The organism is Janthinobacterium sp. UMAB-60 (genome assembly GCF_900095235.1).
GTDB lineage: Bacteria > Pseudomonadota > Gammaproteobacteria > Burkholderiales > Burkholderiaceae_D > Janthinobacterium.
Map to the genome: position 1 here is coordinate 109,335 of NZ_LT607486.1, position 54,151 is coordinate 163,485.

Here is a 54,151-nt window from a genome sequence, read left to right on the forward strand (position 1 = left end):
GGCTACGATTTCGACGTCATGCTGGCATATGTGCGCCAGCGCCTGCCCGTACCCGTGCTGACGGGACTGGAATTCGGCCACATCCGCCGCCGGGTCACCTTGCCGTTCGGCGGCCAGGCGCGGCTGCAATCGGAGGCATCCGGCTTCAGCCTGCAGGTGAGCGATTACCCGACCCTGGCACGCCCCTGAACTCCATAAGCGCCAAACCCGGCAGGCTGTTGCAGCTCGATGTGCTGCGCGGCATCGCCGTGTTTGGCATCTTGCTGGTGAATATATGGGGCTTTGCCTGGGGCACGCTGTCCCTGCGCTACGGCACCTTGCCCGCGCAGCCGCCCGTGCTGGACCAGATTGTCATTTTTTTGGTCGCGGCGCTGGCGCAATTCAAGTTCTATCCCATCTTCGCCTTTCTGTTCGGCGCCGGCTTTGCCTTGCAGACACGTTCCCTGAAACGCCAGCTGGGCAGCTGGGAGCAGGCGCAAGCGGCCTACCGGCGCCGTTTGCGCTGGCTGCTGGTGTTTGGCCTGCTGCACGGTTTCTGCATCTGGAGCGGCGACGTGCTGACTTCGTATGCGGTCGCCGGCATGCTGATCCTGCCGCTGGCGGCCGCCAGGCTCAGCCGCGTGCGCAACCGCGCCTGGCTGGTGGCGGCCGGTTTTCTATTATTCATGTGCTTGTTGATTCCCGTGAGCCAGCAGGGTGGCGCGCCGGACATCGCGCGCGACCTGCAAGGCTTTGCGGACCGCTACGCGATTTACACGCAAGGCGGCGCGTGGGCCGTGGCCAGGCTGCGCGCCAACGATTTCCTCGTCTCGCTGCTGTACGCCATCGTCATGCTGCCGCACGTCATTGTGCTGTTCTTGTTGGGCATCTTGTCCGTGCGCTGCGGCTGGTTGACGCAGCCGCGGCGCCACCAGCGCCTGTGGCGCCGGGTGCGCGCCGTGGGGCTGGGCGTGGGCTTGCCGTTCAATCTGCTGGCGGCAGGCGCCATCGCGTGGCAGGTGGCCGATCCGTATCAAACCGTGTTCGATACGGCCCTGTTCGAAGTGGGCCTGTTCGCGGGCGGTCCCGTGCTGGCGGCCGGCTATGTGGCCGCGCTGGTGCTGGCCGGACCCTTCCTGCTGCGCTGGCTGGGCACATGGCTGGCGCCCGTGGGACGCATGGCGCTGAGCAATTATTTGCTGCAATCCTTGCTCGGCACCTGGCTGCTGCAGGGGCCGGGCGTGGGATGGGGCGCCACACTGCGTCCGGCCGAGATGCTGGGCCTGGCAGCAGCGATCATGGCGGGGCAGGTGATATTCAGCCGCTACTGGCTGCGCCATTTCAGGCAGGGCCCCATGGAAGCGCTGTGGCGCCGGCTGGCGCGCCTGCCCGCTTGAGCTAGTCGGCGTCCCAGTCGAAGGCGCCTTGCGGCGACGCCGGCGGCGGCGCCCTGGGTTTGGCGGACGGCACCAGCGGATTATCGACGGCATGCCACTCGAACAAATCCACGTCGAGCATGCAGGTGCGCGCCAGGTGCAGCGCTTGCTCGCGTGTCAGAGTGGGGTCCAGCCAGCGGTGCGCGTCTTCCCGGCTGACGGCCACAGGGCGGCGGTCGTGGATGTCGACCATGCCACCGAGGCTGTCGGCCGTCACCAGCACGAAGCCCGCTTCCTCGCGGCTGAACTTCCAGGGGCCGAAATGGGCCAGCGCCAGCAGGAACAGGGGCGCGCGGTCCTTGCGGTGGATGTGCCACGGCTGCTTCGTGCCTTTCTCTCCCGTCCATTCATACCAGCCGGACACGCAGACGATGCCGCGCCCCGCGCGCAGCAGCGGCTTCCAGTAGGCGCCGGCCAGTTTTTCCAGCCGCGCATTGATGGCGATGGGGATTTTTTTCTTGCCGGGCGCGGGCACGGCCTGTGCGGCCCAGGCAGGGCGGTAGCCCCAGAAGACATCGTCGACCCGGCGCACGCCATCCTCGATATGCAGCACGGGCCGGTAGGTGCCGGGCGAGACGTTCAGGTGCGGTTCTGCCTCGCTGTCGAACACCGCGTCAGTCCAGCCGAAGGACGACGCCAGCACGCGCGCCGTGTCATTTTGATCGAATCGTCCACACATGGCGAAATCATACCCGATCGCCATGGCGCGCGGGCTGGCACGCAGGCGTGGGTGTGGGCCAACGTACAGACTGCGGGCGGGATATGGCGCACAGTGGAAGTCAGTCAGGTGGCTGACGCTTCTTGCATCGGAGGAATTATGTCGTTTGAAAATCCCACCATCCACAAAGGTTTTACCATCAGCGCCACGGCCAGCCAGCGCCGCGATGGCCGGTGGGTCGGCTCGTATGTCAGCCAGAACCAGGCGCGCGGCGCGTATGCGGATACCTGCGACTACGACGATTGCAGCAATGAAAAAGAGGCGCAGCAACTGGCGCTGTCCGTCGGCTGGCGCCTGGCCGATGGCATGCAGGCACGTTAAGCTGCGCGCTGCGTCAGCGTTTGCGCCGCAAGGCCAGCAGCAGGCCTGCGAACGGAAACAGCAGGGCCGTGCCCAGCCGTACCGGGGTCAGCGAAGCGGCCTCCGGGCCCAGCACATGCGGCAAGGCCAGCAGCAACAGGGGCGCTGGCACGGCAATGGCGAAGAAAAACAGGTACCACGAGTAGCCATTCTTCTTGGCCAGCAAGGCGATCAGCGCGCAGCCGATCAGGAAGACCAGCGGTAGATTCACAAATTCCATGATGACGCACTCTTAGCAAGGGGAACGCGATTATACGCGCCGCTCCTTGCCGAGGCTTAATTGCCGACCAGGTCAGGCGGCTGTGGCGCCTGCTTGCCACCGGCCGGCGCATCGGCGGGCAGCAGCGCCGTGATGGCGCCACTATAGATAAGTTCCTGGGCGTACGCCGATGCCTCGATCAAGGCCGCATGCGCGGACTTGAAGCTGCTGGGCGTTTCTATCAGGACGGGCTTGGCATACACCTGCTGCGTATCGCCGCGCTTGCTGATCAAAATCATGCCCCGATAGCGTCCATCCTTCTCCAGCGCCCCCGCCACATGAAATTCATAGCCCCGGATCTGGTGTTTTTGTTGCTGATCCATGTCTCCCGCCTCCAGACCTGATTGTGGTGGCTCAGACCTTTTTAAGCGTATCGAACAGCTGAGTGATTGATCTTGCTCAATACTTAAATTCTTGACGACGATCCAACGCACGTCACGACGGCTGCTGCAAGCGTAGCGAGCGGAGGGGATATGTGGCCGAGAAGCGCAACCGTACATAAGTACGGTGAGCATCGCAGGCCGCAAAGCCCCCCGCGCAGTAGCTTGCGGCAGCCGTCATCACCCAGCGCGAATGGCGCGGATCTGTTGGGCCGTCTCTTCGATCTCGCGATACGCTTCCTGGATATAGCCATTGATCGGATGCCCGTCCATCCACTCGAAATAGGCGCGCTCGTCGTGCTTGATGGCAAAGGGGACATGGTGATCGCGTATCGACACGGCCGTGTCGCGCACCAGCGCGGCAAAAAGCAGCTCCAGAGTTTCCATGATGGTCACCTTGCGAGACAGGAATGCAGAGTATTCAATGTAGCACAAAGCGCGTCTTTGCCCACGCCCGGTGATCGCGGCGTGCGCGCCTGCCAGGTCTGCGTTGCGGCTATCATGAGGCCCGGCGGCACGCTGTGTGTCCGCACGTCAACCTGGATTGTAAAGTCATCCTCATGGAAATTATTCTTGCTCCTTCCAACTTGGGGCTGCGGCCCCTGGCTCCCGGCCATGAACCGGGTACCTGGCGCGCGCCAGCCGTGCTGATGGCGAATGGCCTGGCAGCGGCCGTGGGCGCGATCGCCATCGTGCCGTTGCCGCGCCCCGCCTATACGCCCCTGGCGCAGCCTGGCACGCGCCTGTACAACGGCGTGACGATGCGCGCATTCAACCTGGAACTGGCCGCGCGCGTTGCCGACAGTCATGCGCGCGGCGCGTTTCCGCTGGTCATAGGCGGCGACTGTTCCGTGCTGCTGGGGGCCTTGGCAGGCGCCCGGCGCGCTGGCGGCGTTGCGCTGGTGCATGTGGATGGGCATAGCGATTTCCGCCATCCGGGCAATTATGACCCCGCGCAAAGCCTGGGCGCCGTGGCCGGCATGGACCTGGCCCTGGCTACGGGCCGGGGCGAAGCGCTGATGACGCATTGGCCCGGCGTGGCGGCGCCGCTGGTGGCGGAAGAGCATGTCGTGCAATTGGGGGAGCGGGAAAACCGCGACGCCGATTTCGCCTGGCCGGACGTGAATGATACGGCCATCACGCGCATCGACGTGTTCGATGCCAACGCGGCCGGTCCCGCCGCCGTGGCCAGCCGCATCAATGCCGTGCTGGACAGGGCTGAAGCGCGGCGCTTCTGGCTGCACCTGGATGTCGATGTGCTCGATCAGGCGCTGATGCCTGCCGTCGATTCCCCTGGCAGCCCCGGTATTGCGCCGGATGCCTTGCTGGCCATCCTGCGTGCCGTGCGCGACGGCGGCGGCTGCTGCGGCATGAGCGTGACGGTGTTCGATCCCGACAAGGACCCGGATGGCAGTTGCGCCGCCTTGCTGGTGGAGCTGCTGGGCCAGCTTTTCGCGCCAGCCCGGGCTTCAGGCCGGATGGCCGATATGCTCGTATAAGATCACGCAGCCGATGATGATCAGCACCAGGCCGCCCACCAGTTCGGCGCGCCGGCCCGCCACCGTGCCCAGCACGCGGCCCAGCATCACGCCCAGGGTCACCATGACGAAGGTGGAAAAGCCGATGGCGGCGGCCGTGACGACGATGTTGGCGCCCAACAATGCCAGGCCCGCGCCGACCACCATGGCGTCGATGCTGGTGGCCAGGCCCGTGACGGCCAGCACCCAGAACGAGTGCGACTGGGCCGGCGCTTCGTCCTCGTCGGCGTCGGACAGGGCATTGCGTATCATCAACAGGCCGATGATGCCCAGCAGGCTGAAGGCGATCCAGTGGTCCCACGCTTCCACGTAGGGTGCGGCCACGCTGCCCAAGGCCCAGCCAATGATGGGCGTGATGGCTTCGATGACGCCAAAGATCAGGCCCGTGCGCAGCGCCTCGCGCCATTGCGGCTTGTGCAGGGCGGCGCCCTTGCCCACGGCGGCCGCGAAGGCATCGGTGGACATGGCGAGGGAGAGGGCGGCGGTGGCGGCGAAATTCATCGTTGGCTTTCAGTAAAACCTGGCTGGGATGGTTAGTTGCAAACTACAAGCCCGGCGATTTTACCCTACGTACAGCACCACGGCAGAGGCCAGCAGGCAATAGGCGCCAAAGAAATGCCAGCGGCCCTGTTCCAGCCAGCGCGACAGCCAGCGCAAGGCCAGCAAGCCGGCCAGGAACGATAGCAGCATGCCCAGCAGGCTGGGTCCGAGCAGGTGCAGCAGGCTGTTGCCGTGTTCCAGATGGTCCAGGCTGCCATTTGCCACGGCCTGGTAAAAGCGCCAGCCTTCCTTGACCAGCACGGCCGGCGTCAGCACGACGGCCAGGGCAAAGCTGAATTCCTCGGCGCGGCGTTGCGGCACGCCCATGGCGATGCCGGCGGAAATGGTGGCGCCCGAGCGGGAAAAACCCCGGAAGGGCAGGCACAGGCCTTGCACGGCGCCGATCACCATCGCCTTGCCGATGGACAAGGTGCCATGCTGGCGCGCCTGCAGGCGCGAGGAGACGATGATCAGCACGCCGGCGGCGGCCAGCGCGGCGGCCATCAGTTTCGCATTGCCGAACAGGTGCTCGATTTCAAAGCCGGGCGCATCCTTGCTCATGAAATGAGTAATGCCCTTGAGCAAGCCGAAGCCGACGATGCCCGTCAGCGCCGTGGCGGCCGCGAGCAGCAGCACATTGCTGCGGAAGGCGACGGTCGAACTGAAATACGTGGCGCGCCAGGATGCCCAGAAATACACGATGACGGCGAACATGGTGCCGGTGTGCAACATCACAAGCAGCATGGTCAGTTCCGGCGAGGTGGGGTCCAGGCCCATCCATTTTTCCGCCATGATGACGTGGGCGGAGCTGGACACGGGCAGCAGTTCGGCGAAGCCCTGGACGATGGAAAGAATAAATAGTTGCAAAAAGCTCATGGGGGCGGGACTCGGGCGGGGGAAGATGAACCGCCGATTTTACCCGCCGTAGCGTGTGCCTGAGCCGTGCGCGCCATTACAGTTTGTCCATGTTGGCGCAGGCCAGCAGCACGCCCAGCGCCATCAGCAGCGTGCCGATCAGCCGGTCGAGGGTCCGCTGGTGCTTGACCATGCGCAAACGAAAGCGCGCTTGCGAGAAAAAGATGGCCACGAGGGTAAACCAGGCCAGGTGGATGGCGGACATGCACAGCCCATAGCCGAACTGGACGCTCAATGGCGTGCCGGGCCGCACCACCTGGGTGTAGGTGCTGATGACGAACAAGGTCGTTTTCGGGTTCAGCGCATTCGTCAGGAAGCCGTTCAGCAGGATCGTGTGCCGGGGCACGCTGGCGCCGCCATGCAGGTCGATGACGAGGCCCGCACGGTTGCTCCAGGTTTTCCAGCCGATCACGATCAGGTACACGGCGCCGACAAACTTGATCGTTGTAAACAGCGCCGGTGAACTGGCGATGATCAGTCCCACGCCAAACATCGTATAGAACACGTGCACTTGCACGCCCAGCGCGATGCCGAGCGCGGCCAGCAAGCCCGCGCGGCGTCCATGCAGATAGCTGTTGCGCGTGACCATCGCGAAATCGGGGCCGGGGACGATGGAGGCCAGCAGGGTAATCAATGCAACGGCAAGCAATGCGATCATGTATCTTCCTTGGAGAGTGGCGGCCGCATGGTAATCGGTGAGTATTCGTCGCCTGTATGGGCAAGACACTGCGCCCATGCCGTTGGCCGGAAAGCACATTGTCCGTATAATGGCGGCCGATGAAAAACGATGATATCTTGCCGATATGTGTGAGGAAAAATGACAGATCATGACCAGACACACAGCACTCGGTAGCTTGCGTTTCTTCGAGGCGGCGGCCAGGCTGGGCAGTTTTGTCCAGGCGGCGGACGAGCTGCACGTGACGCACGGGGCGGTCAGCCGGCAAATCCGCCTGCTGGAGACGTCGCTGGGCACGGCCTTGTTCGAACGCCGCAACCGCGGCGTCTTCCTGACCGCACCGGGCGCGCAGTTGCGCGATGCCGTGCAGCAGGCGTTCGAACGGCTTGACGCCGCCCTCGATGCGGTGCGCCAGCCGACGCGCCCGGCGCCGCTGGTGGTGTCGTGCGAGCCGACGATTGCGATGAAATGGCTGATCCCGCGCCTCGGCGACTTTTACCAGCGCCATCCGGAAGTGCCGCTGCACCTGTTCGCCTCGGGCGGGCCGGTGGCGTTCCAGCGCGACGCGGTGGACGTGGCGCTGCGGCGCAACGATTTTGCGTGGGATGCGGCATTGCATGCGGAAAAGGTGTGCGACGAATGGATCGCGCCTGTGTGCGCGCCGGCCCTGCTGCGGCAAGGGCGGCTGGACTTGTCCGCGCAACGCCTGCTGCACACGGCGTCGCGCCCGGCCGCCTGGGCGCACTGGCGCGCCGTCGGCACGGACGACGGCGGCCACGGCGACAGCCAGACCTACGAGCATTTCTATCTGAGTCTGCAAGCCGCTTGCGCCGGCCTGGGCGTGGCGGTCGGCTCCGTCTTCATGGTGCGCGAAGATATCGACAGCGGGCGCCTGGTCGCGCCCCTGGGTTTCCGGCGCGACGGCAGCGGCTATTTCCTGCTGTCGCCGCTGCCGTTCGACGGCGATGCGCGCCGCGCCACCTTGCTGCACTGGCTGCGCGAGCAGATGGGGCAGGCGCTGCCGGTGGCGTAGCCGCCCCGTTTATTGCGGCGCGGCGGCGGGCTTGAACACGGCGCGGAACGCTTTCAAGGCGGCCGGATGGTAGATGGTGCCATGGGTCTCTTCCGGCATCTTTTCCTGGTGCCATTGCAAGCCGGGTGGCGCCTGTTTTTCCAGCACCTGGGCCAGGCGCTGCACTTCAACGGCGATGCCCGCCTCGCTGCTGGACGCCAGGTACAGGCTGTGTTTGCCCGGCTTGCCCTTGGCCAGCAGGGCCGCCGCCTGACGCGGCAGGGCGCCATGATTCCACCACAGACTGGGGTCGAAGGCCAGGTAATGGTCGAACAGCTGCGGTTCCAGCAGATACGTTTCCACCACGAACAGGCCCGCCAGCGATTCGCCGACGATGGCCGTTTCGCCCGTCGTGCGGTAGCGCCGATTGACTTCCGGCATCAATTCATCGCGGATGAAGGCCCGGTAGGCTGGCGCGCCACCCACCACGGGGGCGATCTTGCGGTCTTCGGCATTGTCCGTCGGGCCTGTCAAGTCGCGCCGGCGCTGCGTGTTTTGCATGCCGACCAGCATGAAGGGGCGCATCGTGCCATTCGCCACCGACACTTGCAGCAAGCCGGCCACGTGCAAAAAGTCTTCCGCCACGCCGCCGTCGGGCATGTACAGCACGGGCAGCGGCGCGTCGGGCGGCGTATCCCAGGCGCGCGCCATGTACACATTGATGTGGCGCTGTTCCTGCAGCGCCTGCGAATCGATCGTGAAACTGTCGCCGATGACGAGCGGCGTGGCCGCGCTGGCGGCAGCGGCCGGTGCGGCATGGGCGAGGTGGAAGGGGCTGGACAGCAGCAGGGCGGCGGTGAGGTGCAGTGCAAGGCAAGAGCGGCGCATGTTTTCCCGTGATAAAGGATAAGTAAGTCGGATCGATGGCATGTATATGTATGGACATGCCACCAAGCAATTCTATCTTATCTTTGGCGCAGCATTACTTGATCGTCAATATCTTGCGCTCGCGCACGATTCCCGTCTTGTCGATCGTGTAGGCGACCAGCAGCGCGCCATCGTCGGCGCAGGCATGGCAGCTCTTCAGGGGCGTGGAAAACAGCACGCTCTGGCCGCCATCGGCGGTCGTCGTGCTGCCAATAAAGTCGGCGGGGGCGAACGGCACGGCGTCCGGATGGGCGGCGGCAAACGCGCGCCAGGCCAGGGTGGCGCGGTCTTCCTCGCGCACGGAGTCCTCGTCGACGTCGATGGCGGCGCCATCGCTGCCGATCAGCAAGCTACCTTCATTCGTGTTGGCGCGAAACGGATAGGTGACGGTGGCCAGGGCCGCCTTGCCCAGTGGGCGCCAGGCGGAGATGAAACCGGCCTTGTTCGCCTTCACCAGCATGTTGGCGGCGGCGATGGCTTGCGGGCGCGCGCCCGAGCGCTGCATGGTGCGCAGCAGGCAGACGTCGGGCGCAGTTTGGGATTGTTCGCTGCGGCAAGCCGACAGCGAACGTTCCTGCCACACGGCGCGCGCATCGATGGGGCCTGTCGGCTGGGCATGGGCCGCCTGCATGGTGGTCAGGGCGGAGACGGCAAGGATGGCGCAGCCGGCCAGATGGCGGGAAAAGCGTGTGGGCATGGGGAGTCCTTTCAGTGCGGGAAACAATGTATCGTCATCGATTATAGAAGGAGGGCCGTGCCCGCCCACGCACCGCAGACCCGTTCAGCGCTTCTTTGCCGCCGCCTGGCGCAGGGCCTTCGCTTCCTGCTTGTTGGGAATGTGCGGACGCGTGGCCAGCTCCGCCTTGACGGCGGCGATGGCGGCGCCGAACTGCTGTTCCGCGTGTTCGACGCTGGCGCCCGCATAGTGCTGCTGGTTGGATTGCGCGGCACGCAGCCGGCGCAGCAGCGCCAGCAATTGCCTGCCGTGCAGGGCAAGCAATTCTTGCGCCAGCGCTTGCCTGACCACCGCGCCTTCCACATGGTCGGGGTCGATCAAGCGCAGCACGGCCAGGCCCGCAGGCTGTGGTGCCGGTGTCAATTTGTCCATCCAGCCATTCTAAACGAGGCCAGGATTACAGGTAGTCCCAGATTTCATCGAAAGTTTCGCGCGCGAAATCGTTGCGCCAGGCTTCCGAGTCCTTTTCGCGGCTGACGGCAAACACGGCGCGCCACGTCTGCTTCGGTGCGCTGGTGTAGGTGGCGGCGATCTTTTGCAGGCCAGCCTTGCATTGCTCGACCTTGCAGCCGCTCTTCGCCAGTTGCTGGGCAGCCGCCGCCCATGCCACGGGCACCTTGACCACCTGGCACTCGAAGCTGACGGCGGCCGTCTGCATGCCGTTTTCCACGGTGACCGGGTCCGCCTTGGTGGCCTGGCACGCGGCGCCATTCTTGGCGGCGATGACATTGGCGGCCAGCAATTCGGCGGCCGGCGTCACGGTCGCGCGCATGGGGGCGGGGAACAGGTCGGCGATCAGCTTGCCGGTTTCCGTTGGAAACTTGGCGTCCGCTTCCTTCAATCCGCTGTACGACGCGTATTCGGCGCTTTGATGGCCCGCCAGACGGGTGGGGCGCAGGTAAGCGTTGAGCTGGGCGACGCTGGCTTCATCCTGGTTGATGATGGTCTTGATGTACAGGTTGGCGACGGCTAGCGGCGCCAGTTCCACGGCGGTTTCCGCGGCGACGGCGGGCTGCGCCAGCGCCGCGGCGGCGGCAAAGGCTGCGGCCAGCAGGGCAGCGCGCGATGTTTCTTGTGTTTGATGCATGTATTTTCTCCACGATTCGATGTCAGGTGCCAAAAGATGCCTTATAGCAACTCTGGCGTGCGCATTATATATGGTGAAAGTCATAACGTTGCGCACTTCAGGCGTCGGTCTTGCTCGCCGCTTCCAGCAAGGCCAGCAGCAGCTCCTTGCGCCGGCCGTCCGCCTTGCGCGCCAGGGTGGCCAGCTTTTCCAGCTTGCCCCAGACCGGATACAGCATGTGCTCGACCAGATAGCCTTCCAGCCCTTGTAGTTGCTGGCAGAACAGTTCCAGCTTCTCCACCTCTTCCAGTTCCGTCTGGATTTTCACCTTGGCGTTGTCCGTGCAGGCGCGCAGGCAGGCCGCCAGCACGGGGACGGACTCCGTCGTCACGCCATGCTGCTCAGCAAAGGCGGCCGTGAACTGGTCCTGTACGGACTGGTGTTCCTCGTCGACGCTGGCCATGTAGTGCTGCACCAGGGGAAAATAACGCGCATCGAGCAAGCCCAGGCCGAACGTGGCGTAGCTGCCGGGCATGCAATTCTTTTCGCCTTCCGTGTCCGCATAGAATTCGAATTGCTCGATGGCGGCGCGCGCATACGCTTCCAGTTGCGGCTGCAGGGACGCATGGGCGAGGGCGTTGGCAAAGAAGCGGTGCGTGTCGGATTTCGCCAGTCCCTTGATCGGCAGATATTCCTTGACCTTGGCCTTGAGCTTGATCTGGTAGCTTTTTGGAAAACCGTTTTGCAGCAAATGCGTGACGAACGCCAGCGCCTGCGCATACGCGTCTGCCTCTTCCCGGGCAATCGTGATGCTGATTGTGGCAAACACATCGTTGGCGCGGCATTCCAGCAGCGCATTTTTCAGGTGGATGTCGGCATCGGGGAAGGTGCCGCTGCCTTCCTGCAGCATGCGCACGGCCCGTTCGCTGCCCAGTTCGCGCGCGATTTCCAGGAATTTCAGGCCCTTTGACTTGGCGTAGCTGGCGTCGTGGCGCAAGATCATCACCGCGCCATACAGCAGCAGGTCGATCGGCTGCAGTGTCTGTGCATCGGGCGCCGCGCCCGCTTTCAGCGTGTATTCGGTGGCGCGGTAGGCGGACAGCGCGCGGTCATAAAATTGCGGCAGGAAAACGTTTTCCGCCCATTGCGTGATGGCGCGGATGATGTCGGCGCGGTGCCTGGCCAAGGCCTCCGGCTGGGTCTTGTTCAAGGCCTGGATGCGTTCGTATTGGGCGATGCTCCAGGCCACGTCGAGTTGCGGGAACAGCTGCGGGTCGAGCAGGTGGCGTGCCAGGAAGAACGTTTCCAGCGGCTGCGTCGGATGCTTGCCATGCGTGAGCTTTTGCCCAATGTACGCGTGTATGTTTTCCAGCAAGGCCTGGCGTTTATCCTCGTTGACGTATTCCAGCAACGTCAGGTGCAGTTTGCCCTGCGCCGTCTGGAACTTGCCGCGGCAGGTGAAGCGGTAGTCGATCATCGGCGTGTCCACCAGCGGCGCCAGGCGGGCCTGTACCACGGCCGTCAGTTGTGGCACGACACCGTCGCGCATTTGCGCATCGTCAAGGCGCGCCGCCGTGCCGGGGCGCGCGTCGTCGTCGAAGTCCAGGTCGATATCGTCGGCGATCGCGCGCCCTGGCTTGTAGTCGAGCATGAAGTCATTGAAAATGCCCGCTTGCAAGGTCGTGCGTTTGACGGATTGCTCCAGGTCGTTGCGCTGCAGGCGTTCATCGAACCAGGCGTGGATGGCCGCCGTCATTTCCTGTGTTACCAGCTCTACAAGAGTACTCATCAGTGTCGTCGTCTTTCCTTGCGCGTGACGGCGCCACCGGCTGCCGTCGCGGTCATGTTTAATAAAAGCACTATTTTAGGTGGCCGGGCCTGGCCGCAACAAGGGCCGCACGGGCATCAGGAGGGGGCAGTGAGGAAGCGCGCGTCGATCTCATCGGATTGCGGGCCCACGGTGATCGTCGTGTGCCAGCCGGACGGCTTGTCGTTGCCGTCAAACAAGGCGATGCGCGTGTGGACGAACAGCACCGTATATACGCCCGATTTCATGTCGCGATTCAAGTCCCAGTGCATCAGTTCGATGGCTTCGCCCATGCGCGGCAGATGGGCGCCCGACGGCAGCAGGATGTTCTGGTTGATGAATTCCCGGCTCGGGCCCGGTTCCTTGTGGCGCGGATCGATGTAGCGGAACGAGACGCTGGTAACGATGTTGCTCATGCATGGCTCCTGCCTGGTGATGTACCTGATGACAATAGCACAGGGGAGGGCCGATGCGTGCGCTGCACGGCCCCAGGCAGCTGCGCGGTCAAATATGTACGGTAACAGACGGTATTTGACAGGCCCTCGCGCTACGCTTGCTTCTTGATCATTGAGATTGCCAGAAACGTCATGATGCATTTATTCCTAGCGGAAAATCGCGCCAAAGTGGAGTGTACGCACAGTGGGGTGCACGGCCATGCCCTATGACATCCTGCGCGACAGCATCGCGCTCGAACCGGCGGGCGACGCCATCCGCTTCCATCTGAGCGTCTTCGGCGTGGAAAAGACTTGTCGCATCACCGTGACGGCATTGCGCAGCCTGGACCAGGGCCAGGGCGGCGACTGGCTGCTCATCTTCGACACCCACCGCCTGCGCATCGGCCAGCGCGCCTTCGCTTATCTGAGCCGCGATCTGCTGGTCAGCAGCGTGGTCTTGCGGGCGCTCGATTTTTAGTTGGCTCCCTGGGCCAGCCAGTCGCGCGGCGACAAGCCGCTGTATGCGCGGAAGGCACGGGTGAAGGCCGGCTGGCTGGCATAGCCCACTTCCAGCGCGACATCCTGCACCAGCCGGCCTTGCTGGAGCAGCGCCTGGGCGCGCAGCATGCGCTGGCCCGTCAGGTATTCGGCCGGCGGACAACCGATGACGGCGTGAAACTGGCGCGCGAAGCGGCTGCGCGACATGCCGCACAGCGTCGCCAGCGATGCCACCGTCCAGTGGTGCCCGGGATGGTCGCGCATGGCCGTCATGGCGTTGGCGAGGGCGGCATCGGACGGGCCGAGCATGCATGCGGCCGACATCAGATGCTTGGCCAGCGCATGGCGCAGCAACTGGACGATCAGCACGTCGCACAGGCGGTTGAGCACCAGTTTCTGCCCCAGTCCGCCATGTTGCGCCTCGTCGAACAGCAGATCGAGCAGGCCAGCCATGGCCGGCAGTTGCGCCAGCGGCAGCTGCAGGTACGGCGGCAGGCTGTCGATCACGGCCCCGTCGTCGCCGGGCAGATGCACGGTCGCGCATAGCAGCCGCGCCGTGCCGGCACCCGTGTCCAGGCCATGCGCCTGCGGGCGCGGGTAAAGAATCAGCGTGGGCGCATCAATGCGCAGCCGGGTGCCGTCTGCGTGGACGAAGGTCACCGGCCCTTCGCGCACCAGGTGCAGATGGCCCCTTCCCGGTTGCGCGGGGAAGTGGTTGCTGCCGCAAAACGTTCCCTCAAAGAAAGTGTCGGCTGAAAAGCCAAATTGCAGCAACAAGGCAGATAAGCGATCCATGGAAATTATAAAAAGACGATAAGATATAAATTGTATCCCATCAGCAACAAATGTTTCCATTATTATCGCTATGATGGCGCCTTGATGTTTGTTCTTGCATGGAGTGCGAAAATGGCATTGTCCAACTTGAAGATCGGCACCCGCCTGTATCTGGCCTTTGGCGCCGTCGTCGCCTTGCTGGCGATACTGGTCGCGTCTGCGCAAGCGAATTTTTCCCGCCTGGGTGAGGCCAATGGACTGAATATCCACACGTACGAGGTCATGGGGGAGGCCAATGCCCTGCTCGAAAGCCTGATCAATATCGAAACCGGCGAGCGCGGCTTTGCCCTGACCGGCGAGGATAGCTCTCTGGAACCGCTGGCAAGCGGCCAGCGCGGCTTACCGAGCACTTGCAAAAGATCCGCGCCTTGACTGCCGACAATCCTGCCCAGCTGGACCGGCTGAAGGCATTGGAAGGTGCTCAGCAGCAATGGCTGGCGACGGCAGCGTCCGCCGTAGCCGTCAAGGGCGGCGCGGTGGTGTCCGAAGTGGTGCAGACCATGGGCTCGATCAATGACTCCTCGCGCAAGATTGCCCATATCATCGGTGTGATCGACGGCATCGCCTTCCAGACGAATATCCTGGCCTTGAATGCCGCCGTGGAGGCCGCCCGCGCCGGCGAACAGGGACGCGGTTTTGCCGTGGTGGCCACGGAAGTGCGCAACCTGGCCCAGCGTTCGGCCAGCGCCGCCAGGGAAATCAAGGGCTTGATCGACGATTCCGTGGACAAGGTGGGCGCGGGCAGCAAGCTGGTCGACCAGGCCGGTGCCACCATGCAGGACGTGGTTGATAGCGTGCAGCGCCTGAGCGCCATCATCGGCGAGATTACGGATGCGAGCGAAGAGCAGCGCCTCGGCATCGAGCAGGTGAATGAAGCCATCAGCCAGATGGACCAGGTGACGCAGCAGAATGCGGCCCTGGTCGAAGAAGCGGCGGCCGCGGCCAATGCCATGCAGGATCAGGCGGCGCAGCTGTCGCACGCCGTGCAAGTGTTTCGCCTGAAGGATGCGCCGCACACCACCCAGGCCGGCGCGGCGCGGCCAGCAGGGCGTCGGCCCCTGGCCTTGACCATGGGCGGCTAGCCTCCGGCACTGTGGCCCCGCAGGCGGCGTATGGTATTTCCGCACAGATCGTCAAGTAAATGCAGGTATGGCTGGACGGAAATGTTACATCTGGGTATTCTGCGCATCTGATACTTATTTCTATACAGAAAAAGGTAACAGGGCGGTTCGTGCCAGCGGCAACGCGGCTCGCACGGCCAGGCAAGGTCGGGCATGCAAAGGTGAAGTCGTCCGCTTGCTGAGCGAAACGGTCGTGTTTCGGCTCGCGACGGGCAGGGAAACAGTGCTGTCATCTTTAAAATAGTAGGAGAGGTTGCTCATGGATGCAGAAAAGGATGTTGTGTACGGTACAGAAGATTTGTTGATGAGTTTGTGCAACTCGGTGGTTCGGGTGCTCAACGTTGCAACGCAAAGTAGAGTCAATTATTCAGGCATGGTGCAGCGCATTACCAAGACCGGCCTGAAGCCGGACATCGGTTGCTTCGTGATGTTCGATGGTGGTTTCACGGGCCTGGTGGTGCTCAATTTTGCCGCCGATACGGCGATGGAAATCTACGAGCGCTACATGTTGCACATGGGTATGCCGAAGTCGGAACTGGCCAATTTCTACACGTCGGACGAAGTGTCGAACATCATGGGCGAGCTGATGAACCAGATCGTGGGCGACTTCACGGGCAAGGTGCGGCGCGAACTGCAAACGAACATCACCCAGAGCCAGCCGAAGATGCTGGTGTTGAACAAGCAGGTGATGCTCAGCGTCGACACGCCGCTGGACCGCCCGGAAATGCGTCGCGTTACCTTCTACACGGAAAAGAACAATATTTTCTATCTGGAACTGGCGATCGACCGTACCGAGTTCATCAAGTTGCACGATTTCGATTCGCGCGAAGTCGATGCCGACTCGCTGATGGATACGGAATACGCGAACCGCGAACGCGACGCCGGCCCGGCGCCGGCAGTGGAACCGGAAGACGACGACAACGCCGACCTGCTCAAGTCCCTGGGCATGTAAGCAGCGGTGTCTGAACGTGGCCGGCGGCATGTTTGCCGCCGGCCGCTGCCGTTTACTGCCGACAAGGCTGTGCTCCGGCCTCGTCCCTGCAAGATAACTTCCCCTGTGGTAACGTCAATGTTTCCATGCGGCGCATGCCGACCATGCCGCTCTGCTGGCTGTCATCGAGCGACCAGTATTCAAGCGCATACACATAACTGCCATCGATGATGGTCAGCGTTTCCTTCTGGCGGCCGTTGGGGGCCTTGTAATACAGGCGCCGCGCGGGCTTGCCATCGACCGTCTGCTTGAATGACTGCGACGAAATCGTGACGCGCTTGCCCGTCTTGCCCGCCATCGACATCGCCGTGATCGTCAGGTAGGCCCTGTCCGGACAGCGCGCCAGCAGGTGCGCGCCGCTCAGCACGGCAGGCTGCGCCCGATCCAGCGGGAAGCCATACGCTTGCACGCCGACGATATCCAGGCATTCCATCTGCCGCGCCAGGGCCGTCAGCGCGGCCGGGTCGAGCGCACTGGCGTAGTGTTTTTCTTCGGCCTGCGCCTGTCCCAGCGCCCAGCGGCGCTCCAGCTCGGCCAGCGAAATGTCGCTGGACACGGGCAGCGGCGCGGGCGCGTCGGGGTTGGCCGCGCTCGATGTTTCCGCCTGCATGCGCGAGGCGACAGAGTGGCTGCTCCCGGCTGTGCCATCGAGGGCGTGGGCGAATGACGTGGCGCAGGCGAGGGCCATGGCCAGCGATAAGGCCGTGTGTTTCAGCATGAAATCTCCTGCAATTTGCTACAAGTGGCAGGCATTGTGTCTCGGATTGCCTGCGCATGCGCGTTCCTTGCGCCTTCCTTCCCTTTAATGTGCGGCCATCGCCGACGCAATCTCGATCGAACTCAGCTTCCAGCCCCACACGCCATGGCGCTGCAGGACCAGCGCGCCTTCCTGCGCATTGCCCTCCTTGGCGCGCACGACGAAGGTGTTCACGCCGGCATAGCCTGCCGAATAGTCGGCCTTTTTCTGCGTGCCATCGACCGGGGCATCCGCACTTGCATCGGCTCCCGCTTGCGGGCTGACGGCGCTCTTGTTGACCAGTGCCACCACGCCGGCGGGCGAGACCATGGTGTCGACCATCTTGCCCAGCATGGCGCTGGCGATCGACTGGCCCAGGGCGGCCAGCGGGTTGCCGCTGCCGGCGGTCGCCTCGATGCTGCGGGCCATGCTGGCCTCCAGCTGCGTCTTGACGCTGGCGCGCAGGGCGGGGAAGTCCACGTGCCCGGCCAGGGCGTCGGCATTGCGCTCGGCCAGGGCGGTCTTGATCTGGTGCAAGGCGTAGTACGGCGAAGCGTAGGCGGTGACGGCGACGGCAATGACGGCCACGGTCGCCGCGATGGTGATTTTTTTCAAGAGATGCCTGTGAGCTAGAGGGGTAGAAACGGATGCCACGCAGGGTATCCGCTAAATGGAATCGCGGCAATCATATTTTCTTGCCATCAGTATTTCTCCGCATTTACTCAGGGTGCTCCTGCTGGACCACTATGGAGTGGAAGAGGGTGGGTGCTGTATAATGGGAGAAAAGTATTTAACTAGCTGTTTTAACTGAATAAAGACCCAATATCACATGCTATCTACAGCAAATATTACGATGCAGTTTGGCGCCAAGCCATTGTTTGAGAATATCTCCGTCAAGTTCGGCGACGGAAACCGCTATGGCTTGATCGGCGCCAACGGCTGCGGCAAGTCGACGTTCATGAAGATCCTGGGCGGCGACCTGGACCCATCGGGCGGCAACGTCATGCTCGACACCAACGAGCGCCTGGGCAAGCTGCGCCAGGACCAGTTCGCGTTTGAAGACATGCGCGTACTCGACGTGGTCATGATGGGCCACACGGAAATGTGGGCCGCCATCCAGCAACGCGACGCCATCTACGCGAACCCGGAAGCGACCGACGACGACTACATGCAGGCGGCCGATCTGGAAGGCAAAGTGTCCGAATACGACGGCTACACGGCCGAATCGCGCGCGGGCGAACTGCTGCTGGGCGCCGGTGTCGCCATCGAGCTGCATCAAGGTCCGATGAGCAATGTCTCGCCAGGCTGGAAGCTGCGCGTGCTGCTGGCGCAGGCGCTGTTCTCGAATCCGGACATCCTGCTGCTCGACGAGCCGACGAATAACCTGGACATCAACACGATTCGCTGGCTGGAAGACGTGCTCAACGAGCGCAACTCCACCATGATCATCATTTCCCATGATCGCCACTTCCTGAACCAGGTCTGCACCCACGTGGCCGACATGGATTACGGTACCCTGAAGATTTACCCGGGTAACTACGACGAATACATGTTCGCCTCGACCCAGGCGCGCAACCAGCAGCTGGCCAACAACGCGAAAGCGAAAGACAAGGTTGCCGAGCTGCAGGAATTCGTGCGCCGCTTCGCCGCGAATAAATCCAAGGCGCGCCAGGCGACATCGCGCGCCAAGCAGATCGAAAAGATCAAGGTCGACGACATCAAGCCATCGTCGCGCGCCTATCCGTTCGTGCGTTTCGACGGCGAAAAGAAATTGCACCGCCTGGCCGTGGAAGTGGAAAACATCACCAAGGGCTTTGATCGCACCCTGTTCAAGAATTTCAGCATCATGGTCGAAGCGGGCGAGCGCATCGCCATCATCGGCGCCAACGGCGCCGGCAAGACCACCATGCTGCGTTGCATCGCGGGCGACATCGCCGGCCTGCAGCCGGACCAGGGCCGCGTGAAGTGGGCGGAAAACGCGAATGTCGGCTACATGCCGCAAGACCCGACGGAAGATTTCGCCAAGGACACGAACCTGACCGACTGGATCGGCCAGTGGACGAAAGAGGGCGACGACGACCAGGCCGTGCGTTCCATTCTGGGCCGCCTGCTGTTCGGCGGCGACGATGTCAAGAAGGCCGTCAAGGTGCTGTCCGGTGGTGAAAAGGGCCGCATGATGTACGGCAAGCTGATGCTGGGCCGCCACAACGTGCTGATGCTCGATGAGCCGACCAACCACATGGACATGGAATCGATCGAATCCTTGAACATCGCGCTGGAAAAATACGCGGGCACCCTGATCTTCGTGTCGCATGACCGTGAGTTCGTTTCCTCGCTGGCGAACCGCATCATCGAGATCAAGGAAGACGGCATTGTCGATTACAACGGCAATTACGAAGATTACTTGAAGAGCCAGGGTATCGATTAATTTATAGGCTAACGTTGCGTCGGATTACGCGCTGTGCGCTAATCCGACCTACGTCAGGGTGAGTTACCCGGGTTGCTTGCGTAGGTCGCGTAGGTCGGATTAGCGTAGCGTAATCCGACAATGCAAGCCAGCGTTGCCAACCGCCAGCCACCCAGCACCACACCGACGCGCCGCGGTCCTTTCGTTCCGGCGCACCAGCTTCATTGCGTTCGTGCCGGTCTATCCCGTTTTTGTTTGACACAGCCATGCAAACTTTAGCCATCAAATCCGTCGAGTATGAACACCCACAAGACGGAGCCAGCTGCACTGCCCACGCCTGGGCACGCACGCCAGCGACGCCGTCCCCGGCTGAAAAAGCCGAACTGATCACGCGCATCAAGCGCCTGCTGATCGAGCGCGAAGCCGTGCTCGTTGCCCACTATTACGTTGATGCCGACCTGCAAGACCTGGCCGAAGCCACGGGCGGCTGCGTCTCCGATTCCCTGGAAATGGCCCGCTTCGGGCGCGACCATCCGGCCAAGACCCTGGTCGTGGCCGGCGTGCGTTTCATGGGCGAAACGGCGAAAATCCTCAGTCCCGAGAAAACCGTCTTGATGCCCGACCTCGACGCGACCTGTTCGCTCGACCTCGGCTGCCCGGTGGACGAATTCACGGCCTTCTGCGATGCCCATCCCGACCGTACTGTCGTCGTCTACGCCAACACCAGCGCGGCCGTCAAGGCGCGCGCCGACTGGATGGTGACGTCGTCGATCGGCCTCGACATCGTTGCCCACCTGCATGCGCAGGGCAAGAAAATCCTATGGGCACCCGATAAACACCTGGGTTCGTATATCCAGAAGGAAACGGGCGCCGACATGCTGCTGTGGCAGGGTAGTTGCCTCGTGCACGACGAATTCAAGGGCATCGAACTCGATCTGCTCAAGGAAGAGTATCCGCAAGCCAAGGTGCTCGTGCATCCGGAGTCGCCCGCCAACGTGGTGGCGCTGGCCGACATGGTCGGCTCCACGTCGCAAATGATTGCGGCAGCGCAAACCATGGACACGGACACGTTTATTGTCGCCACCGACAACGGCATCCTGCACAAGATGCGCGCGGCCGCGCCGGGCAAGCGTTTCATCGAAGCGCCCACGGCCGGCAACAGCGCCACCTGCAAAAGCTGCGCGCACTGCCCGTGGATGGCCATGAATGGCTTGCTGAACCTGGCGCAAACGCTGGAAAACATGCACAACGAAATCCACGTCGATCCCGCCGTCGGCCAGCTGGCCGTGCGCTCGATCAAGCGCATGCTCGACTTCGCCGCCGCCAGGAAGGCGGGCTTGCAGCCGGGCGCCGACCTGGCTAAAGAAACTAAATTGTTCCAAGGAATCGGTCCAGCATGAGTACCCTCGTCAATTCTTTCGCTCCTTTCGATCCTGCCCTGGCGCGCGCGTTCGAGGGCAATCTGCTGGCCGCCTTGCTGGAAGACGTGGGCCAATGCGACCTGACGGGCGAACTGGTGCCGCCCGACCACATCGTCACGGCGCGTGTCATCGTGCGCGAAGCAGCCGTGCTGTGTGGCGCGCCGTGGTTCGAAGGCATCATGAAAAGCCTGGACCGCAGCATCGATATCGCCTGGCATTATGCCGAAGGCGACATGATGACGGCCGACAGCGTCGTCTGCACGATTCAGGCGCCGGCGCGCGCCTTGCTCACGGCCGAGCGCAGCGCGCTCAATTTCCTGCAACTGCTGTCGGCCGTGGCCACGGCCACGCGCCGGTATGTGGACGTGGTCGCCGGCACCAGGGCGTCCATTTTAGATACGCGCAAGACCTTGCCTGGCTTGCGCCTGGCGCAAAAGTATGCGGTGCGCGTCGGCGGCGGCAAGAACCAGCGCCTGGCCCTGTACGATGGCATCCTGATCAAGGAAAACCATATCGCGGCCGCCGGTGGCGTCAGCCAGGCCCTGGAAAACGCGCGCAACCTCGACGCGGGCGTGCCCGTGCAGATCGAGGTGGAAACCCTGGCGCAATTGCGCGAAGCGCTCGATGCGGGTGCCGTCTCCGTGCTGCTCGATAACTTCAGCAACGACATGCTGCGCGACGCCGTGTCCGTCACCAACGGCCGCGCCTTGCTGGAAGCGTCGGGCGGCATCAATGCCGACACCGTGCGGGCGATTGCCGAAACGGGCGTGGACCGCATCTCGATCGGCAGCCTGACGAAGGACGTGCGGGCCACCGATTACTCCTTGCGCATCGTCGGCTGATGAAAGGAGCAGGGCGGCGCCTGCTAACTTTGGCGCTGCTGTGGCCCGCGCTGCTTGTGCCATCGCAGGCGCCAGCCCGGGAACTGCTGGCCGTGGGCGCGCAGTTCGAGCGCGTGTTCGAATACCAGGACGGTGGCGAGTATGGCGGACTGGGCGCGGAACTGCTGCGGCTGATGGCGGCGCGCACGGGTAACACCGTGCGTTTTCGCATGGTGCCGTGGGCGCGCGCGCAAGCCATGCTGGTGCAGGGCCAGGCCGATATTCTGATCGGCCCCTACAAGACGCCCGAGCGCATCGCCAGCATGGGCTTTTCCGACAAGCCGTTCTACCAGGACCAGATGGTCTTTTATACGCGCCAGGATGCCAGTTTCGGCTGGGATGGCGACTACGCGGCGCTGAAGAACCGCAGGGTGGTGCTGCTCAATGGCTGGGCGTATGGCGCGGACTGGGAGCGCGTGCGGCCTGGCTTGCAGGTCAGTGTGGCCAATAATGTGGAAAATGGCTTGAAGATGCTGGTGCACAACCACGTCGACGTGTTCATCAGCAACCGCCGCAATACCGACCCCGTCGTTGCCCGCCTGGGCTACGGTCGCCAGGTGAAACCTTTGCCCAAGGTCATCGACATACAAAACGGCTATTTCGCCTTCCCCCGCTCGCCCACCTTCGACAAGCTGCGCCTGCAGTTCGACCAGGAACTGAACAGCCTGATCGACAGCGGCGAACTAAAAAAGCTGGGCAAGCGCTACGACGTCGGCGTGCCCTGATACTGGCTATTTTCGGCGCGTTTGACGCACCTCAAGCATTCGGCAGGGCCAGGTTCTACCCTGAAAGCAGGCAGCACAACACTGCCCATCACGCCGAGGGGGAATGCCATGGAGACGCGCCGCATCAAGCAACTGATCTGCACCGGTTTCGCCATCGCGCTGGCTGCGGCCCTGTTTGCCTGCGGGGGCGGCCATCACCACCACCCGCCGGCCGCGAGCGCCTATGCGGCCACCAGCCTGGTGTCGGACACGCCCGCCTTGCCGGCCGCGCACACGGATGCCAACCTCGTCAACGCCTGGGGCGTGGCCTTCAATCCACGCGGTTTCGTCTGGGTGGTGGCGAATGGCACGGCGAAGTCCACCTTGTACGATGGCAACGGCGTGCCGCAATCGCTGGTGGTCAGCACGCCGCCAGCGCCGACCGGCATCGTGTTCAACGGCACGCAGGATTTCAAGCTGAGCCAGAACGGCGTGACGGCACCCAGTCCCTTCATCTTCGCCAGCGAAAGCGGCAGCATTTCCGCCTGGTCGCCCACGGTCAGCCCGACGACGGCCATGGTCGTGTTCGACGGCAGCGCGGGCGGCAGCGTCTACAAGGGCCTGGCCATCGCGCGCTATGCGAACGCCAATTATCTGTATGCGACCGATTTCCACAACGGACGCGTCGACGTCTTTGATGCCAGCTTCGCCAAAGTCGCCTTGCCCGGCGCGTTCAGCGACCCCAGCTTGCCGGCCGGCTATGCACCGTTCGGTATCCAGGCCATCGGCGAGCGCATCTACGTCGCGTACGCGAAGCGGGAAGCCAGCGGTGACGATGAAGAGGCTGGCGCCGGCCTCGGTATCGTCAATGTGTATGACACGGGCGGCACGCTGATCAAGCGGCTGGTGAGCGGCGGCGCGCTGAATGCGCCCTGGGGCATGGCGCTGGCGCCGGCCGGTTTCGGCACGGCCAGCAATATGTTGTTGATAGGTAATTTTGGTGATGGCAAGATCAATGTCTATGACACTGACACGGGCACCGCCGCTGGCGCGCTGCTCAAGACGGATGGCACGCCGCTGGTGATCGATGGCTTGTGGGGCATCGCCTTCGGCAATGGTCTCAACAGCCAGCCCGTCAATACGCTGTTCTATGCGGCCGGGCCCGATGACGAGACGCATGGGCAATACGGGCGCATCGATTTGAAGTAGAAGGAACATCCCCGTGCGCCCGCAGGGCGGCACGGGGCGGGCGATCCTTACAGCTGGCGCGCCTCAAACGTATTGCACTGTGAAATCTGGCCGCTCTCGATACCCTTGCTGAACCAGCGCACGCGCTGTTCCGAGGTGCCGTGCGTAAACGAGTCGGGCACGACATGGCCTTGCGACTGGCGCTGCAGCGCATCGTCACCGATGGCCGTGGCCGCTTTCAGGGCCGCTTCCACATCGCCCTGTTCCAGGATCTTGCGGTCCTGGTTCGCGTGGAATGCCCATACACCGGCAAAGCAGTCGGCCTGCAATTCCAGGCGCACGGACATGGCGTTGGCCTGGCGCTCCGATTGCGTGCGGCGCGCCTTGTCGACCTTCTCGGACAAGCCCAGCAGGTTTTGCACGTGGTGGCCCACTTCATGCGCAATCACATACGCTTGCGCAAATTCGCCCGAGACCTTGAAGCGCTGCTGCATCAGCTTGAAGAAATCGAGGTCCAGGTAGACTTTCTGGTCGCCGGGGCAATAAAAGGGTCCGCTGGCGCTCTGGCCCGTGCCGCAGGCTGTGGGGATGCTGCCCGAAAACAGCGACAGCTTGGGGCGTACATAGGTGCCGCCTTCGGCCTTGAACAGGGCATCCCACGTGTCTTCCGTATCGGCCAGCACGGTTTTCACGAAGCGGGCCATCTCGTCCGATTCGGGTGGCTGGCGCGCGGGCGACTGGCTTTGCTGGGTGCTGACCTGGCCGCCACCACCGCTGAGCAGATTCAGCAAGGTCAGGGGATTGACGCCCAGCACATACGAGCCGACGAGGGCGATGACGATGGTGCCGATGCCGATCGAGCGCCCGCCAAAGCCAAAGCCTCCCCCACCGCCGCCGCCGCCGTCACCTTCGCCACGGTGGTCTTCCACATTGTCGCTTTCGCGATTGCCTTGCCATTTCATGATCTTTACTCCTGCTGCGATTGATTGTGACGCCTCAATATGCTGCTTGAGGCGAATCTTGTTATTATCGCAGTAAACCGCGCCGCGACAGGGGCGACAATGTTACCCTTTGCAACTTTCCAACTACATCACAACAGGTGCACGCATGGCGCTTGCCAACGATACACGCATTTCTCCCACCGCAGTGGTCCAGGCCCAACTGGACGCCTACAATGCCCACGACGTGCCCGCCTTGCTGGCCATCTATGCCGATGACGCACAGCAATTCCAGCACCCCGATAGCTTGCTGGCCCAGGGCGGTGCGCAGATCGGCCCCCGTTTCACGGCCCGTTTCGCGGCCAGCCGGCCACAGGCGCAGTTGCTCAACCGCATTGCCTGCGGCAAGCTGGTGATCGACCATGAAATCGTCCATGGGGACACGCCGGACGGTGTTTCCGCGCAGGAACTGGTGGCGACCTATGAGGTGGAGCGGGGCCGCATCAGCCGCGCCTGGTTCAGCTTTGGCGCCCTGACCAGCCTGCGCGTGGCGCTGCCGGCCGATGTGGCCGCCATGAATGCGCTGATCGCCCGCTCCGGCATGGCACTGAGCGCGGGCTTTTATACGCTGGAACAGGCCGAGGCCGTGACGCGCCACGTGTTCGGCGTCGATACGCAGCTCGTTGCCGACCGCACGTATTTCGTCATCGAGCGCGACGGCGCCATGCTGGCCTGCGGCGGCTGGAGCCAGCGCGCCACCCTGTACGGCGCCGACCGCGCGAAGAGCGGGCCGGACCCGCTGCTCGACCCGGCCAGCCAGCCTGGCCGCATCCGCGCCTTTTTTGTCGAGCCAAGCGCCGCGCGCCAGGGCCTGGGCAGTATGCTGATGCGCCACTGCGAACGCCAGGCGCTGGCCGCCGGTTTCACGGCACTGGAACTGGCCGCCACCTTGCCCGGCGTGCCGCTGTACCTGGCCAGCGGTTTTGCCGTCACGGAAGATTTTCACCTCGACTTGCCCGATGACATCAAACTGCCGCTGGCGCGCATGCACAAGCGGCTGTAAGGCTGCTTACCAGGGCAACGGCGCCTTTTCACCGTTGGCGTGCTCGCCGTAATACAGCGATGGTAAAAAGCGCGACAGATAGGTAAATTCGCTGTAGCAATGGCGCAGCAGGTTCAGGCCCAGCACGTCGGGCACCTCGCGCACGGGGTCGAGGCTGTTGCGGCCCAGCAAGAAGCGGCTGCGCAGCACGCAGCCCGTGGGCGTGTCGCGTGTCAGGTGCAGCATTTCGCCGTCGAGCGGATCACCCTGCGGGTCCAGTTGCACGTGCTCGCCGAAGCCGATGCGCGCGCAGATGGCGGCCGACAGGGCGCCGCTGTCCCTGGCCTGCTGCAGTTGTGCCGGATCAAATACTTCCTTCGGATCATGGAACTTCAGCTTGGCTTTCACGGGCGGAATGTCGCCCAAGGATTCCACCGCCTCGATCGAAGCGCCGTAATAACTTTCTCCCTTTTTCCACGCGCTGTTCCAGCCGTGATGGGCCACGTGGTCGTGCGGGTGCCACCACTTGATGTGCTGCGTCGTCTCGAAAAATGTAAACCACCAGTCCAGCATGCGGCCGCTGCAGCCGTGCAGTTCCGTGCGCGCCGCCACCAGCAGGCAGCCGTCGGGCAGGCGCGTGATGCCCGTTTCCAGGTGCAGCGGGAACGGGTCGAGCAAGTCGCCTGTGTTGGCGATGCTCCATGGGAATTCAATATGCGTCATGTCGTTCTCCTTTGTTGGGGTGAAACAATTATATATTAAAGAAACGTATATCGTTTCCTAAATATGTTTCGGTGTAGAATTGCCCATCGATCAAGCTTGGAGCCGGCATGCAGGAAGAAGAGAGCAAGGCTGTGCGTGGACGGGGCCGTCCGGCGCGCCCGCCCGAGGAAGCGCGCGAGGCGGCCGTGCATGCGGCCACCTGGCTGCTGCTGCACGAAGGCTATGCGGCCACGACCATGGAAGCGGTGGCGCGCCACGCGGGCATGGCAAAAAAGTCGCTGTATCAATATGCGGCCAACCGCGAGGAACTGGTCGCCCTGGTGGTGCGCGGCTGGACGGATGCCTTCCTGCCGGCGATGGCGCATGATGCGGCCGCGCCTGGCGAAGTGCTGCCATTATTGAAGGAGATCTTGCAGACGATGGCGGCGCGCGTGCTGACGGTGGATGCCGTCGGGCTGTTTCGCCTGCTGTGCACGGAGTTTCCCGCCCGCGCCGATTTGCTGGCCGTGTATCAGCGCAACGGCATCGAGCGGGGCACGGCCTTGCTGGCCGAGTGGTTACAGCGCCAGGCCGCGCGCGGCCATCTGGTGCTGCAGGATGGGCCAGAGTTGGCTGGCTTGCTGCTGGCCATGGTGATCGCCGAGCCGCTGCGGCAGATGGCGCTGGGCTTGCTGGCGCCCGTGCCGGCCTGGGATGCCGCTTCCCGCATCGATGCGGCGCTGCGATTGCTGGGCGGCCAGTCGTTCAAGGTGGCTGGTGCTTCAGCGCTTCGCGGTAGCTGAGCGGCGATAGTTTCTGCCGGTGCTCCGTGGCAAAAGCGAGCACCTCTGCCGGCGCGTGGCGCGCGTAATCGCGCAAGGCCCAGCCGATGGCCTTGCGGATGAAAAACTCGTCTTCATGCGCCAGCGCCAGCGCCGCATCGAACAGCCAGCCGGCATCCGTGTCGGCGCGCCAGCCCAGCTGGTGCAGCATGGCGATGCGGCGCAGCCAGAAGTTCTCGTGGCGCAAGGCCGCGTCCATGTGCGCATGGCCGTCGCCGCCGCGCCGGTGTTCCTCCTGCAGCATGTCGCCGACGATGGCCGCCATGCCGTCGACGCTGTCCCACCATGCGCGCTGGCGCGCCAGGCCAAGCAGGGCGGGGAGGTGAGCGATGTTCAGCTGACGCCGGTGCATGTCCAGCATGTCGAGCGCCACGTGCTGGTATTCGCGCTGCGGCTGCTGCCACAGCAGTTGTGCATGTTCCAGCAGCATTTCGGCCCCCACGCCTTGCAAGCCCGCCAGCAGGGCCTTCGCAGCCAGCCGCCGCTGCGGCGCCGCCACGCCCAGGAACACGAACTGGTCGCGCATATACGCCTGCATGGGCGCCGCGCGGCCCGGTTCGGCAGCCGCTTCGAGCGCGATTTTTAATTCCTCATGTAGATTCATGGCATCTCCAGGCGTAAAAAAAGCGCCCCAGGGAGCGCTTTTTCATGCCGATCCAATATTATTGAATCTTGGCCTTCTTCATCAACTCATCGCGGTAGGCGGCGAGTTTCTTCTGTTGCAGCGACTCGGCCACCTGGCCCTTGACTTCTTCCAGTGATGGCAGCTTCGTCGGACGGGTTTCTTCCAGCTTGATCACGTGGAAGCCGAATTGCGATTGCACGGGCGTTTGCGTGATCTGGCCTGGTTTCAGGGCGACCATGGCGTCGGAGAATGGCTTCACGTACGAAGCCGGGCTAGCCCAGTCCAGGTCGCCGCCATTGGCTGCGGAACCATCTTTCGATACTTTCGCCAGTTCTTCGAACTTGGCGCCGCCTTTCAGCTTGGCGATGATGTCTTTCGCTTCCGCTTCGGTGGCCACCAGGATGTGGCGTGCATGGTATTCCTTGTCGCCCGCTTGTGCCTTGAACTTGTCGTATTCGGCCTTGATTTCAGCGTCCTTGACAGGGTTCTTCTTGACGTAGTCGGCCAGCAGGGCGTTGATGATGATGCTTTGACGGGCATTGTCGATCTGCGACTTGACTTCCGCACGCGTGCCGTAGCCTTGCTTGTCGGCTTCCTGGATCAGCACTTCACGGCCGATCAGGTCTTTCTTGATGGCTTCGCGCAATTGCGGCGAATCGGCTTGCTTGCCTTGGGCGACGACTTGCTTGACGACCTGGTCGACGCGCGACGATGGAATGGCCTTGCCATTCACGGTGGCGACGTTTTGCGCGAACGCAGGGATCGCGACGACGGCGACCAGGGCTAAGATCAGGCGGGCTGGCTTCAAAATCATGTTCATTCCTAATAAGTATACAAAAAACCGGTACAAAAGATCGCGACTGCCGTGCAGTGCGCATTCAGGCGCAGAATACACGACCGGCGCCGAAAAGGGCGCCGGGGAGGTCAGTTCTTACTGAACTTTCGCTTTTTTGATCATTTCTTCCTGATACGCTTGCAGTTTCTTTTGCTGCAGCGCTTCGGCGATCTGTGGCTTGACTTCTTCCAGGGTCGGCAGCTTGGCCGCGCGGGTGTCGTCCAGCTTGATCACGTGGAAACCGTTAGGCGTTTGCACCGGGGTGTCGGTGACTTGCCCTTTTTGCAGCTTCACGAAGGCGTCGGAGAACACTTTCGGGAAGGACGAAGGGGCTGCCCAGTCCAGGTCGCCGCCATTGTCGGCCGAACCGGCATCTTTCGATTGCTTGGCCAGGTCTTCGAACTTGGCGCCGCCTTTCAGCTTGGCGATGATGTCTTTCGCTTCGGCTTCGGTGGCCACCAGGATGTGGCGTACATGGTATTCCTTGTCGCCCGTCTGCGCCACGAAGCGGTCGTACTCGGCCTTGATTTCAGCGTCGTTGACGGGATTCTTTTTCAGGTAGTCGCCGACCAGGGCGTTGATGACGATGGCCTGACGTGCATTCTCGATTTGCTGCTTGACGGCTGCATCTTTACCGAAACCTTTGTTTTCCGCTTCTTGCATCAGCACTTCACGGCCGATCAAGTCCTTCTTGATCATTTCGCGCAATTGCGGCGAATCCGGTTGCTGACCTTGGGCGACGACTTGCTTGACGACTGCATCAACGCGCGACGATGGAATAGGCTTGCCATTAACAACGGCAACATTTTGCGCAAAAACAGGTACCGCGACAACGGCGAGTAGTGCGATCAGCAAGCGGGCTGGCTTAAAAGTCATTATTAAATCCTGTTAGGGAAAGTTTCGTAAAAAACGCATGGAAGAAATCCATGACATGGCTCGGGTACGCCAAAACGCCATCCTTACACTACTTCGGACGGCGCCAGGGCCACAATCGCCAATGCATGTATCTCATTATGCATCATATCGTGCACGGAATCATACACCAGTCGATGGCGCATGACGAGCCTGAGCCCCTCAAATTGACTAGAAATAATGCGTAGATTGTAATGACCTCCGCCCGAGGCGGCGCCCGCATGGCCCCGGTGGCGCGCCGAGTCGTCTTCCAGCACGCATTCCAGAGGGGAAAGTGCCGTTTCCAGGCGGGTACGAATGCGCTGCATGCGCGTTGTCGTGTCGTTCGTCATCATGCGTCTTCCTTGATATGTTTGGCCAGGAACAGGGTTTGCGCCACGATGAAGGCAAAGAAGATGCCCGTCGCGCCAAACGCTTTAAAACTGACCCAGGCGGCCATGTCGCCCTTGTACAGCACGAAGGCGACGAACAGGTTCAGCGCGCCGATGGCGCCAAAGAAAATGATCCATGCCGCCAGCAACTGGTTCCAGACGGCATCAGGCAATTGCACTTGCGCTTCCATGGTCTTGCGGATCAGGTTTTTCTTGAAACCCACGTGAGCGATCAGCAGGGCCAGGCCGGACAGCCAGTAGATCAGGGTCGGCTTCCATTTCAGGAAGAAATCGTCATGCAGGTAAATGCTGGCGCCGCCGAACACGACAAAGATGAACAGCGACAGCCACAGCATGCCGTCGACCTTGCGCCCGCGCAGCAGCAGATAGCTGACCTGGCAGGCGGTGGCGACGATGCCGACGAGGGTGGCGAGTATCCACGGCGCTTGGTCAGCCTTGATCAGGCCGCCGGACACGAAGCCGGATAAATATTGCTGCACGAAATCGTGCGTGGCCGCTTCATACATGCCGCCCAGTTTAAAGGCGGCGAAGAAGGCGATCAGGGGGAATAGGTCGAATAGAAATTTCATGGCGAGACTTTACACTGGTCTTATTAAAATCATCTTAGGAATGGCTTAGGAGCAACCGTGGCGCTCCCAGGCTATACCGGTGTCTCAAGGCTGCGGATCGAAGCGCAGCGAGGCCGAATTGATGCAATAGCGCAAGCCGGTCGGCGGCGGGCCGTCCGGGAAGACGTGGCCCAGGTGGGCGTCGCAGACGGCGCAGACGATTTCCGTGCGCAGCATGCCGTGGGTACGGTCGACGATTTCCGTCACGTTGGCCGGGTCCAGCGCCTGGAAATAGCTGGGCCAGCCGCAGCCCGAGTCGAATTTCGTGTCCGACGCGAACAAGGGCGTGTTGCAGCAGACGCAGGTGTAGATGCCGTGTGCATGGTGGTCCCAGAACTTGCCCGTGAAGGCCCGTTCCGTGGCCGCGTGGCGCGTGACTTCGTATTGCATCGAGTCGAGCATGGCGCGCCATTCGGCGTCGGTTTTTTTGACTTTATTCGTGGTCATGGTAGTACCTCAGGATGAGCAACTGACTTCAAGGTGGCTGGCCCAGTCGGGCGGCAGGGCCGCATAGTGCTGGTGTTCGGGCTGTTCGTCAAATGGCTTTTGCAATATTTCCAGCAATTTCGCCACTTCCGTGTAGTCCTGCTGCTGCGCTTTCTCGATGGCCACCTGCGCCAGGTAGTTGCGCAGCACGTATTTCGGGTTGACGCCGTTCATGGCGGCTTGCCGTTCGGCATCGACGCTATGCTCCTGCAACAGGCGGGCGCGGTACTGAGTCGCCCAGGCGTCGAAGGCGGGGCGGTCGATGAACAGGTCGCGCAGCGCCGTGTCGTGTTCGGGCGCGGCCACTCGCAGTGTAGACAAGGCGCGGAAGAAGTTGGTGAAATCCACGTGATTGGCTTGCATCAGCGCGAACATGCTGTCGAACAGCGTCGTATCGTCGTCCTGGCTCGTCTGCAAGCCCAGCTTGGCGCGCAGCAAGGCATTCATCTTCTCCGCAAAGGCGGGTTGGTAGCTGTCCAGCGCCGCCTGCGCCAGTTCCACTTCACCGATCAGCGGCAGCAGGGCCTGGCCCAGCGCATAGCAGTTCCAGTGGCCCACCTGCGGCTGGTTGGCGTAGGAATAGCGACCCTGCTGGTCCGTATGGTTGCAGATGTGTTCCGCGTCAAACGCTTCCATGAAGCCGAAGGGGCCGTAATCGAGCGTCAATCCCAAGATCGACATATTGTCCGTATTCATCACGCCATGCATGAAGCCCACGGCTTGCCATTGCGCGATCATGTGCGCCGTGCGCACGCAGACCTCGGCCAGCAAGGCTTGATACGGATTTGATGCGGCGCGCAAATGGGGATAGAAGCCGTCGATGACGTAATCGGCGAGGATTTTCAGCTCATCCGGTTTCTTGCGGTAAAACCAGTGTTCGAACGAGCCGAAGCGCACGAAACTGGGCGCCATGCGCGTGACGACGGCCGCCGTTTCCACCGTTTCGCGCAGGATGCCTTGCTGCGAACCCATGATGGACAGCGCGCGCGAGGTGGGAATGCCCAGCGCCGCCATGGCTTCCGAGCACAGGAATTCGCGGATGGACGAGCGCAGCACGGCGCGTCCGTCGCCCATGCGCGAATACGGCGTGGCGCCGGCGCCTTTCAGCTGCAGCTCCATCGGACCGCTTGCTGTGGCGATATCGCCCAGCAAGATGGCGCGGCCATCGCCCAGCTGGCCGGCCCAGACGCCGAACTGGTGGCCCGAATACACGGCCGACAGGGGCAGCGAGCGCTCGGCCACGGTATTGCCGATCAGCAGCTCCACAAAGCCGGGTTCGGCCAGGCGCGCGGCATCGAGGCCGATCAGGCTGGCCGCCGGCGCGCTGGCGGCGACAAAGTAGGGCGCGGGCAGGGGCGTGGGCATCAGCCGCGTATAGAACGCGGGTGGCAAGGCCGCAAAGGCATTGTCCAGTGGTAAGGTATGAGCGGTGATGGCAATTCCATTCAAGTAGATGCGCCGGCAAGGTGCGCCAGGCTGGAACCCGATTTTACCGCACGGCGCGCAGGTCCGTACGGGACGCCGGCACTGCAAAAAACGGAATCAAAAATTCCATGCTGCATTGCAATATCGAAATGCGTTGACGATTTCCGCACGACCGTACGAAACTAGGGAAAATCTTTAAATTCCTACAATAACCGAGTAGCCACCCCAGGAGACACGATGTCGGCATTTCCCTTGAGTCCAGTGATGGGCCAGATGATGAATCAGCCTCTGCTGATTTCCAGCATTATCGAGTTTGCAGCGCGTCATTATGCAGGCAGCGAAATCATTTCGCGGCGGGTGGAGGGCGATATGCACCGCTACACCTACCGCGATTGCCACCAGCGCGCGCGTCGCCTGGCCAATGCCCTGCATGGCCTCGGCGTCGGTATGGGCGACCGGGTTGCCACCCTGGCCTGGAATGGCTACCGCCACCTGGAAGCCTACTATGCCGTGTCCGGCTCGGGTGCCGTGCTGCACACCATCAATCCGCGCCTGTTTCCCGACCAGATCGCCTATATCTCGAATCACGCGGAGGACCAGGTCCTGCTGTTCGACCTGACCTTTTTGCCCATGGTGGAAAAGATCGCCGCCGACTGCACCTTTGTGCGCCATTTCGTCCTGATGTGCGACCGCGACCGGATGCCCGCCAGCAGCAGCATCCCCGACCTGCTGTGCTATGAAGATCTCATCGCCACGCATTCCGACGAGTACACGTGGCCCCTGTTCGACGAGAATGCGGCCGCCACCCTGTGCTATACGTCCGGCACGACGGGCAATCCCAAGGGCGCCCTGTATTCGCACCGTTCGACCGTGCTGCACGCGTATGCCTCGGCCATGCCTAGCGGCCTGAACGTGCGCGCTTCCGATACCGTGCTGCCCGTCGTGCCCATGTTCCACGTGAATGCCTGGGGCTTGCCGTATTCCGTGCCCCTGTCCGGCGCGCGCATGGTCTTTCCCGGCGCGGCGCTCGATGGCAAGTCGCTGTATGAATTGTTCGAGGCGGAAAAAGTGACGTTCTCGGCCGGCGTGCCCACCGTCTGGCTGGGCTTGCTGAACCATGCGCTGCAGAATGACTTGAAATTTTCCAGCTTCCGCCGCACGGTGATCGGCGGCGCCGCTTGCCCGCCGGCCATGATGGATACCCTGATCGACAAGTTCGACATCGAAGTCATCCACGCCTGGGGCATGACGGAAATGTCGCCGCTGGGCACGGCGGGCGGCTTGCAGACCAAGCACCTGGACTTGCCGAAGGACGAACAGCGCAAGATCCTGCAAAAGCAGGGCCATGCGATCTACGGCGTGGACATGAAGATCGTTGACGACGACGGCAAGGAATTGCCGTGGGATGGCATCAGTTACGGCCATTTGCTGGTGAAAGGGCCGTGGATCATCTCGTCGTATTACAAGAACGAGGGCGGCGACGTGTTGCAGGATGGCTGGTTCCCCACGGGCGACGTGGCCACCATCGACGCGGATGGCTACATGCAGATCACGGACCGCAGCAAGGACGTGATCAAGTCCGGCGGCGAGTGGATCGGCACCATCGACCTGGAAAACCTGGCCATGGCGCATCCGGCCGTGCTGCAGGCGGCCTGCATCGGCGTATTCCACCCGAAATGGGATGAGCGCCCCGTACTCGTCGTGGTGTTGCGCCCCGGCATGACGGTCACGCGCGAGGTTTTATTGCAGTTCTTCGAGGGCAAGATCGCCAAGTGGTGGACGCCCGACGACGTGCTGTTCATCGACGCCTTGCCCATGGGCGCGACGGGCAAGATCCAGAAGAACAAGCTACGCGAGCAGTTCAAGGGGCACCAGTTGCCGGGGATGTAAACCAGCCTAGGCCGCCTGCGGCAGCGCCGACCCCAGCTTTTCCAGCAAATGATCGCACTGGAATACGGACAGGGTCTGGCGCTGCGCCTCCGTGCCGATATCGATCATTTCATCCATTTCGCTGCGCAAGTCGTCATGCGCGCCCGTGCGGATGATTTGCGGCGCCGCAAAGCGCTGGCTGTCCGAGATGGTCATGATGTTGTCGACATGGTCGACGAGGAAGCCGTAGCGCTCGGCGCCCCGTTCCACGATGAGGATCTTGCCCGCGCTGGCGTCCGCCAGGGGTTTCATCGCGTACAGCTGGCGCAAGTCGATGATGCTGATGATTTGCTGGCGTAAATTCAGCATGCCGCGCATGCAGGCCGGCATGCCCGGTGGCGTCGTGATGGCGCCGCTGAAATCAATGATTTCGCGCACTTGCCCGATTTCCACGGCGAAGCGGGTTTCCACCGTAAACGTGATGTAGACGCGGCGCTGCGCCTTGCGCGTGGCGGCGCTGGCCGTTTCCGTGTCGGCCGGATACAGGCGGGCGTGGCCGTCGTGCATTTCGACGATCTCCGCCTGCGACAGGATGCCCTTGTGGTCGAGGAAAATGATGTCGCCCAGGCCCTCTTTCGTGATGCAGCCGGCGAACATGGCCGCGCGGGCCTTGCTCAGCAGGGGAATCGGCAACACCTCGTCGCCAAAGAAATGCACGATGCTGTCGACGGAGTCGACGAGAAATCCCACGCTCGTGCCATCGAGGCGCACGACGATGATGCGCTGCTCGCCGGTCGCCTCCTTGCCGGACCCGCCCGCTTGCAGCAGGACGCCGAAGTCGACGACGGCCACCTGGCTGCCGCGAAAATGCATGCGGCCAAGGCACAGCTCACTATTCAGCAGGGAGCCGTGCAGTTCGGGCACCCGGATGATTTCCTGGATGGCCAGCATTTCGAAGGCGAACGCGGCGCCGGCCGCGTGAAAGCTGACGCACTGCCGGCGTTCGCTTTGCGCGTGGTAGCGGGCCGTGCTCAGTTTGGAGCCCGTCGCTTGCAGGGCCAGCACATGGGGCACGTTTTCGATGCGCAGCAAGGCGTGCGGGTCGAGGATTTGCAGCAGGCGCGCGCCGCCATCGAGCAAGATCGTACCGGCGATGACGGCGTGGCTGTCGCCGGCCGCATACTGCAGGGCGCAGCGCGCGCTGGCGGGCACGCGCAGGATGTCGCCCGTATTCTGGAAGACGATGCCGATCAGCACCTGCTGGAAATCGAGGATGGCGATCTTGTCCGTGGCCACGGCGCGCGGCGCATCGGCGCGGAACAGCCGTCCCAGGTTGACCACCGGAATGACGCTGCCGCGCAAGGTGAACATGCCTTCCAGATAAGCGGGCGACAGGGGCAGCGCGGTGACTTTGGCGGGATAGTTGACGACCTCGCGGATGCAACTGGCGGGCAGGGCGAATTCATCGTCGCCCAAGTGGAAGGAGCCGAACAGTTCGGTGGCCGTGTCGCTGGCGCCCTCTTCATGCATATCCATATAGGCCTTCCTTGCGAGGAATCAATTCGGGTGGCGCCACCACATCGGTGACGACATAGCGGTGCTTGGCGCAATCGATCAGCAACTGGCGCCCGTGGCGGCCGCCCAGCGCGCAAAAGCTCACGTGCAAGCCGCACTGGTCCAGGTATTTTTGCGCCGCTTGCGCGTTTTGCCGGCCCACCTGCAGGCGCCCATGGCCATTCGCGGGGCCAAACATGCTGGCGCCGCCCGCCAGCACCACGTCGATGTCGGCGTAATCGGCTTGGCGCACGCCCATCAGGCGCAGCAGCGAAGGCACGGCCTGACTCACATAGCGCGCGCCAAGAGCATTGTCGGCCCTGGGCGCTTCCGGCAGCAAACAGTGGGCCAGACCGCAGCAAGGGCCGTTCTTCCAGATGAAACCGATGCCGATGCAGGAGCCCAGCAGCGCCTGCAGCTGTTCGCCATGCGTGCCCACGCTAAGTTGCCCCATGCCAACATGGTGCAGCGGCAGGCCATGCTCGATGATGATGCTCATGCGCTACCCGCCTTATAAATCATGGGAAATTCGAATTGATAGCCGGTGCCGAGGCGGGCGATGGTTTCCGACTCGCCCAGGATCAGCCGCCCCTCGTCCTTCAGGCTCAGGCGCGCCTGGCGCAGCACGGTTTCCTGGTGCCCGGCGTCGAAATAAATGAGCACATTGCGCAGGAACACCAAGTCGAACTGCCGCGCCGGGCGCAATGCCTCCAGCAAATTATGCTGCGCAAAGCTGACGTGCTGCCGCAGCTCGTCATTGACCTTGACGCCATGCGGCGAGGGCGTGAAGTATCTGCGCAGTAAGTCCGGGTGCGACAGGCGGATGCGCTCGACGGAACGGCCGCTGTACTGGCCGGCCCGCGCTGCGCCCAGGATCTGCTGCGAAATGTCGCTGGCCAGGATCTGGTAGCGGAAGGCGGGCGCTTGCAGCCTGAATTGCTCGCACAGCATGGCGATCGAATACAGCTCTTCGCCGCTGGCGGCCGCCGCCGACCAGATGGCCAGACTGCCATCGGGATGGGCGTGCGCCCAGGCGGGCAGATAGCGGTCGCGGAAGTAATCCCAGATCGATGGCGTGCGGAAAAACAGGGTGTCGTTGGTGGTCACCAGGTCGATGAAATGGGCCACCTCGTCGCGGTCGCTGGTCACGCGCTCCAGGTAAGCCTGGTAGCTGTGCAGGGACAGCGCTCGCAGCCGTGGCTGCAAGCGCCGTTCCAGCAAGACGCTCTTGCGCGCGGTCATGGCGATGCCCGTATGCTGGCGCACCAGCGCGATCAGGCTCGTCAGCACCTCGGGCGTCAAGGTGGCCGCGTGGCTCATGGCCTACACCACGAAGCCGGAGACAGTCTGGTTCAGGCTGCCCGCGCGCTCGTTCAGCCCATCCGTCGAGCGGGCGATGCTGTCGCAATTGGCAGCCGACTTTTCCGTTTCCTCGGCGATGTACTGGATCGCCGTCGACACTTCGCGCGCCGTCAGCAGCTGCTCGTTGGCCGCCTTCGAGATATCCGAGATGGCCAGCGTGGTCTTCGCCACGCCCGAGACGATCTTGTCGAAGGCATCGCTGGCCTGGCGCGAAATCTCGCTGCCCGTCGAGACGCGCTTGACGGATTCGTTGATCAGCTTGGAAATCTCTTTTGTTGCCTGCGAGGAACGCTCGGCCAGCTTGCGCACCTCGTCGGCGACGACGGAAAAGCCCAGGCCGTGCTCGCCCGCGCGCGCCGCCTCGATGGCCGCATTGAAGGCCAGCATGTTGGTCTGGTTGGCGATCTCGCTGATGACCTTGACGATTTCGCCGATGTCTTCCGACGAGCGGTTGATCAAGTCCATCGCCTCGATCGACTTGGCGACGGCGCGCGCGCCCGCTTCCGCTTCCTGCTGCGTGGCTTTCGCCAGGAAATCGGCATTCGAGGTGTTTTCCGCGATGGAGTTGATGGAAAACGTCAGGCCATCGATGGAGGCGTTCATTTCTTCCACCGTGGCGCCCAGCGCCTGCGTGCCCACGGCCACGCCCGTGGCCCGCTCGGCGATGGCATGCGAGGCGTCGGCAAAGCCGTTGGCGGCAGACACCACGGTGCCGATCACGCCGCGCAAGTCGATGATCATCTTGCTGATGCCGCCGGCCAGCAGGTCGATCGGCTCGTCGCCTTCGGGCACGATATTGCAGGTCAGGTCGCCTTGCGCCGCGCGCGCCACCGAGTCGAGCAGGGCATTGACCTTGCGGCTGTCGTTGGCGGCCTTGGCCTGGATGCTGTTTTCCAGGTTCACCTGGTCCGTGATGTCGATGGCGAACTTGACCACTTTATACGGCTTGCCGTTCAGGTCCAGGATGGGATTGTAGGTCGCCTGTATCCACACCACCTTGCCATGGTTGCCCAGGCGCTTGTAGCGGCCCGCGTCGAATTCGCCGCGGTTGAGCTTTTGCCAGAATTTCTTGTACTCGGCACTGCCGGCATACTCGGGCTCGCAGAACATGCGGTGGTGCTCGCCCTGGATATCGCTCAAGTCATAGCCCATGACGGCAAGGAAATTGTCGTTCGCGTCCAGTACATTGCCCTGCATGTCGAATTCGATCACGGCCTGCGCCTTGCCGATGGCGCTGACCTTGCCTTCGTATTCGACATTGCGCTTTTTCAGGGCGGTGACGTCGGTGGCGAACTTGATGACTTTATACGGCTTGCCGTCCGCGTCGAGGATGGGATTGTACGACGCGTTGATCCACACTTCGCGCCCGTCCCTGGCGCGGCGCTTGTATTCGCCCTGGTCGAATTCGCCCCGCCCCAGCTTGGCCCAGAAGTTGCTGTATTCGTCCGTTTTTACATACTCGGGGTCGCAGAGGATGGCATGGTGCTTGCCTTGCACTTCGGCCAGGGTATAGCCGAGCACGCGCAGGAAATTGTCATTCGCATGCAGGATGGTGCCGTCGAGTTCGAATTCGATCACGGCCTGGACACGGTTCAATGCAGTATTTATCGCTTGTAAGTCCAGATCCTGGGAGTGGCTGACATGGCTGGCTGCGTCCATCATATTTCCTTCGGTGTGAGAAGAGGAAGGGGAGCGATAAGGCTGCTGTTATTATTTTTTCTGCTATCCAGATAAGACAGGAAATAAGGCAACGATGTTATTGCAGTGGGCGACATCTGGTGATAATCGGTGAGAATGTGCGCGATGAACGGCCGTCAGTGCTTGTCCTGCGGTTTGCCTTAACATAAATAAATTGTAGAGTATTGATTTGAATCAATAATTTTATTATTCCCCAGCGTCTGGCGAAAAACAAGGGGCGGGAATAAATCATGTCAAAATTGTCGCAATTGGCCCCGGCCGGCATATAAGAAAAACATTTTTTCGCATTATAAAACACCGTTATTATTGTTAATATTTTCTTATATAAATGAATATGCAAGTGATAGCTTCTACTGGGGCTGGCTGCTTGCAGCAGAATCTTTCCGCAAACCTTGAGGTACCATGGCGTACCATGCTGGCGCCCGGGCGCATGCGACAAAAATAATACGAGCGTTCTTTTATGCGGTATAGTGAAGCTTCATCCCTTGCAACCACCTCATACGTTGAGCAAAACCAATAAGGAAGAGACATGAGTGCTGAATATCAAGTGAACGGCGCCGTTGCCGTCATTACCCTCGCCAATCCGCCCGTCAATGGGCTGGGCCTGGCGACGCGCACGGCCGCTGTTGCGGGCATCCGCCAGGCGCTGGCGGACGAGGCCGTCAAAGCCATCGTCATCACGGGCGCCGGCAAGGCCTTTTCGGGCGGCGCCGATATCAAGGAATTCAATTCGCCCAAGGCGCTCACGGAACCGACCCTGCACACCCTGATCAACGTCGTCGAGCAATCCACGAAGCCCGTCGTGGCGGCCATCCACAGCGTGTGCATGGGCGGCGGCCTGGAGCTGGCGCTCGGTTGCAACTACCGCGTGGCCGCGCCTGGCGCGCAGATGGCCTTGCCGGAAGTCAAACTCGGCATCTTGCCGGGCGCGGGCGGCACGCAGCGCCTGCCGCGCGTGCTGGGCCTGGAAATGGCCCTCAACATGATCGTCTCGGGCACGCCCGTGGCATCCGAGAAACTGGCCGGCACGGCCCTGTTCGATGAAGTCATCGCCCCCGGTGCCGACTTGTTGCAAGCCGCCGTGGCCTTCGCCACCAAGGTGGCCGACGTGCGCCCGCTGCCGAAAGTGCGCGAGCGCAAGGTCGATTACCCTAACCACGAAGCGTTCCTGCAGTTTTCGCGCAATACCGTCAAAGCCATGTCCGGCCCGTTCCCCGCACCGCTCAAATGCGTCGATGCCGTGGCGGCCGCCGTGACGATGAAATTCGACGATGGCTTGAAGTACGAGCGCGAACTGTTCATGCAACTGGTGCAGTCGCCCGAATCGAAAGCCTTGCGCCACGCCTTCTTTGCCGAGCGGATCGCCAGCAAGGTGCCCGACGTGCCGTCCGACACGCCCGTGCGCACGATCGCCAGCGCCGCCATCGTGGGCGCCGGCACCATGGGCGGCGGCATCGCCATGAATTTCGCCAACGCGGGCATCCCCGTGATGCTGCTGGAAACAAAACAGGAAGCGCTGGACAAGGGCCTGGCCACCATCCGCAAGAATTACGAGAACACGGTGAAAAAGGGCAAGCTCACGCAAGAGAAGGCCGAGCAGCGCATCGCTCTGGTGAGCGGCACGTTAGCCTATGCCGATATCGCGCAAGCCGACATCGTCATCGAAGCCGTCTTTGAAGAGCTGGGCGTGAAGGAAAGCGTGTTCAAACAGCTCGACGCCGTCATGAAGCCGGGCGCCATCCTCGCCTCGAACACGTCCACTTTAGACCTGGACAAGATCGCCGCGTTCACCCGGCGCCCGCAAGACGTGATCGGCACGCATTTCTTCAGCCCCGCGAACGTCATGAAGCTGCTGGAAATCGTCCGTGGCAGGGAGACGGGCAAGGACGTGCTGGCCACGGCGCTGGCGCTGTCGAAAAAGCTGAAGAAGACGGGCGTCGTCTCGGGCGTGTGCGACGGTTTCATCGGCAACCGCATGATCGAGCAATACAGCCGGCAAGCCGGTTTCCTGCTGGAAGAAGGCTGTCTGCCGGAACAGGTCGACAAGGCGGTGGAGAAATTCGGCTTCGCCATGGGCCCGTTCCGCATGGGCGACCTGGCCGGCAACGACATCGGCTGGGCCATCCGCAAGCGCCGCTACGTGGAAAAACCGGACGTCACGTATTCGAAGACGGCCGACCTGCTGTGTGAACTGGGCCGCTACGGCCAGAAGACGGGCGCCGGCTGGTACGACTACAAGGCGGGCGACCGCAAGGCGTATGCCTCGGAACAGGTCAATGCCATGATAGTCCAGCATTCCGCCGATATCGGCGTGGCGCGGCGCAAGATCAGCGACCAGGAAATCGTCGAACGGCTCGTGTATGCGCTCGTCAACGAAGGCGCGCGTATCCTGGAAGAGGGCATCGCCCTGCGCGCCTCGGATATCGACATGGTGTACCTGACGGGCTACGGCTTCCCGCTGTTCCGCGGCGGCCCCATGTTCTACGCCGATACGGTCGGCTTGCCGAACGTGCTCGATACCATCAATGGCTACGCGAAAGGCCGCCATGGCGAAGCGTGGACGCCAGCGCCGCTGCTGGTGAAGCTGGCGGGCGAGGGCAAGGGTTTCAATAGCTAAGCCGATGCCAACAATATTGTCGGATTACGCGCGGCTTTGCCGCGCTAATCCGACCTACCCGGCTGCTGGGGTCAGACCCCCGAATTACTTCTTCTTCGCCACCATCTTGACCGCCTCGTTGACGATGACGGGGTTGTCTTTCTGGATGTAGTAGCCGGCGCCCGTGATACGCTCGATGGCTGGCGCGCCGGACAGGCGCTGCCAATCCTTTTCCTGCGCCCGCACCACGTTTTCAAACGAACCCATTTCCTCGATGCCGAACTTGTCGCGCACCAGCAGCATGGCGGGCACGCGCAGGGGGCTGCTCATGTCGACATGCTGCAGGCACTGCGTCTGGGCATCGAATTCGGCCGATTCCGTACTGTTGAACATGAGTTTGCGCCGCGTTTTCACGAGCATGGCGTAGGCGGACGCGTCCGTCTGCATTCGGCTCCATTGCTGCGGGTGCGTGGGGTCGAGCAAGACCAGGCCGGCCACATCCTGCGGGTACAGCCTGGCATACACATACTGGTACAGCCCGCCCAAGCCATGGCCGACCAGCACATATGGCGGTTTCAGGCCCGCTTGCGCCAGCAGGGCGCGCTGCTGGGCGGCGATGGTGCACGGGTCGCGCGGCGTGGTGGTCTTTTTGCTGTCGCCGTAGCCGGGGCGGTCGTACACGAGCACGCGATGCTGTCTGGCCACTTCGGGCACCACTTTGGCCCACACATCCTTGCCATCGCCCATGGCTGACTGGAACACCACGGGCAAGCCGCTCTGGCCGCTCAAGGCATAGGCGATGCTGGCGTCGGGCAGGGCGGCCGTGGCGGGCACGCCTGGCGCGGCCGGCGACGACGGCAGCAGGGAGCAGCCGGAAAAACAGCCTGCCAGCAGCAAGCCGGCGCTGGAGAGGAGCAGGGTGCGCGCGGGGCGGCCGACGAATAGATGATGCATGAATTTCCTTCTTGGGGCAGAGACCGGGGACCGGTATGGCGTGCCAGCCATTATAGGCAAAACGTATCGAAGTGGAAACGCCGAACAGAGGCGGATTTCCCGCTGTGCTAGCCGGCGTCGGCGCGATGGCAGACGGCTTCGATGCGGTTGCCGTCCGGATCGAACAGGAAGGCCGCGTAATAGCTGGCGTGGTAGTGGCGCAGGCCGGGCGCACCCAGGTCGATGCCGCCGTGCGCCAGACCCGCATGCCAGAAAGCATCGACGGCCGCGCGCGAGGGGGCCTTGAAGCAGCAGTGGCGGCGTGGCGCGTCGTCGGGCCTGGGGCCCAGGCGCACGGAAAAGTAGCTGCGTCCGGGGTGTTCCGCATCGCTGCGTTCGCCGTAGCCTATCCAGGCATGGGCATGGTCGCTGCCTACCTTGGGCACGCCCAGTGCGGCGAAGATGGCGTCGTAGAAGCGCTCGGCGCGTTCCAGGTCGGCAACGGTGAGGGAAACGTGATCGAGCATGGGCTTTCCACTGGAAGAACAAGGACGGCCATAGCATAGCCCGGATCAGGACGGCCGTGGGCCGAAGTAACCGAGTGATACCGGCGGCGGCCGACCGCCGGTTAAGGCCGGTTGGCGAGCCGCGCCACGATACTGCGGCTCATCAGCTGCACGCGCGGCGCGAACAGCATCACGGCGCAGAAAGCCACGGGCCAGGCGGCAAAAAACGCATGGCGCCAGCGGGGCAGGAAGTCCGCCTGCAGGCCGATATTGAGCCAGGTGACCCAGGCGCTCATCAGCAGGGTCATCACCAGCGACATCAGGAAGGCAAATACACAGCGCAGGCGCAGGGCTTCGGACATGGGGATCTTTCAAAGTGTGAGGATATGGCAGCGTAACGACTTGCAGCAATCTATACTAGAGCCATATTTTTAATTTCAAATTCCATAAATGCAATCATGCTTGATGATTTAGCCCTGTTCGTCGCCATCGTCGAGGCGGGCAGCCTGCATGCGGCGGCCGTCAAGGAAGACTTGCCCGCCGCCACCGTCACGCGCCGGCTGCAAAAGCTGGAAAGCCAGCTCGGCTACCGCTTGCTCAACCGCAGCGCGCGCCGCCTGCAGCCGACGGCGGAAGGCTGGCAATACTATGAGCAGTGCCGTCCCCTCGTGCACGCCTTGCGGCAAGCGACGCAGCAGCTCGACGCCAGCCTGTCGGCCGTCTCGGGCAGCATCCGCGTGCTGGCGCCCGTGAATTTCGCCAGCGGCTTGCTGACGCCGGCCTGGGTCAGCTTCATGCGGCAGTACCCGGATATCCGCCTGGAGCTGGAACTGTCGAACCTGCTGCAAGACCTGGTGGGCAGCGGCGCCGACCTGGCCATCCGCGTGGGCGCGCTCGACGATTCTTCGCTGATGCAGCGCCGGCTGGGCAGCGCCGCGCTGGTGATGGTGGCCGCGCCCGCCTACCTGGCGCGCGCCGGCGTGCCGCGCGACTTGCAGGAATTGGAAAAGCACGAGCTGATCGTCGCCGAACCGCTGCGCAGTTGGCGTTTGCGGCGGCCCGGCGATGGCGCCGAGATGGTGATCGAACCGCAGGCGCGCCTGCGCGTCAATGAAATGCGTCTGGCCGTGGAGATGGCCGACGCGGGCATCGGCATCCTGCTGTGCCCGCTTCTGCAGTGCCGCGACGAAGTGGCCAGTGGCAGCCTGGTGCGCGTGCTGCCCGACTGGATGCCGCAGCCGCGTCACGTGTACGCCGTCTGGACGCAGCGGCGCTACCTGCCGGCCCGCGTGCGCGTCTTGCTCGAACACCTGGCGGCGTTTGCGGCGGCCAATCCGCTGTTGAACGGGGATGACGGGGCCGAACAGCGCGACGCGCCGGGAATCCTTTCTATTTAGTAATACCGAGCGCTTGTACTTTCCGTCGGGATCGCGTTAAGATAAAGCTGCCCGCTTATCCAGCGGGCAATCTGGTGTTTTTACGCGCAATTTCGTCCCTATCCATGAGAGTAGCAATGAAATATCTGATCGTTCCCTTCTTGCTGGCCATTACCGGCTGTGAAGTACTGTATGACGCGAACCGGGACAAGATCGGTGAGTATTGCAACAGCCTTAATAATTTTGACGACCGCAATGCCTGCCGCAAGCGTAACCAGACCAGCTACCAGGAATACGTGCAGCAGCGCGACCAGGTGAAACAGGGCACGAGCGATAAATAAGCCTGCCGTCGCCTGCGCCGCATACGCTGCATAAAAAAAACGCCGCTGACCAGTCAGCGGCGTTTTGCTTTGCGGGCCCCAGCATTGCGGCCGGGGCTGGCGCAGGATCAATCGTCGGCGTAGATATTGTTATCCTTGGTTTCCTTGACGAACAGGGTGCCGATGACCACCGTCGCCAGGGCGATGACGATCGGATACCACAGGCCATAATAAATGTCGCCCTTGAAGGCCACCAGCGCGAAGGCCGTGGTCGGCAGCAAGCCGCCGAACCAGCCGTTACCGATATGGTAGGGCAGGGACATCGAGGTGTAACGTATGCGCGTCGGGAACATTTCCACCAGCATGGCGGCGATCGGGCCATACACCATGGTCACGTACAGCACCAGGATGAACAGCAGCAAGACGACCATCGGCTTGTTGATCTGGTCCGGATCGGCTTTCGCAGGATAGCCAGCTTCCTTGATGCCGGCGCCGATTTCTTTCTTGAACGCCGCTTCCTTGGCTTTGCTGTCGGCGTCGAAATTCAAGCCGTCGGCCGTCATGACGGCGTTAAACGAGGTCAATTCCTTGGTGCCGATGCGTACCTTGGCGATTGAGCCGGCCGGCGCGTCTTCCTTCGTGTAGTTCACCGAGCTGTTTGACAGGAAAGCCGTGGCGATGTCGCACGAGGACGGGAATTTCTTCTGGCCCGTCAGGTTGAACTGGAAATGGCACGATGCGGGATCGGCCACCACCACCACTGGCGAGTTCTTCAGTGCTGCTTCCAGCTGCGGATTGGCGAAGTGGGTCAGGCCGCTGAAGATGGGGAAGTAGGTCAGGGCGGCGATCAGACAGCCGCCGAGGATGATGTACTTGCGGCCGATGCGGTCCGACAGGCTGCCGAAGAACAGGAAGAACGGCGTGGCCAGCAGCAGGGCGATGGCGACCAGCACGTTAGCCGTTGCCAGGTCCACTTTCAGGGTCTGGATCATGAAGAACAGGGCGTAGAACTGGCCCGTGTACCAGACGACAGCCTGGCCGGCCGTCAGGCCGATCAGGGCCAGGATGACGATCTTCAGGTTTTTCCACTTGCCGAACGCTTCCGTCAGCGGCGCTTTCGAGGTCTTGCCCTCGGCCTTCATCTTGGAAAACGCCGGCGATTCATTCATGGCCAGGCGGATCCACACGGAAATACCCAGCAGGATGACGGAGACGAGGAAGGGCACGCGCCAGCCCCACGCCTCGAATTCCTTCTCGCCTGTGGCCAGGCGGGTGCCCAGGATGACCATCAGCGACAGGAAGAAACCCAGGGTTGCCGTCGTCTGTATCCACGCCGTAAATGCGCCGCGCTTGCCTTCAGGCGCGTGCTCGGCCACGTAGGTGGCTGCGCCGCCGTATTCGCCGCCCAGCGCCAGGCCTTGCAGGATGCGCAGGATGACGAGGATGATCGGTGCGGCGATGCCGATGGAGGCATGGCCCGGCAGCAAGCCGACGATGAAGGTGGAGCCGCCCATGATCAGAATCGTGATCAGGAAGGTGTACTTGCGACCAATCATGTCGCCCAGGCGGCCGAAGACCAGCGCGCCGAATGGACGCACGATGAAGCCGGCGGCAAAGGCCAGCAGCGCGAAGATGAAGGTGGTGGTGGGGTCGCCGATGAAGAATTGCTTGGCGATGATCGATGCGAGCGAACCGTACAGGTAAAAATCGTACCATTCAAAGACGGTGCCGAGCGAGGATGCAAAGATGACCTTGCGTTCCTCGGGCGTAATCGGCGTTCCCTTGGTGGAAAATTTCCGTACGTCGGCCGAGCCGGATGGTGATGCCATGGTTTGTCTCCCTATGTTTTATAGTGAACTGCTGCCGAGGTCTTTTTGACCATTCTTGCAACAGCTTGGGCCGAGTGTGTTCTTCGAACCTTACGCCATGCTTGCTTGAAACTTACGCCAAGCTTACTAGTGGTGCGCGTCAGAACTTTGCGAACGATCGTACTTAAATGTGCTATTCTGATTCCGCAGATACCCTACCTATAATATTTCCCACAAGGAGACACAGCATGAATGAAGCCGTCATCGTATCGACCGCCCGCACGGGCCTGGCCAAGTCCTGGAAGGGGGCGTTCAACATGACGCACGGCGCCACCCTGGGCGGCCACGTGCTGGCCGCCGCCATCGAGCGCGCGCGCATCGAGGCGGAGGAAGTGGAAGACGTGCTGGTCGGCTGCGCCTTTCCCGAAGGCGCCACGGGCGGCAACATCGCGCGCCAGGTGGCCTTGCGCGGCGGCTGCCCCGTCACGACGGCCGGCATGACCGTCAACCGCTTTTGTTCCTCGGGCTTGCAGGCCATCGCCCTGGCGGCGCAGCGCATCATCGCGGGCGAAGGCGATATCTATGCGGCGGGCGGCGTGGAATCGATTTCCTGCGTGCAAAATGAAATGAATACGCATATGTACCGCGATGTCTGGCTGCAGCAGCACAAGCCGGAAGTGTACTGGCCCATGCTGCAGACGGCGGAAACCGTGGCCAAGCGCTACCAGATTTCGCGCGAGCGCCAGGATGTGTATGGCGCGCAAAGCCAGCAGCGCGCAGCAAGCGCCCAGGCGGCCGGCCTGTTCGACGCGGAAATCGTGCCGATGACCACCATCATGGGCGTGGCTGACAAGGCCAGCGGCATGCTGGTGTCGCGCGAAGTGACGATCTCCAGCGATGAAGGCATCCGCTTTGATACCACCTACGAAGGCGTAGCGAAGATCCGTTCCGCCATGCCGGGCGGCGTCATCAGCGCCGGCAATGCCAGCCAGTTTTCCGACGGTGCCTCGATGGCCATCGTCATGAATGCGAAAGTGGCCGAAGCCAAGGGACTGCAGCCGCTGGGCATTTTCCGTGGTTTTGCCGTGGCCGGCTGCGAACCCGATGAAATGGGCATCGGCCCTGTGTTTGCCATCCCGAAACTGCTGAAAAAGGCGGGCCTGACGGTGGCCGACATCGGCCTGTGGGAACTCAACGAGGCATTTGCCGTGCAAGTGCTGTATTGCGCCGACACCCTGGGCATCCCCATGGAGCGCCTGAATGTGAACGGCGGGGCGATTGCCGTGGGCCACCCGTACGGCGTGTCGGGCGCGCGCCTGACGGGCCACGCCTTGATCGAAGGCAAGCGCCGTGGCGTCAAATACGTGGTGGTGACCATGTGCATCGGCGGCGGCCAGGGCGCGGCCGGCCTGTTCGAAGTGCTGTGATGTTTGCTTGAACCCAGTCTGCGGGCGGCTTCCAGGGCCGCCCGTTTGCATTCCATCGGTGCGCTCTGCAAAATACGCCGATAGCGGGTACAGTCATGCTTCATTCATAAACAAGCCGCCTGCCACCATGCTCAAGCACATCGTTTTCTGGAAACTCAAAGACCACGCCGAAGGCGCCGACCGCGCCACGAATGCCCTGAAACTGAAAGCCCTGCTCGATTCCTGTTCGGACCTGGTGCCCGGCATATTGAAATTCGAGGCGGCCGTGGCCCAGCCGGGCCTGGAAGCCACCTACGACATCGTCCTGTACAGCGAGTTCGCCAGCCGCGCAGCGCTCGACGCCTATCAGAACCATCCCGAGCACGTGAAAATCAAGCCGTTCTTTGGGGCGGTTCGGGAAGCAAGGCAATGCATGGATTACGAAGTCTGAAAACCCGTTAACCCCAAACGAAGGGCTGGGGTCAGACCCTCAGGGTCTGACCCCGGTCTTTGCTCTGGGGTTTAGATTGTTCGTCCAACAAGGAGCCTTCATGACCACCTACCAACGCATCGTCCTCGCCTCGCGCCCGACGGCCGAAGTGCAGCCAGATAACTTTCGCCTGGAAACCAAAGACATTCCCGCCATCACGGATGGGCAATTGCTGGTGCGCAACCAGTACCTGTCGCTCGATCCCTACATGCGCGGGCGCATGAGCGCGAATAAAAGCTATGCGGCGCCGCAGGCACTCGATGAAACCATGATCGGCGGCACGGTGGGCGTGGTGCTGGAATCGAAGCATCCGAAGTTCGCCGTGGGCGACACCGTCGTGGGGACCTTGGGCTGGACGGAAGTGGCCGTATCGGATGGCACCATGCTGCGCAAGGTCGACACGACGCATATCCCTGCCTCCGCCTATCTGGGTTCCGTCGGCATGCCCGGCATGACGGCCTGGTATGGCTTGAACCAGATCATGGCGCCGAAAGCGGGCGAAACCGTGGTCGTGTCGGCCGCCGGCGGCGCCGTGGGCAGCGTCGTGGGCCAGCTGGCGAAGCTGAAAGGTTGCCGCGTGGTTGGCATCGCCGGTGGGGCGGAAAAATGCGCGTATGTCGTCGAGGAACTGGGTTTCGATGCCTGCGTCGACTACAAGGCGGGCAATCTGGCGGCCGACCTGGAAGCGGCGACGCCGGACGGCATCGACGCCATCTTTGAAAACGTGGGCGGTGCCGTGTTCGATGCGGCCCTGGCGCGCACCAACGCGTTTGGCCGAATCGCCGTGTGCGGCTGGATCGCCGGCTACAACGGCGAGCCGACGCCGCTCGACAATGCCCGCTTCATCCTCACCAACCGCCTCACCGTGCGCGGCTTCATCGTTTCGGAACAGCCGGAATTCTGGCCGCAGGGACTGGCGGAACTGGGTACCCTGGTGGCGACGGGCAAGCTGAAATTCCGCGAATCCGTGGCCGACGGCCTGGCCAGCGCACCGGAAGCGTTCATCGGCCTGTTGAAAGGGCGCAACTTCGGCAAGCAGCTGGTCAAGCTCGGCTGATCTCGCCGAGGAAAGGCGGGCCGTGCGACAATCACGGCCCGTCTCTTATTACTCGCTACCATGACCAAGCACACCATCCGCCTCGGCGACTGGGCCACCCTGGGCCCTGACGCCACCGCCATCCGTTTTGAAGTTTTCGTCGATGAACAGAAAGTGCCGGCCGAGATCGAACTCGACGACATGGACGCCGTCTGCCTGCACGCCGTCGCCTACGACGATGCCGGCAAGGCCATCGGCACGGGCCGCTTACTGCCGGACGGCCACATCGGCCGCATGGCCGTGCGCCAGCCGGGTCGCGGCACGGGAGTGGGCGGCGCCATCCTGACCTTGCTGATGGACAAGGCGCGCGAACGGGGAGATCAGGCGGTGGTGCTGAACGCGCAAACCGTGGCCGCGCCATTCTATGCGCGCCACGGTTTCGTGCAGCAGGGGGAACAATTTGAAGAGGCGGGGATTGCGCATGTGGAGATGCGGCTGGTGTTATAGGGTGTTGTCGGATTACGCGCGTAGCGCTAATCCGACCTACGACGTCAACGGTAGGTCGGGTTAGCGCGCAGCGCGTAACCCGACACCACCAGCACCATCAGTTCTGCGCGTGCGACTGGCGCCATTTATCGAGAATCACCGCCAGCACGATCACGACACCCTTGGCCACATACTGCCAGAACGATGACAGTCCCAGGATCGTCAAGCCATTGTTCATCACGCCGATGATCAGCGCGCCGATCACGGTGCCCCAGACGGAACCCACGCCGCCCATCAGGCTCGTGCCACCGAGCACCACGGCCGCGATGGCATCGAGTTCATAACCGGTACCCCAGTTGCCGTTGGCCGCATACAAGCGGCTGGCCGACATGGCGCCGCCCAGGCCAGCGAACAGGCCGCTGATGGTGTAGACAAACATCAGCACGAGGCCGACCTTGATGCCTGTCAAACGTGCCGCCTGGATATTGCCGCCGACGGCGTAGATATGCAGGCCCAGGGTCGTCTTGCGCAAAATAAACCAGGTCAGCACGACAACGGCGGCCGCCAGCCAGATCAGCCAGGGGATGGCCAAAAAGCTGCCGTTGCCCATCCATTCGAAGCTGGGGATTTCTGTGTTCAGCACGCTGGTGCCGTCCGCCAGCAAATAGGCCGCGCCGCGCAGCGCCGTCATGGTGCCCAGGGTCACGACGAACGGGTTCAGGCCGACGAGGGCCACCAGCACGCCATTGAGCGCACCCAGCAGCAGGCCGACGATCAAAAACGTGGGAATCGAGAAGCCGGCGAACTGGGCCGACAAGGACATCAGCATGCCTGCCACGGCCGAGACGGCCAGCACGGAGCCGACGGACAGGTCAATGCCGCTGGTCAAGATGACGAACGTCATGCCCGAGGCCAGCACGATATTGATCGATACTTGACGGAAGATGTTCATGGTGTTGTTGCTGGTCATGAAGGTCGACGTGCCGTCGGCCGAGAAATACACGGTCAGGCCATACATGGCCAGGTACAGCACCACCAGCACGGGCAGCATGCCCAGGCGGCGCATCAGGTTCGAGGCATTGAAGGGTTCGCCGGCGCGCGCGGCGCCGCGGGTGGTACTCGTTGTCATGATTTGCTATCTCCTGTTGATTATTCTTATGCCGCTTCCAGCTGGGTGGCGTAGGCGAGGATGTTTTCCTGCGTGATGTCGTCGCCCGTCACTTCGCCCGTCAGGCGTCCTTCGCACATCACCATCACGCGGTCGCAAATGCCGACCAGTTCGGCCAGTTCGCTGGAAATGCACAGCACGGCCGTGCCCGCGTCCGCCAACTGGTGGATGATCTTGTAGATTTCGCTCTTCGCGCCCACGTCCACGCCGCGCGTCGGTTCGTCGAGGATCAACACTTTCGGTGCAATGGCCAGCCAGCGCGCCAGCAAGACTTTCTGCTGGTTGCCGCCGGACAATCCCCCCACGATGCCTTCTGGCCCCGAGACCTTGACGTTCAGATTGGCAATCGCCTCGCGCGTGAGCTGGGTCAGGGCGCCACGGTTGACCACGCCCGCCGTCGAATGCCTGGACAGGATATTCATCGACATGTTTTCCATGGCCGACAGTTGCATGAACAAGCCCAGGCTCTTGCGGTCTTCCGGCAGGTAGCCGATGCCGTGGCGGATGGCCGCCAGCGGCCGCTGGATGTGCACTTCCTGGCCGTCGAGCCACACTTGACCCGATTGCTTCTTGTCGGCGCCAAAGATCAGCCGCGCCAGTTCCGTGCGGCCCGCGCCGACGAGGCCGGCAAGACCCGTCACTTCGCCCGCATGCAGGCTGAACGAGGCGGGCTTGACCTTGCCGCCGCCCATGTTTTCCACGCGCAGGCGCTCGGCGCCCCGCGTCGTGCGCCGCTGGTGCGCATAAAAGTCGTCGGCGGGGCGGCCCACCATCATTTGCACGACTTTCTTTTGATCCAGCTCATCCTTGCCCAGCTCGCCCACATAGGCGCCGTCGCGCAGCACCGTGATGCGGCGCGCCAAACGCTCCACCTCGGCCATGCGGTGGCTGATGTAGAGCACGGCCAGGCCCTTGTCGCGCTGCTCTTCGATGATGCGGAACAATTGTTCTGTTTCCCGGTCGGACAGGGCGGCCGTGGGCTCGTCCATGATCAGGATGCGGCTTTCGTGCACGAGGGCGCGGGCGATTTCCACCTGCTGCTGCTCGGCGATCGACAGGGTGGACACCATGGTGTCCGCGTCGAAGCGGGAACCGAGGTCGGCCAGGATGGCGTTGGTGCGCGCGCGCATTTCGCCGCCCTTGACGGTCCAGAACGGGCCTTGCGGTTCGCTGCCCATGAAGACGTTCTGCGCCACCGTCATGTTCTTGGCCACGCTCAGTTCCTGGTAAATCAGGTTGATGCCCAGCGCGCGGGCCTCGCCCGGGTTGCGGATGCGAATTGGCTTGCCGTCGAGGATGATCTCGCCCGCGTCGGGGGTGTACACGCCCGAGAGGATTTTCATCAGGGTGCTCTTGCCGGCGCCATTCTCGCCCATCACGGCATGGATTTCGCCGCTGCGCACCGTCAGGTGCACGCCGCGCAGCGCGCGCGTGGCGCCGAAGCGCTTCTCGATGCCGCGCATTTCAAAAATAATATCGTCGCTCATGACTGTCCTTCCTTGCTGGTGAAACTGGCGCCGCCCGCCAACTGGCCGGCGGCGCCACGTGGTTCAGGTCAGGCAGATCAGTTCTTTACCCAGCCCGTGTAGGTGGCGACGTTTTCCTTGGTGATGGCCGGGGTCGGCAACAGCACCATGGTCTGCTTCGGCGTACGGCCGTTCATGATGTCGTAGCCCATCTGCACGGCATCGGTGGCCATGCGGTACGGGTTTTGCGCCGAGGTGGCGGCAAACAGGCCGGCCTTGTTTTTCAGGGCGTTCTGGCCATCGGGCGCGCCATCGACGGCCGTGATCAGTTTCACGTCCGTGCGCTTCGATTGCTTGATCGCCAGTTCGGCGCCGATGCCGGTCGGGTCATTGATGGCGAACACGGCGTCGATCTTCGGATAGGCCGTCAGCAAGTTCGACATCACGGTCATGCCGCCGTCGCGGCTGCCGCCCGCGTTCTGGTTGTCGGACAGGATTTTTATGTCCTTGAAGGCGGCCAGGGTTTTCTTGCAGCCATTGACGCGGTCGATCACGGACGTCACCGGCGGGCCGTTGAGGATCACCACATTGCCCTTGCCGCCGATCTGTTTGGCCAGGTAGGCGCACGACACGTCGCCTGCCATGGTGTTGTCGGACATCACGGTGGCCGAGGCGCCCACGGCGCCCACGTCGACGGCGATCACGACCACGCCCGCATTGCGCGCTTTCTTGATGGCCGGGGCGATGCCCTTGGAATCGACGGCGTTCAGGATGATGATGTCGGTCTTGTTGGCGATGAAGTTCTCGATCTGGTCCACCTGGGTGTTCAGGTCATACTTGCTCGACACCGTGGTGACTTTCACGCCCGGGCCACCGAGCTTTTTCGCACTTTCTTCCGCGCCGCGGCCAATCGCCACGAAGAACGGGTTGGCCAGGTCGCCCACGCTCACGCCGATCGATTTCAGCGGTTTGTCGGCGGCAAAGGCGCCGCAGGCGGCGGACAGCAGCAGGGTGGCGGTAATGACTTTTTTCATGAGGATCTCCAAGGGTTTTTATTGTAAAAACAAACGGTGCTGCGGGTGAAAAACTATTAAGTTCTTAACTTTTCGATCATGGCGTCCAGCTTGCCCGCATCGACGGCAAAGCCGCGGATGCCTTCGGCCAGCTTTTCGGTGGCCATCGCATCGTCGTTCAGGGCGTAGCGGAAAGCGGCCTCGTCATACGTGATGGCCGGCTGCGCCGCGCCCAGGTCGCCGCCCAGCGCGCGCTCGAACGGTGCGTTGGACGCTTCGAGTTTCGCCAGCAAGTCCGGGCTGATGGTCAGCAAGTCGCAGCCGGACAAGGCCGTGATCTGCCCCACGTTGCGGAAGCTGGCGCCCATCACTTGCGTGGCGATGCCATGTTGCTTGTAGTAATTAAAGATGCGCGTGACCGATTGCACGCCTGGATCGTTGGACAGGCTGCGCGCCGCTTCGTCCCATGCCGCGCCCAGCGATTTTTTATGCCAGTCGTAGATACGCCCCACGAATGGCGAAATCAGCCGTACTTTGGCATCGGCGCAGGCGACGGCCTGGCAAAACGCGAACAGCAGGGTCAGGTTGCAAAAGATGCCATCTTTTTCCAGTTCGCGCGCCGCCTGGATGCCTTCCCAGGTGGCGGCGACCTTGATCAGCACGCGCTCGCGGGCGACGCCCGCCTGCTCGTAC

The 54,151-nt window shown here is 62.6% G+C and carries 60 protein-coding genes and 1 pseudogene (2 of these 61 only partly in view); 24 read left to right on the forward strand and 37 right to left on the reverse strand.

Translation table 11 applies throughout. From position 1 onward, the window contains the following. Together ldcA and K0F86_RS10420 are read left to right on the forward strand one after the other, a co-directional pair. Window positions 1-189, forward strand: the 3' portion of a protein-coding gene (gene ldcA, locus K0F86_RS10415) for a muramoyltetrapeptide carboxypeptidase (RefSeq protein WP_219134325.1). It extends 729 nt beyond the left edge of the window; the window shows 189 of its 918 coding nt (coding positions 730-918); its start codon lies off the left edge, out of view; its stop codon occupies window positions 187-189. 29 nt (window positions 190-218) lie between these two features. Next, window positions 219-1,376: a DUF418 domain-containing protein gene (locus K0F86_RS10420; RefSeq protein WP_257572088.1), complete on the forward strand. Its 1,158-nt coding sequence runs from the start codon at window positions 219-221 to the stop codon at window positions 1,374-1,376. Window position 1,377: 1 nt separating this feature from the next. Here K0F86_RS10420 and K0F86_RS10425 read toward each other — a convergent pair whose 3' ends face one another. Continuing rightward, the gene (locus K0F86_RS10425; RefSeq protein ID WP_219134326.1) at window positions 1,378-2,094 is read right to left on the reverse strand and encodes an SOS response-associated peptidase; all 717 of its coding nucleotides are present in this window, start codon (window positions 2,092-2,094) and stop codon (window positions 1,378-1,380) included. 138 nt (window positions 2,095-2,232) lie between these two features. On the opposite strand from K0F86_RS10425, the gene K0F86_RS10430 reads away from it, so the two are divergent. Beyond that, window positions 2,233-2,454 (forward strand): hypothetical protein, encoded by a 222-nt coding sequence (locus K0F86_RS10430; protein WP_219134327.1) that lies wholly within the window; start codon window positions 2,233-2,235, stop codon window positions 2,452-2,454. Between the two features lie 13 nt (window positions 2,455-2,467). Here K0F86_RS10430 and K0F86_RS10435 read toward each other — a convergent pair whose 3' ends face one another. From K0F86_RS10435 to K0F86_RS10445, 3 genes are all read right to left on the reverse strand, one after another. Then, window positions 2,468-2,713, reverse strand: a complete 246-nt coding sequence (locus K0F86_RS10435; protein WP_219134328.1) for a hypothetical protein — start codon at window positions 2,711-2,713, stop codon at window positions 2,468-2,470. Window positions 2,714-2,769: 56 nt separating this feature from the next. Continuing rightward, on the reverse strand, window positions 2,770-3,075 hold the full coding sequence (locus tag K0F86_RS10440; RefSeq protein WP_219134329.1) for a hypothetical protein: 306 nt from the start codon (window positions 3,073-3,075) through the stop codon (window positions 2,770-2,772). A 237-nt stretch (window positions 3,076-3,312) separates the two neighbouring features. Further along, window positions 3,313-3,519 (reverse strand): hypothetical protein, encoded by a 207-nt coding sequence (locus K0F86_RS10445; protein ID WP_219134330.1) that lies wholly within the window; start codon window positions 3,517-3,519, stop codon window positions 3,313-3,315. 173 nt (window positions 3,520-3,692) lie between these two features. On the opposite strand from K0F86_RS10445, the gene K0F86_RS10450 reads away from it, so the two are divergent. Next, window positions 3,693-4,631 (forward strand): arginase family protein, encoded by a 939-nt coding sequence (locus K0F86_RS10450; protein WP_219134331.1) that lies wholly within the window; start codon window positions 3,693-3,695, stop codon window positions 4,629-4,631. Here the strand turns inward: K0F86_RS10450 and mntP are convergent. From mntP to K0F86_RS10465, 3 genes are all read right to left on the reverse strand, one after another. Beyond that, window positions 4,602-5,171 (reverse strand): manganese efflux pump MntP, encoded by a 570-nt coding sequence (gene mntP, locus K0F86_RS10455; RefSeq protein WP_099763654.1) that lies wholly within the window; start codon window positions 5,169-5,171, stop codon window positions 4,602-4,604. The genes K0F86_RS10450 and mntP overlap by 30 nt on opposite strands. 60 nt (window positions 5,172-5,231) lie before the next feature. Further along, the gene (locus tag K0F86_RS10460) at window positions 5,232-6,086 is read right to left on the reverse strand and encodes an undecaprenyl-diphosphate phosphatase (protein ID WP_219134332.1); all 855 of its coding nucleotides are present in this window, start codon (window positions 6,084-6,086) and stop codon (window positions 5,232-5,234) included. A gap of 76 nt (window positions 6,087-6,162) precedes the next feature. Further along, window positions 6,163-6,783 carry a LysE family translocator gene (locus tag K0F86_RS10465; protein ID WP_219134333.1) on the reverse strand — a complete coding sequence of 207 codons (621 nt, stop codon included), beginning with the start codon at window positions 6,781-6,783 and terminating at the stop codon, window positions 6,163-6,165. 169 nt (window positions 6,784-6,952) lie between these two features. On the opposite strand from K0F86_RS10465, the gene K0F86_RS10470 reads away from it, so the two are divergent. Next, on the forward strand, window positions 6,953-7,834 hold the full coding sequence (locus tag K0F86_RS10470) for a LysR substrate-binding domain-containing protein (protein ID WP_219134334.1): 882 nt from the start codon (window positions 6,953-6,955) through the stop codon (window positions 7,832-7,834). 9 nt (window positions 7,835-7,843) lie between these two features. Here the strand turns inward: K0F86_RS10470 and K0F86_RS10475 are convergent, their stop codons facing one another. From K0F86_RS10475 to K0F86_RS10500, 6 genes are all read right to left on the reverse strand, one after another. Continuing rightward, window positions 7,844-8,701 (reverse strand): alpha/beta hydrolase, encoded by an 858-nt coding sequence (locus K0F86_RS10475; protein WP_219134335.1) that lies wholly within the window; start codon window positions 8,699-8,701, stop codon window positions 7,844-7,846. Window positions 8,702-8,795: 94 nt separating this feature from the next. Beyond that, a complete protein-coding gene (locus tag K0F86_RS10480) occupies window positions 8,796-9,437 on the reverse strand; it encodes a hypothetical protein (RefSeq protein ID WP_219134336.1) in 642 nt (213 codons plus the stop codon). Between the two features lie 84 nt (window positions 9,438-9,521). After that, entirely contained in the window at window positions 9,522-9,848 is a 327-nt protein-coding gene (locus tag K0F86_RS10485; RefSeq protein WP_219134337.1) for a hypothetical protein, read from the reverse strand. A 25-nt stretch (window positions 9,849-9,873) separates the two neighbouring features. Next, window positions 9,874-10,563: a hypothetical protein gene (locus tag K0F86_RS10490; RefSeq protein WP_219134338.1), complete on the reverse strand. Its 690-nt coding sequence runs from the start codon at window positions 10,561-10,563 to the stop codon at window positions 9,874-9,876. Between the two features lie 97 nt (window positions 10,564-10,660). Beyond that, a complete protein-coding gene (locus K0F86_RS10495; protein WP_219134339.1) occupies window positions 10,661-12,331 on the reverse strand; it encodes a DUF6138 family protein in 1,671 nt (556 codons plus the stop codon). Between the two features lie 116 nt (window positions 12,332-12,447). Further along, on the reverse strand, window positions 12,448-12,765 hold the full coding sequence (locus K0F86_RS10500) for a hypothetical protein (RefSeq protein ID WP_219134340.1): 318 nt from the start codon (window positions 12,763-12,765) through the stop codon (window positions 12,448-12,450). A 238-nt stretch (window positions 12,766-13,003) separates the two neighbouring features. Here K0F86_RS10500 and K0F86_RS10505 point away from each other — a divergent pair, with 238 nt between their 5' ends. Further along, window positions 13,004-13,261, forward strand: a complete 258-nt coding sequence (locus tag K0F86_RS10505) for a DUF1488 family protein (RefSeq protein WP_219134341.1) — start codon at window positions 13,004-13,006, stop codon at window positions 13,259-13,261. Here K0F86_RS10505 and K0F86_RS10510 read toward each other — a convergent pair. Beyond that, complete coding sequence (locus tag K0F86_RS10510; protein WP_219134342.1) at window positions 13,258-14,076, reverse strand: AraC family transcriptional regulator; 819 nt, start codon at window positions 14,074-14,076, stop codon at window positions 13,258-13,260. The two genes, K0F86_RS10505 and K0F86_RS10510, sit on opposite strands and share 4 nt — an antisense overlap. 261 nt (window positions 14,077-14,337) lie before the next feature. Here K0F86_RS10510 and K0F86_RS27925 point away from each other — a divergent pair. From K0F86_RS27925 to K0F86_RS10520, 3 genes and pseudogenes are all read left to right on the forward strand, one after another. Further along, window positions 14,338-14,522 (forward strand): annotated as a pseudogene (locus K0F86_RS27925) (CHASE3 domain-containing protein); the annotation flags it as partial. 84 nt (window positions 14,523-14,606) lie between these two features. Continuing rightward, a complete protein-coding gene (locus K0F86_RS27930; RefSeq protein ID WP_374197279.1) occupies window positions 14,607-15,197 on the forward strand; it encodes a methyl-accepting chemotaxis protein in 591 nt (196 codons plus the stop codon). A 298-nt stretch (window positions 15,198-15,495) separates the two neighbouring features. Further along, window positions 15,496-16,188: a DUF3334 family protein gene (locus K0F86_RS10520; protein ID WP_219134343.1), complete on the forward strand. Its 693-nt coding sequence runs from the start codon at window positions 15,496-15,498 to the stop codon at window positions 16,186-16,188. Window positions 16,189-16,240: 52 nt separating this feature from the next. On the opposite strand, the gene K0F86_RS10525 is transcribed toward K0F86_RS10520, so the two are convergent. After that, window positions 16,241-16,945 (reverse strand): hypothetical protein, encoded by a 705-nt coding sequence (locus K0F86_RS10525; RefSeq protein WP_219134344.1) that lies wholly within the window; start codon window positions 16,943-16,945, stop codon window positions 16,241-16,243. A gap of 84 nt (window positions 16,946-17,029) precedes the next feature. After that, window positions 17,030-17,578: a DUF2939 domain-containing protein gene (locus K0F86_RS10530; protein WP_219134345.1), complete on the reverse strand. Its 549-nt coding sequence runs from the start codon at window positions 17,576-17,578 to the stop codon at window positions 17,030-17,032. 214 nt (window positions 17,579-17,792) lie between these two features. On the opposite strand from K0F86_RS10530, the gene K0F86_RS10535 reads away from it, so the two are divergent. The 5 genes from K0F86_RS10535 to K0F86_RS10555 all read left to right on the forward strand — a co-directional run bounded on the left by K0F86_RS10535 (window position 17,793) and on the right by K0F86_RS10555 (window position 23,585). Beyond that, complete coding sequence (locus tag K0F86_RS10535; protein ID WP_219134346.1) at window positions 17,793-19,391, forward strand: ABC-F family ATPase; 1,599 nt, start codon at window positions 17,793-17,795, stop codon at window positions 19,389-19,391. A 245-nt stretch (window positions 19,392-19,636) separates the two neighbouring features. Beyond that, window positions 19,637-20,770 carry a quinolinate synthase NadA gene (nadA, locus tag K0F86_RS10540; protein ID WP_219134347.1) on the forward strand — a complete coding sequence of 378 codons (1,134 nt, stop codon included), beginning with the start codon at window positions 19,637-19,639 and terminating at the stop codon, window positions 20,768-20,770. Further along, a complete protein-coding gene (nadC, locus tag K0F86_RS10545) occupies window positions 20,767-21,633 on the forward strand; it encodes a carboxylating nicotinate-nucleotide diphosphorylase (RefSeq protein ID WP_219134348.1) in 867 nt (288 codons plus the stop codon). The genes nadA and nadC overlap by 4 nt, the downstream gene beginning before the upstream one ends. Continuing rightward, the gene (locus K0F86_RS10550; protein WP_219134349.1) at window positions 21,633-22,397 is read left to right on the forward strand and encodes an ABC transporter substrate-binding protein; all 765 of its coding nucleotides are present in this window, start codon (window positions 21,633-21,635) and stop codon (window positions 22,395-22,397) included. Before nadC ends, K0F86_RS10550 begins: the two co-directional genes overlap by 1 nt. Before the next feature lie 108 nt (window positions 22,398-22,505). After that, complete coding sequence (locus tag K0F86_RS10555; RefSeq protein WP_219134350.1) at window positions 22,506-23,585, forward strand: TIGR03118 family protein; 1,080 nt, start codon at window positions 22,506-22,508, stop codon at window positions 23,583-23,585. Window positions 23,586-23,632: 47 nt separating this feature from the next. Here K0F86_RS10555 and K0F86_RS10560 read toward each other — a convergent pair whose 3' ends face one another. Beyond that, on the reverse strand, window positions 23,633-24,526 hold the full coding sequence (locus K0F86_RS10560; RefSeq protein WP_219134351.1) for a neutral zinc metallopeptidase: 894 nt from the start codon (window positions 24,524-24,526) through the stop codon (window positions 23,633-23,635). A gap of 145 nt (window positions 24,527-24,671) precedes the next feature. Between K0F86_RS10560 and K0F86_RS27470 the strand changes: the two genes are divergently transcribed. After that, the gene (locus K0F86_RS27470; protein WP_257572089.1) at window positions 24,672-25,565 is read left to right on the forward strand and encodes a GNAT family N-acetyltransferase; all 894 of its coding nucleotides are present in this window, start codon (window positions 24,672-24,674) and stop codon (window positions 25,563-25,565) included. 6 nt (window positions 25,566-25,571) lie between these two features. Here K0F86_RS27470 and K0F86_RS10575 read toward each other — a convergent pair whose 3' ends face one another. Next, window positions 25,572-26,267 (reverse strand): DAPG hydrolase family protein, encoded by a 696-nt coding sequence (locus tag K0F86_RS10575; RefSeq protein ID WP_219134352.1) that lies wholly within the window; start codon window positions 26,265-26,267, stop codon window positions 25,572-25,574. A 107-nt stretch (window positions 26,268-26,374) separates the two neighbouring features. Here K0F86_RS10575 and K0F86_RS10580 point away from each other — a divergent pair, with 107 nt between their 5' ends. Continuing rightward, window positions 26,375-27,049, forward strand: coding sequence for a TetR/AcrR family transcriptional regulator (locus tag K0F86_RS10580; protein WP_219134353.1), 675 nt, complete (start codon window positions 26,375-26,377; stop codon window positions 27,047-27,049). On the opposite strand, the gene K0F86_RS10585 is transcribed toward K0F86_RS10580, so the two are convergent. From K0F86_RS10585 to K0F86_RS10615, 7 genes are all read right to left on the reverse strand, one after another. Next, on the reverse strand, window positions 27,012-27,692 hold the full coding sequence (locus K0F86_RS10585) for a DNA alkylation repair protein (RefSeq protein WP_219134354.1): 681 nt from the start codon (window positions 27,690-27,692) through the stop codon (window positions 27,012-27,014). The two genes, K0F86_RS10580 and K0F86_RS10585, sit on opposite strands and share 38 nt — an antisense overlap. A 58-nt stretch (window positions 27,693-27,750) precedes the next feature. Then, a complete protein-coding gene (locus K0F86_RS10590; protein ID WP_219134355.1) occupies window positions 27,751-28,527 on the reverse strand; it encodes a peptidyl-prolyl cis-trans isomerase in 777 nt (258 codons plus the stop codon). A 117-nt stretch (window positions 28,528-28,644) separates the two neighbouring features. Further along, window positions 28,645-29,424 carry a peptidyl-prolyl cis-trans isomerase gene (locus K0F86_RS10595; RefSeq protein ID WP_077404793.1) on the reverse strand — a complete coding sequence of 260 codons (780 nt, stop codon included), beginning with the start codon at window positions 29,422-29,424 and terminating at the stop codon, window positions 28,645-28,647. Window positions 29,425-29,507: 83 nt separating this feature from the next. Next, window positions 29,508-29,795, reverse strand: a complete 288-nt coding sequence (locus tag K0F86_RS10600; RefSeq protein WP_099763678.1) for a BolA family transcriptional regulator — start codon at window positions 29,793-29,795, stop codon at window positions 29,508-29,510. Next, window positions 29,792-30,421: a septation protein A gene (locus K0F86_RS10605; protein WP_046682773.1), complete on the reverse strand. Its 630-nt coding sequence runs from the start codon at window positions 30,419-30,421 to the stop codon at window positions 29,792-29,794. The genes K0F86_RS10600 and K0F86_RS10605 overlap by 4 nt, the downstream gene beginning before the upstream one ends. 84 nt (window positions 30,422-30,505) lie before the next feature. Further along, window positions 30,506-30,907, reverse strand: coding sequence for a peptide-methionine (R)-S-oxide reductase MsrB (gene msrB, locus K0F86_RS10610; RefSeq protein WP_096235562.1), 402 nt, complete (start codon window positions 30,905-30,907; stop codon window positions 30,506-30,508). Window positions 30,908-30,916: 9 nt separating this feature from the next. Then, window positions 30,917-32,395, reverse strand: coding sequence for a YdiU family protein (locus K0F86_RS10615; protein ID WP_257572090.1), 1,479 nt, complete (start codon window positions 32,393-32,395; stop codon window positions 30,917-30,919). A gap of 213 nt (window positions 32,396-32,608) precedes the next feature. Between K0F86_RS10615 and K0F86_RS10620 the strand changes: the two genes are divergently transcribed. After that, the gene (locus K0F86_RS10620) at window positions 32,609-34,261 is read left to right on the forward strand and encodes a 3-(methylthio)propionyl-CoA ligase (RefSeq protein ID WP_306823192.1); all 1,653 of its coding nucleotides are present in this window, start codon (window positions 32,609-32,611) and stop codon (window positions 34,259-34,261) included. Window positions 34,262-34,267: 6 nt separating this feature from the next. Here the strand turns inward: K0F86_RS10620 and K0F86_RS10625 are convergent, their stop codons facing one another. Genes K0F86_RS10625 through K0F86_RS10640 form a run of 4 tightly spaced genes read right to left on the reverse strand, consistent with a single transcriptional unit; the run spans window position 34,268 to window position 38,752 of the window. Further along, window positions 34,268-35,776, reverse strand: coding sequence for a chemotaxis protein CheW (locus tag K0F86_RS10625; protein ID WP_257572091.1), 1,509 nt, complete (start codon window positions 35,774-35,776; stop codon window positions 34,268-34,270). Beyond that, a complete protein-coding gene (locus K0F86_RS10630; protein ID WP_219134356.1) occupies window positions 35,763-36,293 on the reverse strand; it encodes a chemotaxis protein CheD in 531 nt (176 codons plus the stop codon). The genes K0F86_RS10625 and K0F86_RS10630 overlap by 14 nt, the downstream gene beginning before the upstream one ends. Further along, on the reverse strand, window positions 36,290-37,114 hold the full coding sequence (locus K0F86_RS10635) for a protein-glutamate O-methyltransferase CheR (protein WP_219134357.1): 825 nt from the start codon (window positions 37,112-37,114) through the stop codon (window positions 36,290-36,292). The genes K0F86_RS10630 and K0F86_RS10635 overlap by 4 nt, the downstream gene beginning before the upstream one ends. Before the next feature lie 3 nt (window positions 37,115-37,117). Beyond that, window positions 37,118-38,752, reverse strand: coding sequence for a PAS domain-containing methyl-accepting chemotaxis protein (locus K0F86_RS10640; RefSeq protein ID WP_306823193.1), 1,635 nt, complete (start codon window positions 38,750-38,752; stop codon window positions 37,118-37,120). A gap of 631 nt (window positions 38,753-39,383) precedes the next feature. Here K0F86_RS10640 and K0F86_RS10645 point away from each other — a divergent pair. Beyond that, window positions 39,384-41,471, forward strand: a complete 2,088-nt coding sequence (locus K0F86_RS10645; RefSeq protein ID WP_219134359.1) for a 3-hydroxyacyl-CoA dehydrogenase NAD-binding domain-containing protein — start codon at window positions 39,384-39,386, stop codon at window positions 41,469-41,471. Between the two features lie 84 nt (window positions 41,472-41,555). Here K0F86_RS10645 and K0F86_RS10650 read toward each other — a convergent pair whose 3' ends face one another. From K0F86_RS10650 to K0F86_RS10660, 3 genes are all read right to left on the reverse strand, one after another. Then, window positions 41,556-42,404 (reverse strand): alpha/beta fold hydrolase, encoded by an 849-nt coding sequence (locus tag K0F86_RS10650; RefSeq protein WP_219134360.1) that lies wholly within the window; start codon window positions 42,402-42,404, stop codon window positions 41,556-41,558. Between the two features lie 107 nt (window positions 42,405-42,511). Then, the gene (locus K0F86_RS10655; protein ID WP_219134361.1) at window positions 42,512-42,910 is read right to left on the reverse strand and encodes a VOC family protein; all 399 of its coding nucleotides are present in this window, start codon (window positions 42,908-42,910) and stop codon (window positions 42,512-42,514) included. Between the two features lie 101 nt (window positions 42,911-43,011). Further along, complete coding sequence (locus K0F86_RS10660) at window positions 43,012-43,251, reverse strand: DUF2798 domain-containing protein (RefSeq protein ID WP_219134362.1); 240 nt, start codon at window positions 43,249-43,251, stop codon at window positions 43,012-43,014. A gap of 96 nt (window positions 43,252-43,347) precedes the next feature. Between K0F86_RS10660 and K0F86_RS10665 the strand changes: the two genes are divergently transcribed. Further along, a complete protein-coding gene (locus K0F86_RS10665) occupies window positions 43,348-44,286 on the forward strand; it encodes a LysR family transcriptional regulator (RefSeq protein WP_219134363.1) in 939 nt (312 codons plus the stop codon). A 116-nt stretch (window positions 44,287-44,402) separates the two neighbouring features. Further along, window positions 44,403-44,606, forward strand: coding sequence for a hypothetical protein (locus K0F86_RS10670; protein WP_219134364.1), 204 nt, complete (start codon window positions 44,403-44,405; stop codon window positions 44,604-44,606). A gap of 107 nt (window positions 44,607-44,713) precedes the next feature. On the opposite strand, the gene K0F86_RS10675 is transcribed toward K0F86_RS10670, so the two are convergent. Further along, window positions 44,714-46,414 carry an MFS transporter gene (locus K0F86_RS10675; protein ID WP_219134365.1) on the reverse strand — a complete coding sequence of 567 codons (1,701 nt, stop codon included), beginning with the start codon at window positions 46,412-46,414 and terminating at the stop codon, window positions 44,714-44,716. Window positions 46,415-46,641: 227 nt separating this feature from the next. On the opposite strand from K0F86_RS10675, the gene K0F86_RS10680 reads away from it, so the two are divergent. The 4 genes from K0F86_RS10680 to K0F86_RS10695 all read left to right on the forward strand — a co-directional run bounded on the left by K0F86_RS10680 (window position 46,642) and on the right by K0F86_RS10695 (window position 49,832). Further along, window positions 46,642-47,820 carry an acetyl-CoA C-acyltransferase gene (locus K0F86_RS10680; RefSeq protein WP_219134366.1) on the forward strand — a complete coding sequence of 393 codons (1,179 nt, stop codon included), beginning with the start codon at window positions 46,642-46,644 and terminating at the stop codon, window positions 47,818-47,820. 127 nt (window positions 47,821-47,947) lie between these two features. Further along, window positions 47,948-48,250, forward strand: a complete 303-nt coding sequence (locus K0F86_RS10685; protein WP_070218360.1) for a Dabb family protein — start codon at window positions 47,948-47,950, stop codon at window positions 48,248-48,250. Between the two features lie 100 nt (window positions 48,251-48,350). Beyond that, a complete protein-coding gene (locus K0F86_RS10690) occupies window positions 48,351-49,346 on the forward strand; it encodes an NADP-dependent oxidoreductase (RefSeq protein ID WP_219134367.1) in 996 nt (331 codons plus the stop codon). Window positions 49,347-49,406: 60 nt separating this feature from the next. Next, on the forward strand, window positions 49,407-49,832 hold the full coding sequence (locus K0F86_RS10695; RefSeq protein WP_219134368.1) for a GNAT family N-acetyltransferase: 426 nt from the start codon (window positions 49,407-49,409) through the stop codon (window positions 49,830-49,832). 97 nt (window positions 49,833-49,929) lie between these two features. Here the strand turns inward: K0F86_RS10695 and K0F86_RS10700 are convergent, their stop codons facing one another. From K0F86_RS10700 to tal, 4 genes are all read right to left on the reverse strand, one after another. After that, entirely contained in the window at window positions 49,930-50,940 is a 1,011-nt protein-coding gene (locus K0F86_RS10700; RefSeq protein ID WP_219134369.1) for a ribose ABC transporter permease, read from the reverse strand. 26 nt (window positions 50,941-50,966) lie between these two features. Further along, window positions 50,967-52,466, reverse strand: coding sequence for a sugar ABC transporter ATP-binding protein (locus K0F86_RS10705; protein WP_219134370.1), 1,500 nt, complete (start codon window positions 52,464-52,466; stop codon window positions 50,967-50,969). 77 nt (window positions 52,467-52,543) lie between these two features. After that, window positions 52,544-53,479, reverse strand: a complete 936-nt coding sequence (locus K0F86_RS10710; protein ID WP_096235540.1) for an ABC transporter substrate-binding protein — start codon at window positions 53,477-53,479, stop codon at window positions 52,544-52,546. A gap of 56 nt (window positions 53,480-53,535) precedes the next feature. Next, window positions 53,536-54,151 carry the 3' portion of a transaldolase gene (tal, locus tag K0F86_RS10715; RefSeq protein ID WP_219134371.1) on the reverse strand. 332 nt of this gene lie beyond the right edge of the window, so only the last 616 of its 948 coding nucleotides appear in the window; its start codon lies beyond the right edge, outside the window; its stop codon occupies window positions 53,536-53,538.

Bases quoted from the DNA above. Each gene is read 5' to 3' on its own strand.
- K0F86_RS10460 (WP_219134332.1), bottom strand. From the start codon at position 6,086: ATGAGCTTTTTGCAACTATTTATTCTTTCCATCGTCCAGGGCTTCGCC.
- K0F86_RS10600 (WP_099763678.1), bottom strand. From the start codon at position 29,795: ATGATGACGAACGACACGACAACGCGCATGCAGCGCATTCGTACCCGC.
- K0F86_RS10445 (WP_219134330.1), bottom strand. From the start codon at position 3,519: ATGGAAACTCTGGAGCTGCTTTTTGCCGCGCTGGTGCGCGACACGGCC.
- K0F86_RS10485 (WP_219134337.1), bottom strand. From the start codon at position 9,848: ATGGACAAATTGACACCGGCACCACAGCCTGCGGGCCTGGCCGTGCTG.
- K0F86_RS10490 (WP_219134338.1), bottom strand. From the start codon at position 10,563: ATGCATCAAACACAAGAAACATCGCGCGCTGCCCTGCTGGCCGCAGCC.
- K0F86_RS10435 (WP_219134328.1), bottom strand. From the start codon at position 2,713: ATGGAATTTGTGAATCTACCGCTGGTCTTCCTGATCGGCTGCGCGCTG.
- K0F86_RS10710 (WP_096235540.1), bottom strand. From the start codon at position 53,479: ATGAAAAAAGTCATTACCGCCACCCTGCTGCTGTCCGCCGCCTGCGGC.
- K0F86_RS10560 (WP_219134351.1), bottom strand. From the start codon at position 24,526: ATGAAATGGCAAGGCAATCGCGAAAGCGACAATGTGGAAGACCACCGT.
- K0F86_RS10510 (WP_219134342.1), bottom strand. From the start codon at position 14,076: ATGGATCGCTTATCTGCCTTGTTGCTGCAATTTGGCTTTTCAGCCGAC.
- K0F86_RS10500 (WP_219134340.1), bottom strand. From the start codon at position 12,765: ATGAGCAACATCGTTACCAGCGTCTCGTTCCGCTACATCGATCCGCGC.
- msrB (WP_096235562.1), bottom strand. From the start codon at position 30,907: ATGACCACGAATAAAGTCAAAAAAACCGACGCCGAATGGCGCGCCATG.
- K0F86_RS10690 (WP_219134367.1), top strand. From the start codon at position 48,351: ATGACCACCTACCAACGCATCGTCCTCGCCTCGCGCCCGACGGCCGAA.
- K0F86_RS10590 (WP_219134355.1), bottom strand. From the start codon at position 28,527: ATGATTTTGAAGCCAGCCCGCCTGATCTTAGCCCTGGTCGCCGTCGTC.
- K0F86_RS10535 (WP_219134346.1), top strand. From the start codon at position 17,793: ATGCTATCTACAGCAAATATTACGATGCAGTTTGGCGCCAAGCCATTG.
- K0F86_RS10685 (WP_070218360.1), top strand. From the start codon at position 47,948: ATGCTCAAGCACATCGTTTTCTGGAAACTCAAAGACCACGCCGAAGGC.
- nadC (WP_219134348.1), top strand. From the start codon at position 20,767: ATGAGTACCCTCGTCAATTCTTTCGCTCCTTTCGATCCTGCCCTGGCG.
- K0F86_RS10480 (WP_219134336.1), bottom strand. From the start codon at position 9,437: ATGCCCACACGCTTTTCCCGCCATCTGGCCGGCTGCGCCATCCTTGCC.
- K0F86_RS10440 (WP_219134329.1), bottom strand. From the start codon at position 3,075: ATGGATCAGCAACAAAAACACCAGATCCGGGGCTATGAATTTCATGTG.
- K0F86_RS10425 (WP_219134326.1), bottom strand. From the start codon at position 2,094: ATGTGTGGACGATTCGATCAAAATGACACGGCGCGCGTGCTGGCGTCG.
- K0F86_RS10525 (WP_219134344.1), bottom strand. From the start codon at position 16,945: ATGCTGAAACACACGGCCTTATCGCTGGCCATGGCCCTCGCCTGCGCC.
- K0F86_RS10575 (WP_219134352.1), bottom strand. From the start codon at position 26,267: ATGACGCATATTGAATTCCCATGGAGCATCGCCAACACAGGCGACTTG.
- K0F86_RS10655 (WP_219134361.1), bottom strand. From the start codon at position 42,910: ATGCTCGATCACGTTTCCCTCACCGTTGCCGACCTGGAACGCGCCGAG.
- K0F86_RS10450 (WP_219134331.1), top strand. From the start codon at position 3,693: ATGGAAATTATTCTTGCTCCTTCCAACTTGGGGCTGCGGCCCCTGGCT.
- K0F86_RS10705 (WP_219134370.1), bottom strand. From the start codon at position 52,466: ATGAGCGACGATATTATTTTTGAAATGCGCGGCATCGAGAAGCGCTTC.
- K0F86_RS10585 (WP_219134354.1), bottom strand. From the start codon at position 27,692: ATGAATCTACATGAGGAATTAAAAATCGCGCTCGAAGCGGCTGCCGAA.
- K0F86_RS10465 (WP_219134333.1), bottom strand. From the start codon at position 6,783: ATGATCGCATTGCTTGCCGTTGCATTGATTACCCTGCTGGCCTCCATC.
- K0F86_RS10475 (WP_219134335.1), bottom strand. From the start codon at position 8,701: ATGCGCCGCTCTTGCCTTGCACTGCACCTCACCGCCGCCCTGCTGCTG.
- K0F86_RS10495 (WP_219134339.1), bottom strand. From the start codon at position 12,331: ATGAGTACTCTTGTAGAGCTGGTAACACAGGAAATGACGGCGGCCATC.
- K0F86_RS10505 (WP_219134341.1), top strand. From the start codon at position 13,004: ATGCCCTATGACATCCTGCGCGACAGCATCGCGCTCGAACCGGCGGGC.
- K0F86_RS10550 (WP_219134349.1), top strand. From the start codon at position 21,633: ATGAAAGGAGCAGGGCGGCGCCTGCTAACTTTGGCGCTGCTGTGGCCC.
- K0F86_RS10430 (WP_219134327.1), top strand. From the start codon at position 2,233: ATGTCGTTTGAAAATCCCACCATCCACAAAGGTTTTACCATCAGCGCC.
- K0F86_RS10520 (WP_219134343.1), top strand. From the start codon at position 15,496: ATGGATGCAGAAAAGGATGTTGTGTACGGTACAGAAGATTTGTTGATG.
- K0F86_RS10555 (WP_219134350.1), top strand. From the start codon at position 22,506: ATGGAGACGCGCCGCATCAAGCAACTGATCTGCACCGGTTTCGCCATC.
- nadA (WP_219134347.1), top strand. From the start codon at position 19,637: ATGCAAACTTTAGCCATCAAATCCGTCGAGTATGAACACCCACAAGAC.
- K0F86_RS10620 (WP_306823192.1), top strand. From the start codon at position 32,609: ATGTCGGCATTTCCCTTGAGTCCAGTGATGGGCCAGATGATGAATCAG.
- mntP (WP_099763654.1), bottom strand. From the start codon at position 5,171: ATGAATTTCGCCGCCACCGCCGCCCTCTCCCTCGCCATGTCCACCGAT.
- K0F86_RS10595 (WP_077404793.1), bottom strand. From the start codon at position 29,424: ATGACTTTTAAGCCAGCCCGCTTGCTGATCGCACTACTCGCCGTTGTC.
- K0F86_RS10680 (WP_219134366.1), top strand. From the start codon at position 46,642: ATGAATGAAGCCGTCATCGTATCGACCGCCCGCACGGGCCTGGCCAAG.
- K0F86_RS10630 (WP_219134356.1), bottom strand. From the start codon at position 36,293: ATGAGCATCATCATCGAGCATGGCCTGCCGCTGCACCATGTTGGCATG.
- K0F86_RS10645 (WP_219134359.1), top strand. From the start codon at position 39,384: ATGAGTGCTGAATATCAAGTGAACGGCGCCGTTGCCGTCATTACCCTC.
- K0F86_RS10650 (WP_219134360.1), bottom strand. From the start codon at position 42,404: ATGCATCATCTATTCGTCGGCCGCCCCGCGCGCACCCTGCTCCTCTCC.
- K0F86_RS10670 (WP_219134364.1), top strand. From the start codon at position 44,403: ATGAAATATCTGATCGTTCCCTTCTTGCTGGCCATTACCGGCTGTGAA.
- K0F86_RS10470 (WP_219134334.1), top strand. From the start codon at position 6,953: ATGACCAGACACACAGCACTCGGTAGCTTGCGTTTCTTCGAGGCGGCG.
- K0F86_RS27470 (WP_257572089.1), top strand. From the start codon at position 24,672: ATGGCGCTTGCCAACGATACACGCATTTCTCCCACCGCAGTGGTCCAG.
- K0F86_RS10660 (WP_219134362.1), bottom strand. From the start codon at position 43,251: ATGTCCGAAGCCCTGCGCCTGCGCTGTGTATTTGCCTTCCTGATGTCG.
- K0F86_RS10675 (WP_219134365.1), bottom strand. From the start codon at position 46,414: ATGGCATCACCATCCGGCTCGGCCGACGTACGGAAATTTTCCACCAAG.
- K0F86_RS10665 (WP_219134363.1), top strand. From the start codon at position 43,348: ATGCTTGATGATTTAGCCCTGTTCGTCGCCATCGTCGAGGCGGGCAGC.
- K0F86_RS10695 (WP_219134368.1), top strand. From the start codon at position 49,407: ATGACCAAGCACACCATCCGCCTCGGCGACTGGGCCACCCTGGGCCCT.
- K0F86_RS10580 (WP_219134353.1), top strand. From the start codon at position 26,375: ATGCAGGAAGAAGAGAGCAAGGCTGTGCGTGGACGGGGCCGTCCGGCG.
- K0F86_RS10625 (WP_257572091.1), bottom strand. From the start codon at position 35,776: ATGGATATGCATGAAGAGGGCGCCAGCGACACGGCCACCGAACTGTTC.
- K0F86_RS10700 (WP_219134369.1), bottom strand. From the start codon at position 50,940: ATGACAACGAGTACCACCCGCGGCGCCGCGCGCGCCGGCGAACCCTTC.
- K0F86_RS10605 (WP_046682773.1), bottom strand. From the start codon at position 30,421: ATGAAATTTCTATTCGACCTATTCCCCCTGATCGCCTTCTTCGCCGCC.
- K0F86_RS10635 (WP_219134357.1), bottom strand. From the start codon at position 37,114: ATGAGCCACGCGGCCACCTTGACGCCCGAGGTGCTGACGAGCCTGATC.